This is a genomic window from Streptomyces pseudovenezuelae (assembly GCF_001513955.1).
GTDB classification, from domain to species: Bacteria; Actinomycetota; Actinomycetes; order Streptomycetales; family Streptomycetaceae; genus Streptomyces; species Streptomyces pseudovenezuelae.
In genome coordinates, this window is sequence record NZ_KQ948153.1 from 286,575 (window position 1) to 344,245 (window position 57,671).

At 70.8% G+C, this 57,671-nt stretch carries 51 protein-coding genes, 1 tRNA gene and 1 riboswitch (1 of these 53 only partly in view); of the genes, 32 read left to right on the forward strand and 20 right to left on the reverse strand.

Translation table 11 applies throughout. From position 1 onward, the window contains the following. Window positions 1-390 precede the first annotated feature (390 nt). From AQI94_RS38015 to AQI94_RS38025, 3 genes are all read right to left on the reverse strand, one after another. Entirely contained in the window at window positions 391-1,998 is a 1,608-nt protein-coding gene (locus AQI94_RS38015) for a sodium/solute symporter (protein ID WP_031045022.1), read from the reverse strand. After that, a complete protein-coding gene (locus tag AQI94_RS38020) occupies window positions 1,995-2,399 on the reverse strand; it encodes a DUF485 domain-containing protein (protein WP_031045023.1) in 405 nt (134 codons plus the stop codon). Before AQI94_RS38020 ends, AQI94_RS38015 begins: the two co-directional genes overlap by 4 nt. A 252-nt stretch (window positions 2,400-2,651) precedes the next feature. Further along, on the reverse strand, window positions 2,652-4,181 hold the full coding sequence (locus tag AQI94_RS38025; RefSeq protein WP_031045026.1) for an MFS transporter: 1,530 nt from the start codon (window positions 4,179-4,181) through the stop codon (window positions 2,652-2,654). A 415-nt stretch (window positions 4,182-4,596) separates the two neighbouring features. Between AQI94_RS38025 and AQI94_RS38030 the strand changes: the two genes are divergently transcribed. The 4 genes from AQI94_RS38030 (at window position 4,597) to AQI94_RS38045 (ending at window position 12,411) form a co-directional block, all read left to right on the forward strand. Next, on the forward strand, window positions 4,597-5,385 hold the full coding sequence (locus AQI94_RS38030; protein ID WP_031045031.1) for an ABC transporter ATP-binding protein: 789 nt from the start codon (window positions 4,597-4,599) through the stop codon (window positions 5,383-5,385). Then, window positions 5,382-7,961, forward strand: coding sequence for an ABC transporter permease (locus tag AQI94_RS38035; protein WP_031045034.1), 2,580 nt, complete (start codon window positions 5,382-5,384; stop codon window positions 7,959-7,961). The genes AQI94_RS38030 and AQI94_RS38035 overlap by 4 nt, the downstream gene beginning before the upstream one ends. A gap of 302 nt (window positions 7,962-8,263) precedes the next feature. After that, window positions 8,264-11,794: a transcription-repair coupling factor gene (mfd, locus tag AQI94_RS38040; protein WP_031045037.1), complete on the forward strand. Its 3,531-nt coding sequence runs from the start codon at window positions 8,264-8,266 to the stop codon at window positions 11,792-11,794. Window positions 11,795-11,802: 8 nt separating this feature from the next. Then, window positions 11,803-12,411, forward strand: a complete 609-nt coding sequence (locus AQI94_RS38045; RefSeq protein WP_031045040.1) for a nucleotidyltransferase family protein — start codon at window positions 11,803-11,805, stop codon at window positions 12,409-12,411. A 90-nt stretch (window positions 12,412-12,501) separates the two neighbouring features. Here the strand turns inward: AQI94_RS38045 and AQI94_RS38050 are convergent, their stop codons facing one another. Then, window positions 12,502-12,687, reverse strand: a complete 186-nt coding sequence (locus tag AQI94_RS38050) for an antitoxin (RefSeq protein ID WP_031045043.1) — start codon at window positions 12,685-12,687, stop codon at window positions 12,502-12,504. Window positions 12,688-12,878: 191 nt separating this feature from the next. On the opposite strand from AQI94_RS38050, the gene AQI94_RS38055 reads away from it, so the two are divergent. Continuing rightward, window positions 12,879-13,601: an HNH endonuclease family protein gene (locus AQI94_RS38055; RefSeq protein WP_391272901.1), complete on the forward strand. Its 723-nt coding sequence runs from the start codon at window positions 12,879-12,881 to the stop codon at window positions 13,599-13,601. 71 nt (window positions 13,602-13,672) lie between these two features. Continuing rightward, on the forward strand, window positions 13,673-14,416 hold the full coding sequence (locus AQI94_RS38060) for a GNAT family N-acetyltransferase (protein WP_031045049.1): 744 nt from the start codon (window positions 13,673-13,675) through the stop codon (window positions 14,414-14,416). Window positions 14,417-14,440: 24 nt separating this feature from the next. Here AQI94_RS38060 and AQI94_RS38065 read toward each other — a convergent pair whose 3' ends face one another. Then, the gene (locus AQI94_RS38065; protein ID WP_031045052.1) at window positions 14,441-15,235 is read right to left on the reverse strand and encodes a hypothetical protein; all 795 of its coding nucleotides are present in this window, start codon (window positions 15,233-15,235) and stop codon (window positions 14,441-14,443) included. Window positions 15,236-15,306: 71 nt separating this feature from the next. Beyond that, window positions 15,307-15,501, reverse strand: coding sequence for a hypothetical protein (locus AQI94_RS38070; RefSeq protein ID WP_158806250.1), 195 nt, complete (start codon window positions 15,499-15,501; stop codon window positions 15,307-15,309). A 189-nt stretch (window positions 15,502-15,690) separates the two neighbouring features. Here AQI94_RS38070 and AQI94_RS38075 point away from each other — a divergent pair, with 189 nt between their 5' ends. From AQI94_RS38075 to AQI94_RS38145, 15 genes are all read left to right on the forward strand, one after another. Then, window positions 15,691-17,829: an N-6 DNA methylase gene (locus AQI94_RS38075; protein ID WP_031045059.1), complete on the forward strand. Its 2,139-nt coding sequence runs from the start codon at window positions 15,691-15,693 to the stop codon at window positions 17,827-17,829. A 131-nt stretch (window positions 17,830-17,960) separates the two neighbouring features. Beyond that, a complete protein-coding gene (locus tag AQI94_RS38080; RefSeq protein ID WP_062230198.1) occupies window positions 17,961-18,536 on the forward strand; it encodes a hypothetical protein in 576 nt (191 codons plus the stop codon). Window positions 18,537-18,553: 17 nt separating this feature from the next. After that, window positions 18,554-20,068, forward strand: a complete 1,515-nt coding sequence (locus AQI94_RS38085) for a serine/threonine-protein kinase (RefSeq protein ID WP_263973328.1) — start codon at window positions 18,554-18,556, stop codon at window positions 20,066-20,068. A gap of 139 nt (window positions 20,069-20,207) precedes the next feature. Then, entirely contained in the window at window positions 20,208-21,044 is an 837-nt protein-coding gene (locus AQI94_RS38090; protein ID WP_031052395.1) for a glycoside hydrolase domain-containing protein, read from the forward strand. Between the two features lie 155 nt (window positions 21,045-21,199). After that, entirely contained in the window at window positions 21,200-21,847 is a 648-nt protein-coding gene (locus tag AQI94_RS38095) for a SurA N-terminal domain-containing protein (RefSeq protein WP_031052397.1), read from the forward strand. A 175-nt stretch (window positions 21,848-22,022) separates the two neighbouring features. After that, window positions 22,023-23,021: a nucleoside triphosphate pyrophosphohydrolase gene (locus tag AQI94_RS38100; RefSeq protein WP_031052399.1), complete on the forward strand. Its 999-nt coding sequence runs from the start codon at window positions 22,023-22,025 to the stop codon at window positions 23,019-23,021. 130 nt (window positions 23,022-23,151) lie between these two features. Then, window positions 23,152-24,507 (forward strand): cytochrome P450 family protein, encoded by a 1,356-nt coding sequence (locus AQI94_RS38105; RefSeq protein ID WP_062230200.1) that lies wholly within the window; start codon window positions 23,152-23,154, stop codon window positions 24,505-24,507. Window positions 24,508-24,699: 192 nt separating this feature from the next. Next, a complete protein-coding gene (locus AQI94_RS38110) occupies window positions 24,700-25,677 on the forward strand; it encodes a transglycosylase family protein (protein ID WP_031047605.1) in 978 nt (325 codons plus the stop codon). Window positions 25,678-25,882: 205 nt separating this feature from the next. Further along, a riboswitch (cyclic di-AMP (ydaO/yuaA leader) is annotated at window positions 25,883-26,080 on the forward strand. Between the two features lie 3 nt (window positions 26,081-26,083). Beyond that, complete coding sequence (locus AQI94_RS38115; protein ID WP_031047602.1) at window positions 26,084-26,773, forward strand: LysM peptidoglycan-binding domain-containing protein; 690 nt, start codon at window positions 26,084-26,086, stop codon at window positions 26,771-26,773. Window positions 26,774-27,093: 320 nt separating this feature from the next. Then, window positions 27,094-28,380, forward strand: coding sequence for a phosphopyruvate hydratase (eno, locus tag AQI94_RS38120; protein ID WP_007382562.1), 1,287 nt, complete (start codon window positions 27,094-27,096; stop codon window positions 28,378-28,380). A 118-nt stretch (window positions 28,381-28,498) separates the two neighbouring features. Then, entirely contained in the window at window positions 28,499-28,975 is a 477-nt protein-coding gene (locus AQI94_RS38125; RefSeq protein WP_031047599.1) for an FtsB family cell division protein, read from the forward strand. Window positions 28,976-29,007: 32 nt separating this feature from the next. After that, entirely contained in the window at window positions 29,008-29,613 is a 606-nt protein-coding gene (locus tag AQI94_RS38130) for a DUF501 domain-containing protein (RefSeq protein ID WP_031047597.1), read from the forward strand. Next, a complete protein-coding gene (locus AQI94_RS38135) occupies window positions 29,610-30,551 on the forward strand; it encodes a Ppx/GppA phosphatase family protein (protein ID WP_031047594.1) in 942 nt (313 codons plus the stop codon). The genes AQI94_RS38130 and AQI94_RS38135 overlap by 4 nt, the downstream gene beginning before the upstream one ends. Window positions 30,552-30,982: 431 nt before the next feature. Next, window positions 30,983-32,359, forward strand: a complete 1,377-nt coding sequence (locus tag AQI94_RS38140) for an NAD(P)/FAD-dependent oxidoreductase (protein ID WP_037942738.1) — start codon at window positions 30,983-30,985, stop codon at window positions 32,357-32,359. 206 nt (window positions 32,360-32,565) lie between these two features. After that, entirely contained in the window at window positions 32,566-33,864 is a 1,299-nt protein-coding gene (locus AQI94_RS38145) for a class I SAM-dependent methyltransferase (protein ID WP_031047584.1), read from the forward strand. Between the two features lie 66 nt (window positions 33,865-33,930). Here the strand turns inward: AQI94_RS38145 and AQI94_RS38150 are convergent, their stop codons facing one another. Then, the gene (locus tag AQI94_RS38150; protein WP_031047580.1) at window positions 33,931-36,459 is read right to left on the reverse strand and encodes an ABC transporter permease; all 2,529 of its coding nucleotides are present in this window, start codon (window positions 36,457-36,459) and stop codon (window positions 33,931-33,933) included. Beyond that, window positions 36,459-37,229 (reverse strand): ABC transporter ATP-binding protein, encoded by a 771-nt coding sequence (locus AQI94_RS38155; protein WP_031047579.1) that lies wholly within the window; start codon window positions 37,227-37,229, stop codon window positions 36,459-36,461. The genes AQI94_RS38150 and AQI94_RS38155 overlap by 1 nt, the downstream gene beginning before the upstream one ends. Window positions 37,230-37,619: 390 nt before the next feature. On the opposite strand from AQI94_RS38155, the gene AQI94_RS38160 reads away from it, so the two are divergent. After that, window positions 37,620-37,703: transfer RNA gene (locus AQI94_RS38160), tRNA-Leu, on the forward strand. Between the two features lie 49 nt (window positions 37,704-37,752). Here AQI94_RS38160 and AQI94_RS38165 read toward each other — a convergent pair. Together AQI94_RS38165 and AQI94_RS38170 are read right to left on the reverse strand one after the other, a co-directional pair. After that, entirely contained in the window at window positions 37,753-38,013 is a 261-nt protein-coding gene (locus AQI94_RS38165; RefSeq protein WP_225890393.1) for a hypothetical protein, read from the reverse strand. A gap of 927 nt (window positions 38,014-38,940) precedes the next feature. Next, the gene (locus AQI94_RS38170; protein WP_031062046.1) at window positions 38,941-39,336 is read right to left on the reverse strand and encodes a helix-turn-helix domain-containing protein; all 396 of its coding nucleotides are present in this window, start codon (window positions 39,334-39,336) and stop codon (window positions 38,941-38,943) included. 231 nt (window positions 39,337-39,567) lie between these two features. Here AQI94_RS38170 and AQI94_RS38175 point away from each other — a divergent pair, with 231 nt between their 5' ends. From AQI94_RS38175 to AQI94_RS38200, 6 genes are all read left to right on the forward strand, one after another. Beyond that, window positions 39,568-39,783: a hypothetical protein gene (locus tag AQI94_RS38175; protein ID WP_225890394.1), complete on the forward strand. Its 216-nt coding sequence runs from the start codon at window positions 39,568-39,570 to the stop codon at window positions 39,781-39,783. Between the two features lie 52 nt (window positions 39,784-39,835). Continuing rightward, window positions 39,836-40,054: a hypothetical protein gene (locus AQI94_RS38180; RefSeq protein ID WP_062230202.1), complete on the forward strand. Its 219-nt coding sequence runs from the start codon at window positions 39,836-39,838 to the stop codon at window positions 40,052-40,054. Between the two features lie 108 nt (window positions 40,055-40,162). Then, window positions 40,163-42,091, forward strand: a complete 1,929-nt coding sequence (locus AQI94_RS38185) for a zinc metalloprotease (protein ID WP_062230204.1) — start codon at window positions 40,163-40,165, stop codon at window positions 42,089-42,091. 690 nt (window positions 42,092-42,781) lie between these two features. Beyond that, a complete protein-coding gene (locus AQI94_RS38190; protein ID WP_031060038.1) occupies window positions 42,782-43,468 on the forward strand; it encodes a hypothetical protein in 687 nt (228 codons plus the stop codon). 154 nt (window positions 43,469-43,622) lie between these two features. After that, window positions 43,623-44,798 carry a 4-hydroxybenzoate 3-monooxygenase gene (locus tag AQI94_RS38195; protein WP_031060040.1) on the forward strand — a complete coding sequence of 392 codons (1,176 nt, stop codon included), beginning with the start codon at window positions 43,623-43,625 and terminating at the stop codon, window positions 44,796-44,798. A gap of 148 nt (window positions 44,799-44,946) precedes the next feature. After that, window positions 44,947-45,840, forward strand: coding sequence for a Bax inhibitor-1/YccA family protein (locus tag AQI94_RS38200; RefSeq protein WP_031060042.1), 894 nt, complete (start codon window positions 44,947-44,949; stop codon window positions 45,838-45,840). A 66-nt stretch (window positions 45,841-45,906) separates the two neighbouring features. Here AQI94_RS38200 and AQI94_RS38205 read toward each other — a convergent pair whose 3' ends face one another. Beyond that, window positions 45,907-46,137, reverse strand: a complete 231-nt coding sequence (locus AQI94_RS38205) for a DUF4287 domain-containing protein (RefSeq protein WP_007382546.1) — start codon at window positions 46,135-46,137, stop codon at window positions 45,907-45,909. Between the two features lie 104 nt (window positions 46,138-46,241). On the opposite strand from AQI94_RS38205, the gene AQI94_RS38210 reads away from it, so the two are divergent. Next, the gene (locus tag AQI94_RS38210) at window positions 46,242-46,553 is read left to right on the forward strand and encodes a hypothetical protein (RefSeq protein WP_078902991.1); all 312 of its coding nucleotides are present in this window, start codon (window positions 46,242-46,244) and stop codon (window positions 46,551-46,553) included. Window positions 46,554-46,556: 3 nt separating this feature from the next. Here AQI94_RS38210 and AQI94_RS38215 read toward each other — a convergent pair whose 3' ends face one another. From AQI94_RS38215 to AQI94_RS38225, 3 genes are all read right to left on the reverse strand, one after another. Continuing rightward, on the reverse strand, window positions 46,557-47,339 hold the full coding sequence (locus tag AQI94_RS38215) for a hypothetical protein (RefSeq protein ID WP_031060046.1): 783 nt from the start codon (window positions 47,337-47,339) through the stop codon (window positions 46,557-46,559). 278 nt (window positions 47,340-47,617) lie between these two features. Further along, entirely contained in the window at window positions 47,618-48,838 is a 1,221-nt protein-coding gene (locus tag AQI94_RS38220; RefSeq protein ID WP_031060048.1) for an acetyl-CoA C-acetyltransferase, read from the reverse strand. Between the two features lie 126 nt (window positions 48,839-48,964). Further along, window positions 48,965-49,993 carry an SGNH/GDSL hydrolase family protein gene (locus tag AQI94_RS38225; RefSeq protein WP_031060050.1) on the reverse strand — a complete coding sequence of 343 codons (1,029 nt, stop codon included), beginning with the start codon at window positions 49,991-49,993 and terminating at the stop codon, window positions 48,965-48,967. 162 nt (window positions 49,994-50,155) lie between these two features. On the opposite strand from AQI94_RS38225, the gene AQI94_RS38230 reads away from it, so the two are divergent. Beyond that, window positions 50,156-51,544 (forward strand): cystathionine beta-synthase, encoded by a 1,389-nt coding sequence (locus AQI94_RS38230; protein ID WP_031060055.1) that lies wholly within the window; start codon window positions 50,156-50,158, stop codon window positions 51,542-51,544. A 363-nt stretch (window positions 51,545-51,907) separates the two neighbouring features. Here the strand turns inward: AQI94_RS38230 and AQI94_RS38235 are convergent, their stop codons facing one another. Further along, window positions 51,908-52,762: a helix-turn-helix transcriptional regulator gene (locus tag AQI94_RS38235; RefSeq protein ID WP_031060059.1), complete on the reverse strand. Its 855-nt coding sequence runs from the start codon at window positions 52,760-52,762 to the stop codon at window positions 51,908-51,910. A 150-nt stretch (window positions 52,763-52,912) separates the two neighbouring features. Between AQI94_RS38235 and AQI94_RS38240 the strand changes: the two genes are divergently transcribed. Continuing rightward, window positions 52,913-53,677: an SDR family oxidoreductase gene (locus tag AQI94_RS38240; protein WP_031060061.1), complete on the forward strand. Its 765-nt coding sequence runs from the start codon at window positions 52,913-52,915 to the stop codon at window positions 53,675-53,677. An 8-nt stretch (window positions 53,678-53,685) separates the two neighbouring features. Here AQI94_RS38240 and AQI94_RS38245 read toward each other — a convergent pair whose 3' ends face one another. From AQI94_RS38245 to AQI94_RS38265, 5 genes are all read right to left on the reverse strand, one after another. Then, window positions 53,686-54,117: a membrane protein gene (locus AQI94_RS38245; RefSeq protein ID WP_037945350.1), complete on the reverse strand. Its 432-nt coding sequence runs from the start codon at window positions 54,115-54,117 to the stop codon at window positions 53,686-53,688. 85 nt (window positions 54,118-54,202) lie between these two features. Next, the gene (locus tag AQI94_RS38250) at window positions 54,203-55,138 is read right to left on the reverse strand and encodes an ABC transporter substrate-binding protein (protein WP_031060066.1); all 936 of its coding nucleotides are present in this window, start codon (window positions 55,136-55,138) and stop codon (window positions 54,203-54,205) included. Window positions 55,139-55,149: 11 nt separating this feature from the next. Next, window positions 55,150-55,812 carry an ABC transporter permease gene (locus AQI94_RS38255; protein ID WP_031060069.1) on the reverse strand — a complete coding sequence of 221 codons (663 nt, stop codon included), beginning with the start codon at window positions 55,810-55,812 and terminating at the stop codon, window positions 55,150-55,152. Window position 55,813: 1 nt separating this feature from the next. Next, a complete protein-coding gene (locus AQI94_RS38260) occupies window positions 55,814-56,455 on the reverse strand; it encodes an ABC transporter permease (RefSeq protein ID WP_031060072.1) in 642 nt (213 codons plus the stop codon). Next, on the reverse strand, window positions 56,452-57,486 hold the full coding sequence (locus AQI94_RS38265; RefSeq protein ID WP_062230206.1) for an ABC transporter ATP-binding protein: 1,035 nt from the start codon (window positions 57,484-57,486) through the stop codon (window positions 56,452-56,454). The genes AQI94_RS38260 and AQI94_RS38265 overlap by 4 nt, the downstream gene beginning before the upstream one ends. Before the next feature lie 141 nt (window positions 57,487-57,627). Here AQI94_RS38265 and AQI94_RS38270 point away from each other — a divergent pair, with 141 nt between their 5' ends. After that, window positions 57,628-57,671: the 5' portion of an aromatic amino acid ammonia-lyase gene (locus AQI94_RS38270; protein WP_031060087.1), read on the forward strand. The gene runs 1,504 nt beyond the window's last position; only the first 44 of its 1,548 coding nucleotides appear in the window; the start codon lies at window positions 57,628-57,630; its stop codon lies beyond the right edge, outside the window.

Sequence of the window (57,671 nt, forward strand, 5' to 3'; positions counted from 1 at the left end):
CCCTCAGGGCCCTGCCTGGAGCCCCTGACCGAGGCTCTGCGCGGAGCACTCGTCCAAGGCCTCGCCCGGAGCCCCGTCCAAGACCCACCAGAGCCTCTGCCCACGGCCCCGGCGCTGTGCGCGGATCGCCTGTCCAAGGCCTCGCCCGCAGTGCCTGCCTCAGGCTCGGTCCAGAGCCCTCGCTCAGGGTCCTGCCCGGAGTGCCCGACCGACGCCCTGCGCGGATCGCTTGTCCAGGGCCTCGCCCGGAGCCCGTCCAAGGCCCTGCCCGGAGCCTCTGCCCAAGACCCACACGCAACCTCTGCCCACGGCCCCACCCGGGCTCACCCTTGCCCTCCCCGGGCTCACCGCCCACCTCGGGCACACCCCTGCCGCCCCGGCCCCCCGGTGTCACCCCCTCCGCACCGCGCCCGCCAGGATCCAGCCCTCCACGGCCTCGTACTGCTTGCGCTGTTCCTCGGATCGGCGGCGGCCCGAGGCGATCGTTCCGAGCCATCCGAAGAGGAAGCCCGCCGGGATGGACACCAGGCCGGTCGTGGTGAACGGCAGCCAGTTGAAGTCGGCCTCGGGGAAGGCGGACACGGGTGACCCGGAGACGAGGTTCGTGCCCGGCATCAGCGCCAGCACCGTGAGCGTGCCGCCGAGCAGCGTGCAGAGCAGGCCCGTGCGGGTGTAGCGCCGCCAGAACAGGGTGTAGACGAGCGCAGGGGCCAGCGCGGACGCGCCGACGCAGAAGGACAGGATGACCAGCGGCTGAAGGCTGCGGTGCTGGATGAGCGTCGCGAGGAAGATCGTGGGGACGCCTACCGCCAGCGCGGACACCCGGGCCAGCAGGATCTCGCGCTGCGGCGGCATCGAGCGGGCCCGTGCCGCGAACACGTCGTGGGCGAGGGAGTTGGCGCAGGCGAGGATCATGCCGGCGACGGAGGCGAGCAGGGTGAGGAAGAGCGCGGTGGTGACCGTCGTGAACAGAAACGTCTCACCGGTCGACACATCAGGTCCGAACACCGCCCGGGAGCCCAGCAGATACGCCGTGTTGCCCTGCGGATCCGCCTCCGCGATCACCGTCCGCCCGATCATCGCCGTCGCGCCGACCCCGACGACCGTGATGACCAGGACGAACACGGCGACCGCCGAGACCGCCCAGGACATCGAACGCCGTACCTGGCGGGCGCTGGACGCGGTGTACATGCGCATCGTGACGTGCGGCAGACACGCCCCGCCGATGACGACCGCGAGCTGAGAGGTGATCATGTCGACGCGCGGATACGGCCCGCCCGCGAACTCCAGCCCGGACTGCAGGAAGGAGTTCCCCACCCCGCTCTGCCGGGCCGCCGTGTCGAAGAGGGCTGCGGGGTTCCAGTCGAAGCGGTTCATGACCAGTACGGCGACCACTGCGCCCGATCCCAGGAGCATGACGATCTTCAGGATCTGGATGAGGGCGGTGCCCTTCATGCCGCCGATGGCCGCGTAGCTGATCATCAGGATGCCCAGGCCGATGATGAACCCGGTCTTCAGGGAGTCGCCGGTGAACCCCAGGATGAACGCCAGCAGTTGGCCGGCGCCGGCGAGCTGCACCAGCATCAGCGGCAGCAGCGCGGCGAGGGTGACCAGGCACGCGGCGACGCGTACCGCACGTCCCGGCATCCGGCGCGCGAGCGCGTCCCCCATGGTGAACCGGCCCGCGTTGCGCAGGGGTTCGGCCAGCAGGAACATCAGCAGCATCAACGACAGGGCCGTGCTGAGCGCGAGGACGATGCCGTCGTAGCCGCACAGGGCGATCACCCCGCCCGTGCCGAGCACGGTCGCGGCGGAGATGTAGTCGCCCGCGATGGCGAGGCCGTTGCGCATGGCGGACAAGGAGCTGTAGCCGGTGTAGAACTCGTCGAGGTCGTCGCCGTCCGGGCCGGTCATCACGCACAGCAGGAGGGTGATGGTGGCGACGGCGGAGAACGCCACCAGGCTCATCGCCTGCGCGGAGTCGCTGAAGCCGGTCATCGCGCGGCCGCCTCTCGCCTGGCGTCCACCTCGGACTGCTTGCGGATGCGGTCCGCGAGCGGGTCGACGTAGCGGCGCGCGGTGTGCTCGTACACGGCGATCGCCAGCCAGGTGACGGGCAGTTGGAGCAGGGCGAGGACCAGTCCGGTGGGCAGTCCCTCGGTGAGGCTGCTCGCCATGAAGGACGGCGCGTACGCGGACAGGACGAGGAAGAACGTGAAGTAGCCGAGCGCGGTGAGCGTGGCGGTGCGCCGCTGCCAGCGGTAGGCGCTGCGCAGGATCCGCAGGTCGCTGTGGTGGCCGAGCGGGGAGCGGTGGCGCGCGGGGTGCGGGGGCGCGGGCGGTGGGGCGGGGGGCTGCCAGGGGTAGGTGGGGTACGGCTGTGACGGGTCGTAAGACATCCCGTGCTCCTTGCGTGGCTCGGGCCCGGCGCGGCGGACCGCAGGGAGTTCTGGGGGGTGGAGGGGGGAGCGGAGCCCCGCACGTTACTCGCCGGTTCGGAATTGCACAGCCCTTTCGACAAACTGATTGGTCGGTATGCGCTTACTTCGCTGACCTGCGGTGTTACCCCGGTTAACTCAGACTTTTGGACGCGCCGGAGTGTGCTCGGACCCTCACTCGGGGTGCCCGGGGGCGCCGGCCGGGCGGCCCGGTCACTGCTCCTTGAGCACCGGGAAGCGCCGGGGCGCCAGCACCAGCAGCACCGCGAACGCCAGGGCCGCCGCGCAGCCCGCGCCCACGTACACCGCGTGCACCGCGTCCGCGATGGCCGCGCGGGTCGCCTCCGGGGCCGTGCCGGCGTCCAGGGCGCGCGTGACGGAGTCCAGATCGCCCGCGCCGCCCAGCCGGCTCGCCAGTACTCCGTTCGCGACCGCGCCGAAGACCGCCGCGCCCACCGTCTGGCCGGTCTGGCGGCAGAACAGGACGGAGGCCGTCGTCGTGCCGCGTTCCGCCCAGCCCACCGTCGACTGGACTCCGACGATCAGGGGGAGCTGGAACAGGCCCAGCGCGCCGCCCAGGAGCAGCATCAGCAGGGTCGGCTGCCAGGCCGCGCCCGGGTAGGGGAGGAAGGGGAAGGCGAACAGGACCAGGGTGGCCGTACCGATGCCCAGCATCGCGGTGTTGCGGAAGCCGATGCGCCGGTACACGTGCTGGCTCAGCGCCGCCGACACCGGCCAGGTGAGCGTCCATACGGACAGCACGAATCCGGCGGTGACCGGGGCGAGGCCGAGCACCGACTGGGCGTACGTCGGCAGGAAGACCGTGGGGGCGACCATGAGGAGTCCCAGGGCGCCGAGGGCCAGGTTCACCGCGGCGATCGTGCGGCGGCGCCAGACCCAGCCGGGGATGATCGGCTCGGCCGCCCGGCGTTCGATCAGGACCACGGCGGCCACCAGGGCGAGTCCCGCGCCGAACAGGCCCAGTGACGGCCACGACAGCCACGGCCACGCCACCCCGCCCTGCACGAGCGCGGTCAGCAGCACGCCCCCGCACGCGAACACCGCGAGCGCGCCCGCCCAGTCGACACGCGTACGCGTGGCCGTCGTGTCGCGGGCCGAGCGCTGCGGCTCGTGCAGATGACGGACGATCAGCCACAGCGCCACCGCGCCGATCGGCAGATTGACCAGGAAGATCCACCGCCAGTCCGCGTACGCCGCGAGCACCCCGCCGATGCCCGGACCCGCGACCGCCGCCACCGCCCACACGGTGGACAGTTTGGCCTGGATCTTCGGGCGTTCCTCCAGCGGGTACAGGTCGGCGGCGAGCGTCTGGACCGTGCCCTGCAGGGCGCCGCCGCCGAGCCCCTGGACGATCCGGAACGCGATCAGCGCCCCCATGTTCCACGCCACCGCGCACAGCAGCGAGCCGAGCAGGAACACCGCCGCGCCCGCGATCAGCACCGGCTTGCGCCCGAAGGTGTCGGACAGCTTGCCGTACACCGGCAAGGTCACGGTCACGGCCAGCAGATAGCCGGAGAACAGCCAGGAGAAGACGGAGAAGCCGCCCAGGTCGCCGACGATCTGCGGGACCGCCGTGGAGACGATGGTGGAGTCCAGGGCCGCGAGCGCCATCGCGAGCATCAGGGCCGCCACGACCGCCCCGCGCCGGTTCGCCGACACGTGCTGCGCGGACTCCCGAACCGACGGCCTGGTGTCGTCCACGCGGATTCCTTCCCCCTGCATCTATCTGCCGGCGACCACTCTCCCACTCGCCCCTCATGGGGCGGCAGGGTGCGGTCCCGGTGGTTCGCCGGTGGGCAGGAGGGTGGAGCCGACCCCTAGATCGCCTCCACCCGGCGGTGGACTGCCCCTAGGGGTACCTCCGCACTACGGCTGGGGGAGGGTTCGTACCGCCGGAGGAGGAGAAGGGCCAGGGGCCCTCCTTAACCTGGCTTTACGCCGCTGGGGAGCGGTGGGGGAGGGGCGGCCGGATCGACGGGGGTGGGGTTTTCCCCCGTAGAAGAGGGTGCTGAGCACCAGCGCGCCGGACCGTCCCGCGGCACCAGACTGAACGCCGTACCCAGCACACGCACCAGGCACTTACCGAACGCCGGGCGGTCCCGGCGGCTCACTGACTGACCGATATAGGAGACATACCGTGACATCGGCTGTGACCATCACCAGGCACGGGGGCACTGGAGGGCGTACGGCCGTTGCCGCGCGAGCGCGGCAGGTCGTCAAGGCGTACGGGTCCGGGGAGACCCGGGTCGTCGCCCTCGACCATGTGGACGTGGACATCGCTCGCGGACAGTTCACCGCGATCATGGGCCCCTCGGGGTCCGGCAAGTCCACCCTCATGCACTGCCTCGCCGGACTGGACACCGTGACCAGCGGTCAGATCTACCTCGACGACACCGAGATCACCGGCCTGAAGGACAAGAAGCTCACGCAGCTGCGGCGCGACCGGGTCGGGTTCATCTTCCAGGCGTTCAACCTGCTTCCGACGCTCAACGCGCTCGAGAACATCACGCTGCCGATGGACATCGCCGGACGTAAGCCCGACAAGCAGTGGCTCGCGCGGGTGGTGGACACCGTGGGACTTTCCGACCGGCTCCGGCACCGGCCCACCCAGCTCTCCGGCGGACAGCAGCAGCGGGTCGCCGTGGCCCGCGCCCTGGCCGCCCGGCCCGAGATCATCTTCGGTGACGAGCCGACCGGAAACCTCGACTCGCGCGCGGGTGCCGAGGTGCTGGGCTTCCTGCGCCGTTCCGTCGACGAGCTCGGGCAGACCATCGTCATGGTCACGCACGACCCGGTGGCCGCCTCGTACGCGGACCGCGTGCTGTACCTCGCCGACGGCCGGATCGTCGACGAGATGTACAAGCCGACCGCGGAGGCCGTCCTGGACCGCATGAAGGACTTCGACGCCCGGGGGCGCACGTCATGACCGTCATGAAGACCTCGATGCGCAACTTCTTCGCGCACAAGGGACGCATGGCCCTGTCGGCCGTCGCCGTCCTGCTGTCGGTCGCCTTCGTCTGCGGGACGCTGGTGTTCACGGACACGATGTCCACCACCTTCGACAAGCTGTTCGCGGCGACCTCCTCGGACGTGACGGTGAGCGCCAAGGGCGCCTCCGACAGCGGCGAGACGACCTCCGACAACGGCAGGCCGCCGGTCATGCCGGCCGCCGTGGTCGGCGAGGTGCGCAAGGCGCAGGGCGTGAAGACGGCGGAGGGGACCGTCTTCTCGACCTCGGTGACCGTCGTGGACGCCGACAAGGACAGCCTCTCGCCGTCCGGCGGCGGCCCGACCATCGTCGGCAGCTGGAACGGCAACGACGCCCGCACCATGAAGGTGACCTCCGGTGCGGCGCCGAAGAACTCCGGCCAGGTCATGGTCGACAAGGACACCGCCGACAAGCACCACCTCAAGCTCGGTGACGAGATCGGCGTGATCAGCGCGGTCGGCACGCACACCGCGAGGATCTCCGGGATCGCGGCCTTCCAGGTCACCAACCCCGGTGCCGCGATCTTCTACCTGGACACCAAGACGGCCCAGCAGACGCTGGTCGGCAGGACGGGCGTGTTCACGAACGTCAACGTCACCGCCGCCTCCGGGGTCACCGACGCGCAGCTGAAGAAGAACGTCGCGGCCGAGGTCGGCGGCGGCTACAAGGTGCAGACGGCCAAGGAGACCGCCGACGCCAACCAGAAGGACGTCGAGGGCTTCATGAACGTCATGAAGTACGCGATGCTCGGCTTCGCCGGGATCGCCTTCCTCGTCGGCATCTTCCTGATCATCAACACCTTCTCGATGCTGGTCGCGCAGCGGACGAGGGAGATCGGCCTGATGCGGGCCGTCGGCTCCTCGCGCGGACAGGTCAACCGGTCCGTGCTGGTCGAGGCGCTGCTCCTGGGCGTGTTCGGGTCGGTGCTGGGGGTCGGCGCGGGCGTCGGGCTCGCGGTCGGGCTGATGAAACTCATGGGCTCCCTGGGCATCCACCTGTCGACCAGCGACCTGACCATCGCCTGGACGACCCCCGTGGTCGGCCTGCTCCTCGGCGTGGTCGTCACCGTGCTCGCCGCCTGGCTGCCGGCCCGCCGCGCAGGCAAGGTCTCCCCGATGGCCGCCCTGCGCGACGCGGGCGCCCCGGCCGACGCCAGGGCGGGCCGCGTACGGGCCCTGCTGGGCACGGTGCTGACCGCCGGAGGCGGTTACGCGCTCTACCTTGCCTCCGCGGCCGACAAGGCCAAGGAGGGCTCGCTGTGGCTCGGCATCGGCGTGGTGCTCTCCCTGATCGGCTTCGTCGTCATCGGACCGCTGCTCGCCGGCGGGGTGGTGCGTGTCCTGGGCGCGCTCGTCCTCAGGATGTTCGGTCCGATCGGCCGCCTGGCCGAGCGCAACGCCCTGCGCAACCCGCGCCGTACCGGTGCCACGGGCGCCGCCCTGATGATCGGCCTCGCACTGGTGGCCTGTCTGGCGGTCGTCGGCTCGTCCATGGTCGCCTCGGCGACGGACGAGCTCGACAAGACGGTCGGCACGGACTTCATCATCCAGTCCGACAGCGGGCAGCTGGTCACCCCGGCCGCGGTGAAGGCCGTGAAGGACACGCCGGGCCTGGCGCACGTCACCGAGTACAAGACCGCGCAGGCCGACTACACGACCCCCGACGGCAAGACGCTCAAGGACACCGACATCACGGCGGCCGACCCGACGTACGCGACCGACCTGCGGACCAAGACGGTGGCGGGCGAACTCGCCGACGCCTACAAGCCCGACTCGATGTCCGTGCACGAGAAGTTCGCCAAGGCGCACGGCGTCCACCTGGGCTCGAAGATCAAGGTCGCCTTCAAGGACGGCGCGACCGCCGAGCTGACGGTCCGGGCGATCACCAGCAGTGACGTCGTCATCGACGCCGGCTCCAAGTACATCTCGATCGCCACGCTCGCGAAGTACGTGCCGGCCGACAAGATGCCCCTCGACCAGCTGGTCTTCGCCAACGCCAAGGACGGTCAGCAGGACGCCGCGTACACGTCCCTGAAGTCGGCGCTGCACGACTACCCGCAGTACACCGTGCGCGACCAGACCGACTACAAGGAAGCCTTCAAGGACCAGATCGGCCAGCTCCTGAACATGATCTACGGCCTGCTGGCCCTCGCGATCATCGTCGCGATCCTGGGTGTCGTGAACACCCTGGCGCTCTCGGTGGTCGAGCGGACCCGGGAGATCGGCCTCATGAGGGCCATCGGCCTCTCGCGGCGCCAGCTGCGGCGGATGATCCGCATGGAGTCGGTGGTGATCGCCCTCTTCGGCGCACTGCTGGGGCTGGGCCTGGGCATGGGCTGGGGCGCGACCGCCCAGAAGCTCCTCGCCCTGCAGGGCCTGAAGGTCCTGGAGATCCCCTGGCCGACGATCATCGCGGTCTTCATCGGCTCGGCCTTCGTGGGCCTGTTCGCCGCCCTGATCCCGGCGTTCCGGGCGGGCCGGATGAACGTCCTGAACGCGATCGCCACCGAATAGCCGCCCCTGGGGACGGGGGAACGCGGGGGAACGCCCGGCGCCGAGAAGTCACGGGGGACTTCTCGGCGCCGGGTTCTCGGCTGTCCACAGGTTCTCCGCTGTCCACGGGTTCGCGGCTGTCCACCGGGGTGTCCACGGGTTCTTCGCCGTCCACAGGGCACCCGCGGGTGAGGCGGGGTTGTCCACAGGCTCCGGCGGCCGGGCCGACGCCGTCGTAGGCTGGAGACCCCCCGGCCCTTCGTTGTGTCGGGCCCTTCGCGTTGCCCACCCCCCAGAAATCCCCCGGACGAAAGCCGCCCAGAATGAGCCTGCACGGTCTGCTCGACGCCGTCGTCAAGGACCCCGCCCTCGCGGAAGCGATCACGGCGGCCCAGGACGGCAACCGCATGCACGTCGACCTGGTCGGCCCCCCGGCGGCCCGCCCCTTCGCGATCGCCGCCCTCGCGCGTGAGGCCGGCCGTCCCGTGCTCGCCGTGACGGCGACGGGCCGTGAGGCGGAGGACCTGGCCGCCGCCCTGCGCTCCCTGCTCCCCTCGGAGGGGGTCGTGGAGTACCCCTCCTGGGAGACCCTCCCGCACGAGCGACTCAGCCCCCGCTCCGACACCGTCGGCCGCCGCCTCGCCGTCCTGCGCCGCCTGTCCCACCCGCGCCCCGACGACCCCGAGACCGGCCCGGTCTCCGTCGTCGTCGCGCCCGTGCGTTCCGTGCTCCAGCCGCAGGTCAAGGGCCTCGGCGACCTGGAACCGGTGGCGCTGCGCACGGGCCGGACCGCGGACCTGAACACGATCGTGGAGGCCCTCGCAGCGGCCGCGTACGCGCGCGTGGAGCTCGTCGAGAAGCGCGGCGAGTTCGCCGTCCGCGGCGGCATCCTCGACGTCTTCCCGCCCACCGAGGAACACCCCCTGCGCGTCGAGTTCTGGGGCGACGACATCGAGGAGATCCGTTACTTCAAGGTCGCCGACCAGCGCTCCCTGGAGGTCGCCGAGCACGGCCTGTGGGCCCCGCCCTGCCGCGAACTGCTCCTGACCGACGACGTACGGGCGCGGGCGCGTGCCCTCGCCGAACAGCACCCGGAGCTCGGCGACCTGCTCGGCAGGATCGCCGAGGGGATCGCCGTGGAGGGCATGGAGTCCCTGGCCCCGGTCCTCGTCGACGACATGGAACTGCTGATCGACGTGCTGCCCAAGGGCGCCATGGCCGTCGTGTGCGATCCGGAGCGGGTCCGCACGCGCGCCTCCGACCTCGTGGCCACCTCGCAGGAGTTCCTCCAGGCCTCCTGGGCGGCCACCGCGGGCGGCGGGGAAGCGCCCATCGACGTCGACGCGGCCTCTCTGTGGTCCATCGCCGACGTCCGCGACCGGGCGCGCGAGCTGGACATGATGTGGTGGTCCGTGTCGCCGTTCGCGGCGGACCTCGAACTGGAGGCCGACACCCTCAAGCTCGGCATGCACGCGCCCGAGACCTACCGCGGCGACACCGCCAAGGCGCTCGCCGACACCAAGGGCTGGCTCGCCGACGGCTGGCGCGCGGTCTTCGTGACCGAGGCGCACGGCCCCGCCGCCCGTACCGTCGAGGTGCTCGGCGGCGAGGGCATCGCAGCCCGCCTCGACGCCGAGCTCGCGTCCCTGAGCCCGTCCGTCGTGCACGTGGCGTGCGGCTCGATCGAGTACGGCTTCGTGGACCCGGCGCTCAGACTCGCGGTCCTGACCGAGACCGACCTGACCGGGCAGAAGGCGGCCGGCAAGGACGGCGCCCGGATGCCCGCCCGGCGCCGCAAGACGATCGACCCGCTCACCCTGGAGGCGGGCGACTACATCGTCCACGAACAGCACGGCGTGGGCCGCTACATCGAGATGGTCCAGCGCACCGTGCAGGGCGCCACCCGCGAGTACCTCGTCGTCGAGTACGCCCCCGCCAAGCGCGGCCAGCCCGGCGACCGGCTCTACATCCCCACCGACCAGCTGGAGCAGATCACCAAGTACGTCGGCGGCGAGGCGCCCACCCTGCACCGGCTCGGCGGCGCCGACTGGACCAAGACCAAGGCGCGCGCGAAGAAGGCCGTCAAGGAGATCGCCGCCGACCTGATCAAGCTGTACAGCGCGCGGATGGCGGCCCCCGGGCACACCTTCGGCCCGGACACCCCCTGGCAGCGGGAGCTGGAGGACGCCTTCCCGTACGCGGAGACGCCCGACCAGCTCACCACCATCGCCGAGGTCAAGGAGGACATGGAGAAGTCGGTCCCCATGGACCGCCTGGTCTGCGGCGACGTCGGTTACGGCAAGACGGAGATCGCGGTCAGGGCCGCCTTCAAGGCCGTCCAGGACGGCAAGCAGGTCGCCGTCCTCGTCCCGACGACCCTGCTGGTGCAGCAGCACTTCGGGACGTTCAGCGAGCGGTACTCGCAGTTCCCGGTCGTCGTGAAGGCGCTCAGCCGCTTCCAGACCGACACCGAGGCGAAGGCCGTCCTGGAGGGCCTGCGCGAGGGCTCGGTGGACGTCGTCATCGGCACCCACCGGCTGTTCTCCTCGGAGACCAAGTTCAAGGACCTCGGCCTGGTCATCGTCGACGAGGAGCAGCGCTTCGGCGTCGAGCACAAGGAACAGCTGAAGAAGCTCCGCGCCAACGTGGACGTGCTGACCATGTCCGCCACCCCGATCCCGCGCACCCTGGAGATGGCGGTCACCGGCATCCGCGAGATGTCGACGATCACCACGCCCCCGGAGGAGCGCCACCCGGTGCTCACCTTCGTCGGGCCGTACGAGGAGAAGCAGATCGGCGCGGCCATCCGCCGTGAACTGCTGCGCGAGGGCCAGGTCTTCTACATCCACAACCGGGTCGAGTCCATCGACCGGGCGGCCGCGCGGCTGCGCGAGATCGTCCCCGAGGCGCGCATCGCCACCGCCCACGGCCAGATGTCGGAGCAGGCTCTCGAACAGGTCGTCGTCGACTTCTGGGAGAAGAAGTTCGACGTGCTCGTGTCGACCACGATCGTCGAGTCGGGCATCGACATCTCCAACGCGAACACGCTGATCGTGGAGCGCGGCGACAACTTCGGCCTGTCCCAGCTGCACCAGCTGCGCGGCCGGGTGGGCCGTGGCCGCGAGCGGGGCTACGCGTACTTCCTGTACCCCCCGGAGAAGCCGCTGACGGAGACGGCGCACGAACGCCTGGCGACGATCGCCCAGCACACCGAGATGGGCGCGGGCATGTACGTCGCGATGAAGGACCTGGAGATCCGCGGCGCGGGAAACCTCCTCGGCGGCGAGCAGTCCGGGCACATCGCGGGCGTCGGCTTCGACCTGTACGTCCGCATGGTCGGCGAGGCCGTCGCGGACTACCGGGCCTCCCTGGAGGGCGGGGTCGAGGAGGAGCCGCCGCTGGAGGTCAAGATCGAGCTCCCGGTCGACGCGCACGTCCCGCACGACTACGCGCCGGGCGAGCGGCTGCGCCTGCAGGCGTACCGGGCGATCGCCTCGGTGAACACCGAGGAGGACGTGAAGGCCGTACGCGAGGAACTCGTCGACCGCTACGGCAAGTTGCCCGAGCCGGTGGAGAACCTGCTGCTGGTGGCGGGCCTTCGGATGCTCGCTCGCGCGTGCGGTGTCGGCGAGATCGTCCTCCAGGGCACCAACATCCGCTTCGCACCGGTGGAGTTGCGGGAGTCGCAGGAGCTGCGGCTCAAGCGCCTGTACCCGGGCACCGTCATCAAGCCGGCCGCGCACCAGGTGCTGGTGCCGCGCCCGAAGACGGCGAAGGTGGGCGGGAAGCCGCTGGTCGGGCGGGAGTTGCTGGGTTGGGTGGGAGAGTTCCTCACGTCGATCCTGGGGTCGTGACGCGTTTGCTGCCCGGACGACTCCCCCTCGCGGAACAACTCGACGCGTTCCGTGCCACGCTCGGCCGGAACGAGATCCTGACCGAGGTGATGGCCAGGACCGCGACGCTGGACCTGCCGGGCTGGTACGTGACGGCGGGCTGCCTGTTCCAGACCGTGTGGAACGTGGTCACCGGCAGACCCGCGACCCAGGGCATCAAGGACTACGACGTCTTCTACTTCGACGACACCGATCTCTCCTGGGAGGCCGAGGACGCCGTCATCAAGGCGGGCCAGGAGCTGTTCGGCGATCTGCGGGCCGAGGTGGAGATCCGCAACGAGGCCAGGGTGCACCTCTGGTACGAGCGGAAGTTCGGGGTGCCCTGCCCGCCGCACGACTCCACCGAGTCCGCCATCGACCGCTTCGCCGCGACCACGTGCTGCCTGGGCGTACGGCCGGAGCCTGGCGGACAGTGGCGGGTCTACGCGCCCCACGGGCTGTCCGACGTGTTCAACCTCGTCGTCCGCCCCAACCCGGTGCTCGCTCCGCGGGCGGTCTACGAGGCCAAGGCCGCGCGCTGGAAGGAGGAATGGCCGCAGCTCACGGTGCTGCCGTGGCCGGCCGACCCGTCGGCGTGACCCCCGCCGAGCCTGTATGAACCCGGGAAGCGCGAAGCCGCCCGCGCGAGGGAGCTGCGCGGGCGGCGCCGGCGTGAGGTGGGGGAGCCGTTACGGCTGTTCGGGCCTGTCGCGATCCATGCCGAGCGACCCTTCGATCTTCTGCTGCGCGTCGTCGACCTGGCTCTCGTACTTGTTGCCCGTCCTGTCGTTGGCCTTCCGTTCCGCCATGTCGGACATGTCCTTGGCCTTGTCCTGCATCTGGCGGTTGCTCTTGAACCTGTCGAAGATGCCCATCCAGAGCTCCTTCCAGAAACGACTCAGCAACGACGATACGGCCGATATGCCGGCAATGCCCACTTGGGCCGGTTGTGGTCTGGACCTCTTGAATGACGCAGTGCGCCCGCTCGCTACGGTGTGCGAGACCTCGTACGAGGGAAGGCGCTCCCTGCGGGGACGGACCGGGTTCTAGGGGAGGGGCGCACGTGATGCGTCTGAGGGGCGGGGCCGCGGCCGCCGTCGTGCTGGTGTTCGCCGTGGCCGGGTGCAAGGCGGACACGACCACGGGGTCCGGCGGGCCCGAGGAGACCGGGGGCGCGGTCGGTTCGGGCGCGGCGCTCACCGCCGCCGAGTCGCTCACCGTGAAGGGGCGGGCGCCCAAGACGGGGTACGAGCGGGAGAGGTTCGGCACCGCGTGGGCGGACACCGACTCCAACGACTGCGACACCCGCGACGACATACTCAAACGTGACCTGGAGGACGTGAAGTTCAGCGGCGGCCACTGCAAGGTGTCCTACGGCGTGCTCGAGTCGGACCCGTACTCGGGCAAGGACGTCACCTACCGGCGCGGGCGCAGTCAGGTCGACATCGACCACGTGGTCGCGCTCTCCGACGCCTGGCAGAAGGGTGCCAAGTACTGGGACGCCGGCAAGCGGATAGCCCTGGCCAACGACCCCCTCAACCTCCTCGCCGTCGACGCGAGCACCAACCGTTCCAAGGGGGACGGTGACACGGCGACCTGGCTGCCGCCGAACAAGGCGTACCGGTGCACCTATGTGGCCGCCCAGGTCGCGGTGAAGAAGAAGTACGCCCTGTGGGTCACGGCCGCCGAGAAGTCCGCGATGAAGAAGGTCCTGTCCGGCTGTCCCGGCCAGAAGCTCCCGGTGGGCGGCAATCCGACGGCGGCACCGCCGCGGTTCCACGCGGACTGAGGGTCCGCGCGGTCTCGTGACGGGCGGGAAATGCGCTTTTCCACGGGCGGGCCCGCGCCTACGGTGATCGCATGGAGCTGAAGGTGTCGAGTCTCGCCGAGCGTCCCGAGATGCGTGAGCGCGTGCTGGGCATGGCCGACAGCTGGCCCGCGTTCGTGACCGAGGACCCGGTGGGCAACGCCCACTACGGACGGATCTCCGGTGAACTCCCGGAGTACGTCCTGTTCGCCGAGGACGAGCGGGGCGAGGTCGTCGCGCACGCGCACAGCGTCCCCTTCGCCCTCCACGCCGAGGACCGCGGTGAACTGCCCGCCCGGGGCTGGGACGAGGTGCTGGGGTGGGCCTTCGGCGACCTGCGGCGCGGCGTACGGCCCGACACGGTCAGCGCGATCTCGGTCGTCGTCGATCCGCGTCTGCAGGGCCACGGCCTGTCCGCCCGGATGCTCTCGGCGATGCGGGAGAACGCCCGTGCCCACGGCTTCCGCGAGGTCGTCGCCCCCGTCCGCCCCAGCGCCAAGCACCTGGAACCGCACACCCCCATCGAGGAGTACGCCTTTCGCGTACGCCCCGACGGTCTGCCGCACGATCCCTGGCTGCGCGTCCATGCACGGGCCGGTGCCGAGGTGCACGCCGTGGCGCCCGCCTCCATGACGGTGTCGGGCTCGCTGGAGCAGTGGCGCCGCTGGACCGGACTGCCCTTCGACACCCGGGGCGATGTCGAGGTGCCGGGGGCGCTGGTGCCGGTGCGGTGCGAGCCGGAGCGCGGGTACGCGGTGTACGTCGAGCCCAACGTGTGGATGCGGCACGCCCTTTGAGCGTGCCGCGTCCGTCCCGGTGGTTCAGCCGCCCAGGGCGTCGAGGTCCACGATCTCGCCGGACGGCTTCCCCGTCGGCACCGGCTCGTCGAAGTCGCTGAAGGCGACGGAGCCCTGGTCCGCTCCGGCCGTGCTGTCGATCCGCAGCAGATACGGCTTGCCCTCGGTGGCGACGTACAGCGTGTAGCGCTCCTTGCCGTCCTTCTCGTGCAAGGTGATCGCCGGCACCCCGTCGACGGTGGCCGCCTTGCCGCGGCTCGCGTCGGAGTCGGCGCCGTCGGCGCCGTCGAGCACCGTGCCCAGGTCGCAGAAGTCCTCGAACTCCTTGGCGTCCTCGCCCGTCGCCTTCGACTTGGTCCACTTTCCGGCCAGCATGGCGACGGCCGCGTCGGTGTCCGCCTTCGACTCTCCCTCGCTCTGCTCGCGCAGGAACGCCTCGTCGAACTTCATGTAGACGACGTCACCGGTCTTGATCAGGTCGGCCTTGCCCTTGCCGCCCATGCCGATGGTGCCGGCGCACTCGCCCTTCTTGTTCAGCAGGACGTCGAGGCTGATGGTCGCGCCGCTCTCGTCGTCGGGGATGTCGCCCTTCATCCGCAGCGAGGAGGCGCCGGTCGTGGCCTTGGTGGCCTGCCCGGCTATCTCTCCGCCGGTCAGCCCGGCGAAGGCTTCCTTCTTCGCGGCCGGCGTGCCCGACTCGGCGGATGCGCCGGCCGCGGTCGTGCTGCTGTCGGCCTTGTCCTGGCCCGGCTGGCAGCCGGTGAGTCCTGCGGTGGCCGCGGCGGCGATGCAGAGGGCGGCGAGTGCGGTACGGCGCATGGTGAGTCCTTGGTGGGGATGCGGTGAGGTGATGAGGTGCGGGGTGCGGCGCGGGGTGGGGACTGGCCGGCTCAGCCGGCTGAAGAGCCCTTGCCGGTGCCGTCGGAGGTGCCGGTGCTGCCGGTGTTGTCGGAGGTGCCGTCGCCGTCGCCGTCGCCGCCGTCGGCCCGGGCGTTCGCCGGTGCGACTGCGATGACGGCGACTCCCGCGACGGGGCCCAGCGCGACCTTGCCCTTCACGCCCATGGCGGTGTCCCCCTCCGACACGGCGACCACCGCCAGTCGGCGGTCTCCCGTTCGCTGGGTCAATAAGACCAGAGCCTGTGAACCGAGTCAACACAGTTCACAAGACCTCTCGTGTACACGGCCGTGAAGGGGTAGATCTTGCATGCGTCGGTATGCTCGGCGTCACATGGGGCGCAGGGCTGGCGCGGTACGACGAGGGGAGCCGGACGGGTGCAGGACAACGCGACTGAGGTGACCGCCGCCGGTATCGCGCGGATGGCCGGCGTCGGCCGCGCGGCCGTCAGCAACTGGCGCCGCCGGCACGCCGACTTCCCCAGGCCCGTCGGCGGCACCGAGACCAGCCCGTCCTTCGCACTCGCCGAAGTCGAGTCCTGGCTGCGCAAGCAGGGCAAACTCGCCGAGGTCCCCCTGCGGGAACGCGTCTGGCAGCAGCTCTCCGGCCATCCCGACGGCCCGGTCACCGCACTCACCCACGCGGGCTGCGTCCTGCTGCTGATCCATGACCGTCCACCGGTCTGGCTGGAGCTGGGCGCCGGTTCCGACGAACGCCTCGCGGAGATGCTGCCGGGAGCGCTGCGGGAGGTGTTCACACCGCGCTTCGGACCGGAGTCGGCCCAGCCCGTCCCCCAGGCTGTGAACACCCCGGGCCCGGCGCCCGCACCCGCCGCCGACCCGCCCACTGCCGTGAACGCCGTTCACAGTTCGTCCCCGGCGAGCCCCCGCCCCGCCGTTCACACCCCCACCAGCACCGAACTCCTCCCCTCGGTCCCCCTGCTCCGCGGCGTCGCCGAGCTGGCGGCCGAGCTGGGAGCCCGCCAGACCTTCGAGTTCCTGCTCGGCCGGCACCTGGACGCCAACCCGCGCCAGTACACGCTCACCCCCGCCGACCTGGCCGGCCTCATGGCCGACCTCGCCGGCCCCGCCCGCACCGTCCTCGACCCGGCCTGCGGCACCGGCGCCCTCCTGAGGGCCGCCGCCACCCGCCCCGACCAGAAGCTCCACGCGCAGGACAGCGCCCCCGAACTCGCCGCCCTCACCACGCTCCGGCTCGCCCTGCACACCTGGTCCACCGTGCGCGGCGCCACCGGCGACACCCTGCGCGCCGACGCCCACCCGCAGCTGCGCGCCGACGCCGTCCTGTGCCACCCGCCGTTCAACGAGCGCAACTGGGGCCACGACGAACTCGCCTACGACCCCCGCTGGGAGTACGGCTTCCCGGCCCGCACCGAGTCCGAGCTCGCCTGGGTCCAGCACGCGCTCGCCCGCCTCAAGGACGGCGGCGCCGGCGTACTGCTCATGCCGCCCGCCGCGGCCTCCCGCCGCTCCGGCCGCCGTATCCGCGCCGACCTGCTGCGCCGCGGTGCCCTGCGCGCCGTGATCGCCCTGCCGGTCGGGGCGGCACCGCCGTACAACATCCCGCTGCACCTGTGGGTGCTGCGCCGCCCGGAGAAGGCGCCCGCGCAGCCGGAGGTGCTCCTCGTCGACGTGGGCCAGTTCGCCGGCGAGGGCCGCGGCGGACCGGACTGGCGGGCCGTGCGCGAGGCCGTCCTCGACGCCTGGCAGGCCTTCGGACGCCCCGGCCGCTTCACCGAACGGCCCGGCCTGGCCCGCGCGCTGCCCGTCATCGAACTCCTCGACGACGACGTGGACCTCGCCCCCGCCCGCCACCTGCCGCCCCCCGCGGCGGCCGACGGCGGCGAACAACTCACGTCCGTGCGCGAACTGCTGGGGGAGACCCTGCGCCTGACCGCCGGCCTCACCCCGCCGCGCGCCGACACCGCGCACCCCGCGCGGTGGCCGCTCACCACCATCGGCGAACTCGCGCGCGGGGGCGCCCTGATGCTGCGCACCGGGGGAAACGGCGGCCACGCACGCGTGCCCGTGCTCACCGACCACGACGTCCTCTCCGGCACCGGGCCCTCCGGGACACTTCCCGAGAGCGACGAGGAGGCCGTACTGACCGCACCGGGCGACGTCGTCGTACCGGTCCTCGGCGGCGGCTCGGTGGCCCGCGTGATCGACACGACCACCGCGGGAGCCGCCCTGGGCCGCAACCTCGTGCTGCTGCGCCCCGATCCGGCGGCGGTGGACGCCTGGTTCCTCGCCGGCTTCCTGCGCGGCACCGCCAACAACCGCCAGGCCAGCAGCTACGCCTCCACCGCGACCCGCCTGGACGTGCGCAGGCTCCAGTTGCCCCGGCTCCCGCTCGACGAACAACGGCGCTACGGCCAACGCTTCCGCACGCTCGACGAGTTCGAGCGGGCGCTCCGGCACGCGGGCCGGCTCGGAGAACAGCTCGTGCGCGGCATGTACGACGGGCTCACCGACGGAACGGTCGCGCCCGACTGATCGGCCCGGGAGCAGCCCGACTGATCAGGACGACTGATCAGGACGACAACGGTTCGGTACAACCCGTGACCTGTTGTCGGTATCGGCCTATACGCTCGAACCCCACATCGAATCCCGGTTCAGGAGCGTTCATGTACGGCCACGGCGCGGTGCCGCCCGCCCGCAGCTCGGGCACCGTCATCACCCTGCGCGTGCTGCTCGCCGCCGCCGGCTTCCTCTCGTGCGGCCTGCTCGCCTGCGCTCCGCTGTTCCGGGTCGCCTTCCTGCGCGGCCGGTCGGTCGACTGGGTGCTGGCCTGGGCGAGCCTTCCGATGTCCATCGCGTGCTTCGCGGTGGTCGGCGCACTGCCGGAGAGCGACCCCCGGACCGACGTCGCCATGTCGCTGGTCCTGCTCCTCGGCCTCTTCAGCAGCGTGTACTTCCTGGTGATGGACATCCGGGTGCACCAGCAGCGGCAGTTCGCCGGCTTCCCGCCGCCCCAGGGCCCGACCGTCCACACCGGCTACGGCTACCCGCAGCCGGCACCGCCGCCGTACACGTCCACGCCGCAGCCCTCGCCGCCCACGGTCCCCGCCCCCGGCGTCGTCCCGCCCCCGCCCCCGCAGCGCCCCGCGCCCGCCCGCATCGACCAGGTGCGCGCCGAACTCGACGAGCTCAGCGACTATCTGCGCAAGCACGACGGCGGCAGCACCGAGAGCGGCAGGTGACCGTGGCGACAGGACGCATCGTCGCCGGCCGCTACGAACTGTCCACGCTCATCGGGCAGGGCGGCATGGGCCAGGTGTGGACGGCCTACGACCGGCGGCTCGACCGGCGCGTGGCGGTCAAGCTGCTGCGCCCCGACAAGGTGGCCGGACAGGAGGCCGACGAGCTGCGCCGCCGGTTCGTGCGCGAGTGCCGGGTGACCGCGCAGGTCGACCACCCCGGGCTCGTCACCGTGCACGACGCGGGCAGCGAGGGCGAGGAACTGTTCCTCGTCATGCAGTACGTCGACGGCGCGGACCTCTCCGACCACCTCGCCGAACACGACCCGTACCCCTGGCAATGGGCCGTCGCCGTCGCCGCGCAACTGTGCGCCGTCCTGAGCGCCGTACACGCCGTGCCGATCGTCCACCGCGACCTCAAGCCGCGCAACGTGATGGTGAAGCAGGACGGCACCGTCACCGTCCTCGACCTCGGTGTCGCCTCCGTCATGGACACCGACACCACCCGCCTCACCCACACCGGCTCACCGATCGGCTCCCCCGCCTACATGGCGCCCGAGCAGGCCATGGGCGGCGCGGTCGGCCCGTACACCGACCTGTACGCACTCGGCGTACTGCTGCACGAACTCCTCAGCGGAGACGTCCCGTTCGCCGGATCCACGGCGCTCGGCGTGCTGCACCGGCACCTGTACGAACCGCCGTTGCCCGTGCGCCGCACCCGCCCCGAAGTCCCCGAGGCCCTCGAAGCGCTCGTCCTGCGACTGCTCGCCAAGGACCCGCAGCACCGCCCGGCCTCCGCACAGGACGTCTACGAGGACCTCGCGCTGCTCCTGCCCGCGCGCGGGATGCCCACCGGAGCACCCCTGGACCCCACCCGCCCCTTCCTGCGCCCGCACGCCCCCTGGCCGGACCGCGCGCGCACCCCCGCGCCCCAGCCCGCCCCGGTCACACCGACCCCCGAGAAGACCGGAAAACCGGACGTCGCCCGCGCGGTCGACGAGGTCAAGCAGCTCCTCGGCGAAGGCCGCATCACCCAGGCCGTCGACATCCTCGGCGCCATCCTGCCCGCCGCCGCCGAACAGCACGGCGCGAACTCGCCCGTCGTACGCACCCTGCGCAAGCAGTACGCCGCCACCCTCATGGACGACGGCCAGTACCGGCGCGCCCTGCCCGAACTGCGCCGCCTCGCCGACGAACGCGCCACCGAGGCCGGCCACGCCGACCCGCAGTCCCTGCGCTTCCGCTACGAGGCCGCCCAGTGCCTCGAACAACTCGGCGAACCCGCCGCGGCACTGGCCGAGTACCGCACCCTGCTGCCGTACTACGAGAACCAGTACGTGGCCGGCGACCCCCAGCTCGCCCACGACGTCCGCCGCCGCATCGGCCACCTCCTGCTCGCCCTCGGCGACCGCGCCGCCGCCCACGACACCCTCGCGCGGCTGCTGCACGACGTGGAACGGCTCCAGGGACCGGGCCACCCGCTCGCGGCGGAGGTCCGCCGGACGCTCCAGTGGCTGGGACAGGTGCGCGGCTAGAGCGGACGGCCAGATTTTGCCGTGCCCAGAGGGAAACTTGTCACTTTCAGGGGGTTGGGTTTCCCAAAGCCAGGACCGGTGCCGGATAGCTTTGCGCTTCTTTCATGCATGTACAGCACAACCAGGGGTGGGGTCGTCCATGTCGTCCAAGTCCAGCCATCGGCAGTCCAGGAAACGCAGATACATCACCTGGGGCGTCACCGGCGTCGCCGTGGTCGCCGGCGCGGGCCTCGCCGCACAGAGCTCCATGGCCGCGACCACCTGGCCCGCGCAGAAGACGTACACCGGCCGCGCCTTCGACACCTGCGCCGCCCCCTCCCTCTCCGCGATGAAGGCCTGGCACGGCGGCCTCTACGGCGCCGCCGCCGTCTACGTCGGCGGCAGGAACCGCGGCTGCTCCCAGCCCAACCTCACCGCCTCCTGGGTCAAGTCGGTCAGCACGGCCGGCTGGAAGCTCATCCCGCTCTACGTCGGCGCCCAGCCGCCCTGCCAGTCCGGCTCCAACCCCGAGAAGCTCACCGCCTCCACCGCCGCCTCCCTGGGCGCGACCGACGGGTCCGACGCGGTCGCCAAGGCCGCCGCACTCGGCATGAAGGTCGGCAGCCCGATCTACCTGGACATGGAGGCGTACGACATCACGAACAAGGCGTGCAACGACGCCGTGCTCACCTATGTCCGAGCCTTCGACAAGACCCTGCGCGCGAAGACGTACCGCGCCGGCTTCTACGGCTTCACCAGCTCCAGCGCCAAGGCGATCGCCAACGCGACCGACAGGACCGACCTGCCCGGCAACCTCTGGTACGCGCTCTGGGACAAGCAGAACACCACGACGACGGACTGGCCGTTCGGCAAGACCCAGTACACCGATCACAGCCGCGGCCACCAGTACCTGGTCAACAGCAAGGAGACGCGGAACGGCTACACGATCACCGTGGACCGCGACGCCTGGGACGGCCCGGTCGCCATCACCGGCTGACCCCGGCACGCACGCGCGCGTGCGGTGAGGGCGCGGCGGTGCCCGAAGTCCTGGTGAATCGTTGGTCGAATGGGTTGGCCAGAGCCGGTCCCCTGCCTACCATCGATCACCGCAAGACCTTGTGCACCGTCGCACAATCTCCTCGGGAGGCCTCCTTGCACCGCCGTCGTCGCACCGCGCTCGTCCTCTCCGCCGCCCTCGCGGCCGCAGCACCCCTGCTCACCGCCTGCGGAAACGACGCGCATCCCGGCGCGGCGGCCGTGGTCGGCGGGCAGCGGATCACCGTCTCCCAGCTGGAGAACCGGGTGACCGAGGTGCGTGACGCGCAGCGGGCCGCCGTCACGGACGAGACCCAGTACAAGCAGGCCATCGCCAAGACCGGCACCCTCACCCGGGACGTCCTGCACGGCATGGTCCTCGACCGGGTACTGCACCGGGCCGCCGCCGACGCGGGCGTGTCCGTGACCCGCAAGGAGGTCCAGCAGCTGCGCTCCGGCCTGGAGGAGCAGGCGGGCGGCGCCAAGGGCCTGGAGACGACCTGGCTCCAGCGGTACGGCATCGCACCCGAACGCCTCGACGAGAACCTCCGCCTCCAGCTGGAGGCCCAGAAGCTCGCCGGAAAGCTCGGCACCGACACCAGCAACCCGGCCTTCTGGAACGCCCTCAGCAAGGCGTCCAAGCAACTCGACGTCGACCTCAACCCCCGCTACGGCACCTGGGACGTCACGAAGAGCACCCGCGTGGACGCGAAGACGCCCTGGGTACGGGAAGTCACGGCGGCGGGGAACGAGCAGAGCGCGTAACAGGACGGGGACGACGGCGGGGCGGAGACAGGGGACGGGGGCCAGGGCGCGGACGAGCGCGGGGCGGCTCACCGGACGGTCCACCTGGCGGGCGGATGATCGTACGATCACCCCGCCGTCCCGACCCTGTGGACAACCTGATCACCCCGTCACCGCCGTGCGTTAGCTTCGAACTGTGAACGCAACCGGCTTCGAGCCCGCCCCCGACCAGGACCCCGACACGGCGTCCGCCCCCGGCCGCATCGTCCTGCTCACCACCAGCCACCGCGTCGCCCCCGGCCTGCTGTCCTGGCCCGCCTGGCAGGCACTGCACGCCGCCGACCGTGTGCTGTGCGCGGACGGCGCCCACCCCCAGCTCCCGTATCTGCGGGAGGCGGGGACACGGGTCGACGAGACCTCCCCGACCGCGGAGGAACTGGTCGAAGCCTGCGCGGGCGGGCACACCGTGGTCGTCGTGGCCACCGGTGAGGGCGAGCCGGCCCTCACGGACGGTCTGGCCCGCCTCGCCGGATCCGGCCGCCTCCAGATGCCCGAACTGGAGCTCCTCCCCGCCTCCTACGACCTGCCCGGCGCCCGGCTCCTCGACCTCGTCCAGGTCATGGACCGCATCCGCGCCGAGTGCCCGTGGTCCTCGCAGCAGACCCACACAGGCCTCGCGAAGTACGGCATCGAGGAGGCGTACGAACTCGTCGAGGCCATCGAGGAAGGCGACCGCGACGAACTGCGCGAGGAACTCGGGGACGTCCTGCTCCAGGTGGTCTTCCACTCGCGCATAGCCGAGGACGACCCGGACGCCCCCTTCTCCATCGACGACGTCGCCGGCGGGATCGTCGCCAAGCTCATCCACCGCCACCCCCACGTGTTCGGCGACGAGACAGCCACCACCCCCGAGGAGGTCAAGGCGCACTGGCTGCGCACCAAGGCGATAGAGAAGCAGCGCACCTCGGTGACCGAAGGCATCCCCCTCGGCCAGCCCGGCCTCGCCCTCGCGGCCAAGCTGGCGTCACGGGTGCGGACGGCGGGCCTCGACGTCCCCCTCCCGAAGACCGAGGGCATCGGCTACGAACTCCTCGCCCTGGCCACCCGCGCCGAGGCGGAGGGCGTCGACCCGGAGACCGCGCTGAGGGCGGCGGCGCGGGCGTACCGGGATGCGATCCGGGGGGTGGAGGGCTGAGGGGGTGTGGGGGCTGAGGTGCGCCGGTTGGGTGGGGGAGGGACCTGGCAGGTGGGAGGAGGGAGGGCCCTCGGCACGTGAGGGAACCGCCACCGACCACACCCCCCACCCCTCCGGCTAACGTCAAGGAGTGACCGACCACCCCTCCGCGACCCCGCCCTCCCACACCCCGCCCCCCACCCCTCCCACTCCCTCCACCCCCGCCCTCTCCACCCCCACTCCCAACCCCGCCCCCACCCCCCTAACCCCCGAGCTCTTCTCCTGGGAGTTCGCCACCAACCCCTACCCCGCCTACGCCTGGCTCCGAGAGCACGCCCCCGTGCACCGGACCCGGTTGCCCAGCGGAGTGGAGGCCTGGCTGGTCACCCGTTACGCCGATGCCAAGCAGGCCCTCGCCGACCAGCGGCTCAGCAAGAACCCCGCGCACCACGACGAGCCGGCGCACGCCAAGGGCAAGACCGGTATCCCGGGGGAGCGCAAGGCGGAGCTGATGACGCATCTGCTGAACATCGACCCGCCGGACCACACCAGGCTCCGACGGCTCGTCAGCAAGGCGTTCACGCCCCGCAGGGTGGCCGAGTTCGCGCCCCGGGTGCAGGAGCTGACCGACCGTCTCATCGACGGGTTCGCGGCCACCGGCACCGCCGACCTCATCCACGACTTCGCGTTCCCGCTCCCCATCTACGCGATCTGCGACCTGCTCGGCGTACCCCGTGAGGACCAGGACGACTTCCGGGACTGGGCGGGCATGATGATCCGGCACGGCGGGGGCCCGCGGGGCGGGGTCGCGCGGTCGGTGAAGAAGATGCGCGGCTATCTCGCCGAGCTCATCCACCGCAAGCGGGAAGCGCTGCCCGACGAGCCGTCCCCAGGCGAGGACCTCATCTCCGGGCTGATCCGCGCCTCCGACCACGGGGAGCACCTCTCCGAGAACGAGGCCGCGGCGATGGCCTTCATCCTTCTGTTCGCGGGTTTCGAGACCACGGTCAATCTGATCGGCAACGGTGTGTACGCCCTGCTCACCCACCCCGAGCAGCGGGCTCGGCTGCAGGAGTCCCTCGCCGGGCAGGACAGGGGCCTCCTGGAGACCGGGGTGGAGGAGCTCCTTCGTTACGACGGCCCGGTCGAGCTGGCCACCTGGCGGTTCGCCACCGAGCCCCTGCGGATCGGCGGGCAGGACATCGCCGCCGGGGACCCGGTGCTCGTCGTGCTCGCCGCCGCGGACCGGGATCCGGAGCGGTTCGCCGACCCCGAGGTGCTCGATCTGTCCCGTCGTGACAATCAGCACCTCGGTTACGGCCACGGCATCCACTACTGCCTCGGTGCCCCGCTCGCCCGTCTGGAGGGCCAGACCGCGCTCGCCACCCTCCTCACCCGCCTCCCGGATCTGCAACTCGCTGTGGATTCAGCTGATTTGCGCTGGCGTGGCGGGCTCATCATGCGTGGACTGCGTACTTTGCCCGTGGAGTTCACACCCGTCCGGTAATCGACCGAGGGGTCCGGCGTATCCCCGGGCGGGGCCGCGTAAACATGACGCGGCCTCAAGTCTGTGATCTTCACGTGATCTACGCGGCATTAACTTGTGACAAGTGATCGAATCCCTATACGTTCACGGACCAGCGCGGTGCCCCGTACCGGCTGCCGCGCCAGTACCTGCTGTCTCGGGAAAGGTCCCCCCATGCTCTCCGGGAACGGTCGTCACCGTCGCCCCCGTCAGGCTCCGGCTCTCCTTGTGGCGGCCGGTGTGACGGGATCCGCCATCGCGATCCCACTGCTCGGAGCGACCGGGGCGAGCGCCGCCACCGGCACCACGTGGGACCGGGTCGCGGAGTGCGAGAGCGGCGGCTCCTGGAGTGCGAACGACGCCAACGGCTACTACGGCGGCCTTCAGATGTCCCAGGAGAACTGGGAGAAGTATGGCGGCCTCGCCTACGCCGAGACCGCCGACCTGGCGAGCCGCAACCAGCAGATAGCCGTGGCCGAGAAGCTTCTCGCGGACCAGGGCATCGCCGCGTGGCCGACCTGTGGTCTGCTCAACGGCCTCAGCAAGGACTCGAGCTCGGCCGAAGTCGACACGGGCGTGGGGAGCGGTACGCCCTCGTCCTCGGCGTCCGGCTCGTCCGACTCGTCTGGTTCGTCCGATTCTTCGAACTCCTCGGACTCCGGGGAGTCTTCCGGCCTGCTCGACGCGCTGGACGGCTCGTCCGCGACGCCGTCGCCCTCGGCCACCGCCTCCAAGGGCGACAGTTCGGCCAAGCCGGACAAAAAGAACCCTTCGGGTTCAGGTGAGTCCGCCGCGGAAACCGCGAAGCCTTCCGACAGCTCACCCGTGGTCAGTACAGAAGAGGATGAAGCGGACAAGTCGTGGCAGGAGGGCAGCTCTTCGGCTCTCGTGGACGTCGGCGCTCTCGGCTCCGGCAAGCACCGCGGCGACAGCGCCGAGGAGAGTGCGACGAAGAGCACGGCCGCCTCCCCGGCCGGCCGGCATGCCGCCGCCACCTACGTCGTCCAGGAGGGCGACTCCCTCGCCTCCATCGCCGACTCCCTTGGGCTCGACGGCGGATGGCGTGCCCTCTACGCCGAGAACAAGGACCGCATCGGGGTCGACCCGAGCAACATCGTCGCCGGTCAGACGCTCGACACAGGGGCTGAATAGGGCTGAAAAGCCCAGAAAAACAGCGGGAGTTCGCGTCACACTTCGCACCGAATGTCCACTTTGGTGAAAGTGTGGGATGAGTCTCAGAAGCCCTGATCGTCTTTGAAATTCCGCGGAGCGCGTGTCTACGGTCGTGACCGCTCGGCAACCCGAGCCCCGTCTGTCGCAACGCCGAATCCTGCCAGCGGCCGTACGGGAACAGTCGTCGCGTCAAGCGCCGTAGGCAGGAGCGGGGGACCCAAGGTAAGCGCCGGGTCCGGAAGTTGAGGCCTCGCGGGGTCTCACGGCCGAAAGGCCGCCGGAACCGGCTTGGGGTGAAGCCGCGCACCGAAGGGTGTGCGGCCGGGCAACTCAACCGGCCCGAACCCGACAGCTCACCTCGCAGGCGTCGGTGAGGGGATCCACCATGCTGTTTTCCGGCAAGGGCAAGCACCGTCGTCCTTCCAAGGCCACCCGCGCCGCCGCTCTGGCCGGCGTCACCGGTGTCGCCATCGCCGCCCCGCTGATGGCGGCCGGCAACGCCTCTGCCGCCACCGCCTCCGAGTGGGACACCGTCGCCCAGTGCGAGTCCGGCGGCAACTGGTCCATCAACACCGGCAACGGCTACTACGGCGGCCTGCAGTTCTCGGCCTCCACCTGGGCCGCGTACGGCGGCACGCAGTACGCCGCGCAGGCCAACCAGGCCAGCAAGTCCCAGCAGATCGCCGTCGCCGAGAAGGTCCTCGCCTCCCAGGGCAAGGGTGCCTGGCCGGTCTGCGGCACGGGCCTGTCGAGCGCCGGCTACAACGGCGACACCTCGTCCTCCTCCAGCTCCTCGAACTCCGGCTCCTCGAACACGAGCAGCCGTTCGACCGACGAGCAGAGCGCCTCCCGTTCGACCGACCGTCCGGCCGCGAAGAAGACCGTCACCACCCCGACCGGCAAGAAGGTCAAGAAGGGCGACGGCGAGTACAAGGTCGTCAAGGGTGACACCCTCAGCTCGATCGCCGAGAAGCACAAGGTCAAGGGCGGCTGGCAGAAGCTGTTCAAGCTGAACAAGGACATCATCGACGATGCCGACTTCATCTTCCCCGGCCAGCAGCTGCACCTGAAGTAGGACCCAGCTGAACCACAGGGCCCTCACACCCGTGTCCTTCAGGATGAAGGCCTCGTGAGGGTCCCCCCGTCCCCACGGGCTCCCCGCTCCGGTGCGTGTTCCCCCGTACGCACCGGGGCGGGGTTTTTTCATGGGCCGACGCGTGAGCGGGTCGGTGGGCCGACTTTTGCGAAACCGGCTTTGTTCCGTTCAGAAACAATTTACTCTCGGTTCTGTCCACGGGGCGGTCCACACGGTGGCCGATCCCCCGGAGCCGGTTAGGCTCGGTCTCGCAGAACCCACCGCGGTCCCGGCGGACCGTGTCACATCCCAAGAAGGAGATGCTCGTGCCGTCCATCGACGTCGTCGTAGCCCGGGAAATCCTGGACTCCCGAGGCAACCCCACGGTCGAGGTCGAGGTCGGCCTCGACGACGGCAGCACCGGTCGTGCCGCCGTCCCGTCCGGCGCCTCCACGGGCGCCTTCGAGGCCATCGAGCTGCGCGACGGTGACCCCAACCGTTACCAGGGCAAGGGTGTCGAGAAGGCCGTCCTCGCCGTCATCGAGCAGATCGGCCCGGAGCTCGTCGGCTACGACGCCACCGAGCAGCGCCTGATCGACCAGGCGATGTTCGACCTGGACGCCACCGACAACAAGGGCTCGCTCGGCGCCAACGCCATCCTCGGCGTCTCCCTCGCCGTCGCCCACGCCGCCTCCGAGGCCAGCGACCTCCCGCTCTTCCGCTACCTGGGCGGCCCGAACGCGCACCTGCTGCCCGTTCCGATGATGAACATCCTGAACGGCGGCTCGCACGCCGACTCCAACGTGGACATCCAGGAGTTCATGATCGCGCCGATCGGCGCGGAGTCCTTCTCCGAGGCGCTGCGCTGGGGCACCGAGGTCTACCACACCCTCAAGAAGGTCCTGAAGAGCAAGGGCCTGTCCACCGGTCTCGGTGACGAGGGCGGCTTCGCGCCGAACCTGGAGTCCAACCGCGCCGCCCTGGACCTCATCCTCGAAGCGATCAAGGAAGCCGGTTACATCCCCGGCGAGCAGGTCGCCCTGGCGCTCGACGTCGCCGCGTCCGAGTTCTACAAGGACGGCAAGTACCAGTTCGAGGGCAAGGACCGCTCCGCCGCCGAGATGACGGAGTACTACGAGGAGCTCGTGGCGGCCTACCCGCTCGTCTCCATCGAGGACCCGCTGTTCGAGGACGACTGGGCCGGCTGGAAGGTCCTCACCGACAAGCTGGGCGACAAGGTCCAGATCGTCGGCGACGACCTGTTCGTCACCAACCCGGAGCGCCTGGCCCGCGGCATCGAGGACGGCGCCGCCAACGCGCTGCTCGTCAAGGTGAACCAGATCGGCTCGCTCACCGAGACCCTGGACGCCGTGGAGCTCGCCCAGCGCAGCGGCTTCAAGTGCATGATGTCCCACCGCTCCGGCGAGACCGAGGACGTCACCATCGCCGACCTGGCCGTCGCCACCAACTGCGGCCAGATCAAGACCGGCGCCCCGGCCCGCTCCGAGCGTGTCGCCAAGTACAACCAGCTCCTGCGCATCGAGGAGATCCTCGACGACGCCGCGGTCTACGCCGGCCGCAGCGCGTTCCCGCGCTTCAAGGGCTGAGCGGCGTCAAGGGCTGACCCCGACAGGGCCAATCCTTAGCCAGTCGTACGTACGTCCCCGTACCGGTCCCGTACCGTGTGCGGGGACGTACGCACGTAGAAGGGGAGGCGGCGAGCCGATGGCCGTGAAGGACCGGGACCGTTTCTCCACCACGACCAGGATCAGGCTGCTCGGTGAGCAGACCGCGGCCCGTGTCTACCGCTCCCAGACCAAACGGCAGGCCCGCCGCTCCCGGCTGACCGGCCGGGCCGCGCTGCTCGCCCTCGTGCTGTGCACGCTGGTGGTGGCGCTGGCGTACCCGATAAGGCAGTACGTCTCCCAGCGCGCCGAGATCGCCGATCTGCAGCGGGAGAAGGCACGGGCCGCCGAGCGGGTCGAGAAGCTGCGCGACCTCAAGGCGCGCTGGCAGGACGACGCCTACGCGCAGCAGCAGATCCGGCAGCGGCTGCACTATGTGATGCCGGGGGAGACGGGCTTCATCGTCGTCGACCCGGACGCGGCGAAGCAGTCCCGCACCGATCTCGGGGCCGCCGACCGCCCCTGGTACTCCAACGTCTGGGACGGCGTCGACAAGTCCGACGCCTCCGACCAGTGAGACCGAGACCTGAGAACTAGAGAAAGACAGGCATGGAAACGCCCCCGCCGACCACCCCGCGCACCGAGCCCACCGACGCCGACGTCGAGGCCTTCAAGCAGCAGCTCGGGCGGCCGCCGCGCGGACTGCGCGCGATCGCGCACCGCTGCCCCTGCGGACAGCCGGACGTGGTGGAGACGGCCCCGCGCCTCCCCGACGGCACGCCCTTCCCGACGACGTACTACCTGACGTGCCCGCGCGCCGCCTCGGCGATCGGCACGCTGGAGGCGAACGGCGTCATGAAGGAGATGACGGAGCGGCTCCAGACCGATCCCGAGCTCGCGAAGGCGTACCGGGCCGCGCACGAGGACTACCTCGCCCGCCGGGACGCCATCGAGGTCCTGGAGGGCTTCCCCAGCGCGGGCGGCATGCCGGACCGCGTGAAGTGCCTGCACGTCCTGGTGGGCCACTCGCTGGCCGCCGGCCCGGGCGTGAACCCCCTGGGCGACGAGGCGATCGCGATGCTGCCGGAGTGGTGGCGCAAGGGGCCGTGCGTGGTGACGTCCTCGCCGCCCGCCGGTGAGGGCTGGGAGGTGGCCGAGGGCGACTCCGGCCACTTCGCCTTCAAGCCCGCCGACGCCGAGGAGAACGACCAGTGACCCGCGTCGCCGCCATCGACTGCGGTACGAACTCCATCCGCCTCCTCGTGGCGGACTGCGACCCGGCGACCGGCGAACTGGTCGACCTGGACCGCCGTATGACCATCGTGCGGCTCGGGCAGGGCGTCGACCGGACCGGGCGGCTCGCTCCCGAGGCGCTGGAGCGGACCTTCGCCGCGTGCCGGGAGTACGCCGCGGTCGTCAAGGAGCACGGGGCCGAGCGGCTGCGTTTCGTCGCCACCTCCGCCTCCCGGGACGCGGAGAACCGGGACGACTTCGTCCGGGGCGTCCTCGACATCCTCGGCGTCGAGCCCGAGGTCATCACCGGGGACCAGGAGGCCGAGTTCTCCTTCACCGGGGCGACCAAGGAGCTCACGGGCAGCGACCACCTGGCCAGGCCCTACCTGGTCGTGGACATCGGTGGCGGCTCGACGGAGTTCGTCGTGGGTGACGACCATGTGCGCGCGGCACGCTCCGTCGACGTCGGCTGTGTGCGGATGACCGAGCGGCACCTCGTCCAGGACGGGGCCGTCAGCGACCCGCCCAGCGACGGGCAGATCGCCGCCATGCGCGCCGACATCGAGGCCGCTCTGGACCTCGCCGAGGAGTCCGTGCCGCTGCGCGAGGCGCGCACGCTGGTGGGGCTCGCCGGGTCCGTCACCACCGTGTCGGCGATCGCGCAGGAGCTGCCGGAGTACGACTCCGAGGCCATCCACCACTCCCGGGTCTCCCATGCCCGGGTCCGCGAGATCACGGAGTGGCTGCTGCGCTCCACCCACGCCGAGCGTGCGGCCGTCCCCTCCATGCACCCGGGGCGCGTGGACGTCATCGGCGCGGGGGCGCTCGTCCTGCTCACGATCATGGAGCGGATCGGCGCCGAGGAGGTCGTCGTGAGCGAGCACGACATCCTCGACGGCATCGCGTGGTCCCTCGCGTAGCCCTGCCGGGCACCTCTGCTGAGCAGGCAGAACAACGTATGAGCGCGTCCGGGGGGCCCTTCGGGGCCCCTCTTCGGCGTGGCGCCGAGAAAGTTCGTGAAGTTCTTCACAAGGAATTTGGCCCTGCCGGACGACGAATGTGGTCCGGTTGACCCTTCCGGGGGTCCGACACCCGTGTGAACACGTTCAAAACGGTGAGTTGCGGACCTCGGGGGAGGGGCGGGGAAGGCGGCCGCGAGGGTCCCTCACGGGACCGCTTTCGGCACAGAGGGGCAGCTCACGCGGCATTGACAACGGGTCGCCTTACACGCTGGTTCCCGTTCTCCGCCATGACGTGGATCACGCGAGTCGCGGAGGATAACACACACCTTCCAAGAGCTTGTGAAGGGGCGCACGAGCGACCCCCCTGGGGCGGGTGGATACTCGATGCCATGAGCACCACGGAGCGTCCCAGGATCCTCGTAGTAGGCGGTGGGTACGTAGGCCTGTACGCAGCTCGGCGCATTCTCAAGAAGATGCGCTACGGCGAGGCGACCGTCACGGTCGTCGACCCCCGGTCGTACATGACCTACCAGCCCTTCCTCCCCGAAACCGCCGCCGGCAACATCTCCCCGCGCCACGTCGTCGTCCCGCTGCGACGCGTGCTGCCGAAGGCGGAGGTGCTCACCGGCCGGGTCACCACCATCGACCAGGACCGCAAGGTCGCCACGATCGCCCCGCTGGTCGGCGAGGCGTACGAGCTGCCCTTCGACTACCTGGTGATCGCGCTCGGCGCGGTCTCCCGCACCTTCCCGATCCCCGGCCTCGCCGAGCAGGGCATCGGCATGAAGGGCATCGAGGAGGCCATCGGCCTGCGCAACCACGTGCTTGAGCAGCTCGACAAGGCCGACTCCACGACCGACGAGGAGATCCGCCGCAAGGCGCTCACCTTCGTCTTCATCGGCGGTGGCTTCGCGGGTGCGGAGACCATCGGCGAGGTCGAGGACATGGCCCGCGACGCGGCCAAGTACTACACCAACGTCTCGCGCGAGGACATGCGGTTCATCCTCGTCGACGCCGCCGACAAGATCCTCCCCGAGGTCGGGCCCAAGCTCGGCCAGTACGGCAAGGAGCACCTGGAGAGCCGGGGCGTGGAGATCTACCTCTCCACCTCGATGGACTCCTGCGTCGACGGCCACGTGGTCCTCAAGAACGGCCTGGAGGTCGACTCCAGCACCGTCGTGTGGACCGCCGGCGTCAAGCCGAACCCGGTCCTCTCCCGCTACGGCCTCCCGCTGGGCCCGCGCGGTCACGTGGACACCGCCCCGACCCTCCAGGTCCAGGGCACCGACTACATCTGGGCCGCCGGCGACAACGCCCAGGTCCCGGACGTCGCCGCCCGCAAGGCCGGCGTCGAGAACGCCTGGTGCCCGCCGAACGCCCAGCACGCGCTGCGCCAGGCGCGGGTCCTCGGCGACAACGTGATCTCCGGCATGCGGGGCTTCCCGCAGAAGGACTACAGCCACTCCAACAAGGGTGCTGTCGCGGGTCTCGGCCTGCACAAGGGCGTGGCGATGATCGTCATGGGCAAGATGAAGATCAAGCTCAAGGGCCGTCTCGCCTGGTACATGCACCGCGGCTACCACGGTCTGGCCATGCCGACCTGGAACCGCAAGATCCGCGTCTTCGCCGACTGGACCCTCGGCATGTTCCTCAAGCGCGAGGTGGTCTCCCTCGGCGCCATGGAGAACCCGCGCGAGGAGTTCTACGAGGCCGCCCGGCCCGTGCCGGCCGCCGAGCCGAAGAAGACCGAGGCGAAGGCCTCCTGACGACCGGCTCCGGTCGCTGATCCACCCCGAAGGACCTCCCGCCATCCGTGGTGCGGGAGGTCCTTCGGCGTTCCCCCGCCCAGCGGGTGTACATGTTCGCTACATGTGTTTTGCTCAGATGTGACCCGCCGAAGGGACTGCTCCCCGGCATGCCGCTGTTTACCCAGGTGGACAATTCCGGGATCCTCGTCACGGAGGTGTGCGCCATGGCAGATGCCGCGCTGCGGCTCAGGACCCTCTTCGCCCAGGTGCTGGGAGTGCCGCTACCGGTGCGGATCCGCGCCTGGGACGGTTCGGAGGCCGGACCGCCCGACGCGCCCGTGCTGGTCGTGCGCAACCGCCGGGCCGTGCGCCGGCTGCTGTTCAAGCCCGGCGAACTGGGGCTGGCCCGCGCCTGGGTGGCCGGGGACATGGACATCGACGGCGACCTCTACACCGCCCTCGACCTGATCTCGGGGCTCGTCTGGGAGCGCGGGGACGACGCCAGGACCCTCTTCGAGTCCCTGCGCGACCCCGAGGTGCGCTCCGCCGTACGCGGACTCGTCGCCCTCGCCGGACCGCCGCTGCCGCCCGCCCCGCCGCCCGAGGAGATCCGCCGGGTCCGCGGCCATCTGCACACCCGGCACAGCGACAAGCGGGCCATCAGCCACCACTACGACGTCGGCAACGGCTTCTACGAGATCGTCCTCGGACCGTCGATGGTGTACTCGTGCGCCTACTGGCAGGCACCCGAACCCGACGGCACCCTGGAGCACGCCCAGCGCGACAAGCTGGACCTGGTCTGCCGCAAGCTCGGTCTGACAGCCGGGCGAAGACTCCTCGACGTCGGCTGCGGTTGGGGTTCGATGGCCATCCACGCCGCCCGCGAGTACGGCGTGAGCGTCGTCGGCATCACCCTCTCCCAGGAGCAGGCGGCCTACGCCCGCAAGCGGGTCGCCGACGAGGGACTCACCGACCGCGTCGAGATCCGGGTGCAGGACTACCGCGACGTCACCGACGGGCCGTACGACGCCATCTCCTCCATCGGCATGGCCGAACACGTGGGCGCGGATCGCTACCTGGAGTACGCCGAGGACCTGCTCAAGCTGCTCAGGCCCGGCGGGCGGCTGCTCAACCACCAGATCGCCCGGCGCCCGCAGACCGACGAATCGGCGTACCACCTCGACGAGTTCATCGACGCCTACGTCTTCCCGGACGGCGAACTCGCCCCCCTCGGCACCACCGTGACCATGCTGGAGCGGGCCGGCTTCGAGGTGCGCGACGTCGAGTCGATCCGCGAGCACTACGCCCACACCCTGCGCCGCTGGGTCACCAACCTGGAGGCCCAGTGGCAGCGCGCGGTCCGGATCGCCGGGCCCGGGCGGGCCCGCGTGTGGCTGCTGTACATGGCCGCCAGCGCCCTCGCCTTCGAACACAACCGCATCGGCGTCAACCAGGTCCTCGCCGTCAGGACCCCCGAATCCGGCACCTCCGGGCTGCCGTTGCGCGCCCGCACCTGGAACTGAACCGCGGCAGGGGCCCGTTGCTCGGCAACGGGCCCCATGTCGTACGGCTGCCGAACCCGCGCGGCGCTACTCGGCCTTGATCGCCGCCAGCATGTTCATGCGGGCCGCCCGGCGGGCCGGCCACAGCGCGGCGAGGATGCCGACCGTCGCCGCGAGCAGCAGGAACACCGCCATCCGGGCCCAGGGCAGGACGAGTTCGTACGTCGCCATCTTCGTGCCGAGCAGCTCACCGGCCGCCCAGCCGAAGAAGACGCCGAGGCCGATCCCCAGGACCCCGCCGAACAGGGAGATGACCAGGGACTCCAGCCGGACCATCCGCTTGATGCCCTTGCGGTCCAGGCCGATCGCGCGGAGCATCCCGATCTCCTGGGAGCGTTCGAAGACCGACATGGCCAGGGTGTTGATGACACCGAGCACCGCGACGATCACCGCCATCGCCAGGAGGCCGTAGAGCATGTTCAGCATCAGCGTGAACATCTGCGCGATGGACTCGGAGAGGTCCTTCTTGTCCTGGACCTTGATGGCCGGGTTGGTGCCGAGGGCCTTCTCCAGCCGGTCCTTGGTGGCGTCGGAGGCGCCGCCGGACGTCTTCAGCATGACCTGCATGTCGGACCGGTCGCTCAGGTGCGGGTCGAGGGTGGCGGTGTCCAGCATGATGCCGCTGATCAGTTCGTTGCCCTCGTAGACCCCGGCGACCTCGAGCCGCTGCGCCCGGCCGTCCTCGTAGTGCACGGTGAAGGCCGAACCCGCCTTCCAGCCGCGGGACTTGGCGGTGTCCCGGTCCACGACGACCCGCGTGCCGCCGACCGCGAAGGTGCCGCTGTCGACCTTCAGGTCGGTGAGCTTGCCGATCGCCGAGCCGTTGACCCCGGTCAGGTACTCGGTCTCGCCGTCGATGCGGGAGGGCGCGTTGCGCAGCGGGCTCACGGCGGTGACGTCGTCGACCTTCGCCAGCTTCTTCTCGACGTCCGGCGAGAGCTCGTTGCCGTTCGCCATGGAGACGACGTAGTCCGCCTTGACGGCCGCCGACGCCATCTTGTCGATCGACTTCTGGAGGCTGCCCGCCATCACCGTCATACCGGTGATCAGGGTGAGACCGATCATCAGCGCGGAGGCCGTGGCGGCCGTACGGCGCGGGTTGCGCACCGAGTTCTGGCGGGCCAGCTTCCCGGAGACACCGAAGACGCGCAGCACGGGGGCCGCCGCCGCGATCAGCGGACGGGACAGGAGCGGGGTGAGGATGAAGACACCGATGATCAGCAGGACCGCGCCCAGGCCCATGGGGGCCTGGCCGTCCGAGCCGTCCATGGTGGTGGCCGCCAGGATCACGGCGACGCCCGCCCCGCTGAACAGCGCGCCCAGCGTGTTGCGCAGCACCAGCGACTTGGTCGTCGCCTTCGCGTGCACGCTGCTCATCGCCGCGACCGGCGGGATCTTCGCCGCCCTGCGGCCCGGCAGCCAGGCCGCCAGCATGGTGATCAGGACGCCGACCGCCAGGGCCACCCCGACCGTGCCCGGCGTGATGACGAGCGGCCCGTCCGGGACGGTCGCGCCGAGCGCGCCCATGAGGGACCTGAGCCCGGCGCCGATGCCGATGCCGGCCACCAGGCCCGTCACGGCGGCGACCAGACCGACCACGAACGCCTCCACCAGCACCGACCGCGTGATCTGCCGACGGGACGCGCCGACCGCCCTGAGCAGCGCCAGCTCCTTGGTGCGCTGGGCGACCAGCATGGTGAAGGTGTTGGCGATGATGAAGGTGCCGACGAACAGCGCGATGCCGGCGAAGACCAGCAGCCCCTGCTTGAGGCCGGCCATGGACGAGGAGATCAACCGGGCCTGGCTGTCCGCGAGTTCCTGCCCGGTCGTGGTCTCTACGGCGTTCTTCGGCAGCGCCTTCTCCAGCGCCGCCCGAAGCGCGGTCTGGGAGGTGCCGGAGGCCGCCTTCACGTCGATCTCGTCGTACCTGCCCGGCTTGCCGAACAGCTTCTGGGCGGTGGCCGTGTCGAACAGCGCGAGGCTGCCGCCGGCCGCGACATTGCCGTCGTCGGTGGTGAAGATGCCGGTGACGACGGGCTTGAGGACCGGCCCGTCGACCGAGATGCGCACGGTGTCGCCGACCTTGTAGCCGGCCCGCTCGGCGGTCTCAGAGTCGATGGCGACCTGGTTCGCTCCCTTCGGCGCGGAGCCCTCGGCGAGCGGGTACCGGGGGTCCTTGGCCCCGTAGTAGTTGCCGCCCTGCGACTGGAAGCCGCCGCCGACGAGCTTGCCGTCCTTGTCGGCGATGGCGGTGAAGCCGCTCACGACACCGATGGCGTTCGACGCCCCGGGGACCTTCGCGCTCCTGTCGAGCAGGGTCTGGGTCAGCTCGTGGCGCTTGCCGATCGTGTTGCCCTTGTCCTCGTCCCACTGGGCGGTGACGGCGACATCGACCTGGTCGAAGCCCTTGGCCGAACTCTTCTGGTAGGCCTCGGAGATGGTGTTGGTGAAGACGAGGGTGCCGGACACGAACGCCACGCCGAGCATGACGGCGAGCACGGTCATCAGCAGCCTGGCCTTGTGCGCGAGTACGTTGCGCAGGGCGGTGCGGAACATCAGCTGGTGCGGCCCTTCGCGTCGAACTGCTTCATGAAGTCCAGGACGTTCTCGGCCGTGGGCTTGTACATCTCGTCCACGATCCGGCCGTCCGCGAGGAAGACCACCCGGTCCGCGTACGCCGCGGCCACCGGGTCGTGGGTCACCATGACGACCGTCTGCCCCAGCTCCCGTACGGAGTTGCGCAGGAAGCCCAGGACCTCGGCGCCGGAGCGGGAGTCGAGGTTTCCGGTCGGCTCGTCACCGAAGATGATGTCGGGCTTGGACGCGAGGGCCCGGGCGACGGCGACGCGCTGCTGCTGGCCGCCGGACAGCTGAGCGGGACGGTGGCTGAGCCGGTCCCGCAGTCCCACCATCTGGATGACCGAATCCAGCCACTCCTTGTCCGGCTTGCGGCCGGCGATGTCCATCGGGAGCGTGATGTTCTCCAGGGCCGTCAGGGTCGGCAGCAGGTTGAACGCCTGGAAGATGAACCCGATCTTGTCCCGTCGCAGTTTGGTGAGCTGCTTGTCCTTCAGGGAGCCCAGTTCGGTGTCGCCGATGCGGACCGAACCGGAGGAGAAGGTGTCCAGGCCGGCCACGCAGTGCATCAGCGTGGACTTGCCCGAGCCGGAGGGGCCCATGATCGCGGTGAACTCGGCCTGCCGGAACTCGACGGTGACCCGGTCCAGGGCGACCACCTGGGTCTCGCCCTGTCCGTAGATCTTCGACAGATCCGTGGCGCGTGCGGCCACGGAGGTGGCCCGGCCGGCGACGGGTGTGGTGGTCACGGGATGGAACTCCTAGCGGGACGACATCGTTGAAGGACGTCTTCCATCCTGGTGGCGGGAGCCCGTCGTGTAGTCAGCCGCAGTTCTGGTTCCGAAGGCAGACTTCGGAGGGACCGCGCCGCTCGGTGTCATACCTGGGGATGACGGCGGCCCCTGATCGGGGCTCATGCAGAGAACAGGTGGAGCGTCCTCGTTCGGGCGGTGAAATTCCGTCATTCCGCATGCGTGGCCGAGTGCCGCACGTAACGCTATTGGCAAGTGCGGATGGCGTGTTCCAGGGTCTGATGCACCCTCAGACGTCAATAAAATAAGACAACATCGGTCCGCCCGACCACTGTTCGGGGGATGCACCCCGATAGGCTCGGAACCTCGACGCGGAGCCCATGGCCTGCCCGGATGGTGGAATGCAGACACGGCGAGCTTAAACCTCGCTGCCCCTTCGCGGGCGTGCCGGTTCAAGTCCGGCTCCGGGCACTTTCCCGCCCACGCGACGACTTCTCGCGCGTGGGCCGGCCTCCCGTCTTCAACCCTCGTAGACGGTCAGTACGGCACCGCCGATCTCGATCCGGCGGCCGGCGCGCATGCCGTCGCGGCGCAGTGTTCTCAGACAGGTGTGGAACAGGGGCAGCTCGTCCGCGTCCAGGACGGCGGCGGCCAGTTCCACGAGTTCGGTCACCGACTGGTCGGTCAGTACCTCGGGCAGCTCACCGGAGAGCAGTACGACCGATTCTCCGGCGGGCCCACGGACCACGGCTGTCGCCGGCCCGCCATGCACGAACAACACATTCCCCCCTGGGAGCCCGGGGTCGTGCGGCTCTCGCTCCTCGGGCAGGACGAGAGACTAGCGGGGGAGTCCGGCGCTTTCGGGCACAGTCGAATTCTTTTTCCGACTCCTCGGAAGAGTGAACATCCCCGGTCGCAGACCGCCGAGACCCAGCCTCCGGACGGTCACTTCCTTGGCCAGGGGTGGGGGTGGCGGTGCCGGGGCGGTGAGGGAGGGCGGGGGCCGGGTCCTGGTGACTGGTTGCCTGGTGAGGGGGCTGTGGCGGGGTGTCGCTTGCGTGGCCCCCGGGTGGGTGGGCCTGGGCCGGTCCGTGTGCGGGCCCCCGCCTGCGCCGGGCCGCGCTGTCGGGCTCGTGGTGCTGGAGCCGGGCCGGTGTTTCGTGGTGCGGGCCAGGGGCCGGGTGGGAGGCGCTCTCAAGGGGCCGTCGCATGGTCGGGGGCCGTCAGGGTGCTCGCCCGGGGCGGCGGTGGAGCCCGGGATGCGTGACCCGGGTGGGTCCGGGCCGGCGCTTGTGTGGTTCTCGGGCGGGTCGGCGCAGGCGGGCCCGCGGGCGGCTCCCGCCTGGGCCGGGCCGCATTGTCGGGCCGGGGGTCCGCGAGGTGCTCGTCTGGTTCTCGGGTGGGTGGGCCTGGGCCGGTCCGTGTGCGGGCCCCCGCCTGCGCCGGGCCGCGCTGTCGGGCTCGTGGTGCTGGAGCCGGGCCGGTGTTTCGTGGTGGGGGTCAGGGGCCGGGTGGGAGGCGCTCTCAGGGGGCCGTCGCGTGGCCGGGGGTCCTCGCCTGGGGTGGCTGCGGAGCACGGAACGGGCGACCGGCTGGGGCCGGGCGGGTGCTCGTCCGGTTCCCGGGCGGGTGGGTTCGGGGCGGTTCGTGCGTCGGCCCCTGACTGCGTCCGACCGCGCTGTCGCTCTCGCAGGTGCTGTGTCGGGGGTTACTTCTTCGGGGTGCGGTCCAGTAGGGACTCCACCAGGGCGGCCACGTGGCGGCGGTCGTCGGACGAGAGTTTCTGGAGGCTGGCGATCAGGAGGTCCACCTCGGGGTCGGCCGGGCGGGCGGCGGTGCCCTCCGGGCCCTGGCCGGCCGGGGTGCCGTACACGTGGATGCCGCAGGCCTCCGCGGCGGCGCGGCGGACGGTGTCCAACGGGAGTTCCAGGCCCTTGGACAGTCCCTCCAGGGTGGTCGCCTGGGGCATGCGGACGACGCGGTCGGTGGTCGCCAGGTGGTGGACGGTGGAGCGCGGGACGCCACCGCGGCGCGCCACGTCGCCGTAGGACCAGCCCTTGCGGTCCAGGCGCTCACGGATCAACTGCTGGAGTGCGTTGGCCACGGGTGGGTCACTTCCTGCTCGCCGCTCGGCGGAACCTCCATGTCGGGGCCGATTCTACGGGCGGCCCCACCCGCCGCCGAAAGGGTGTTTCCCCGAACGGGTTGCGCAACGGCCCCGCGAGGCCCTAGTGTCCAATCTCGTTGGACAGAACGTCCGACCAAGTTGGACAGAGTCTGGGGGGAACCTGACTCGGTCCGACCGGAAATGCCCATCCCTGAGGGGGAATTGATCATGATGGACGCTCACGAGCTCGAGGCCGAGTCCGCGGAACTGCTGCCGGGCCGCGAGGCCCTCGGCCGTCTGAAGTTCAGCTTCAACAAGACGACCAACGTCACCAAGCACATCGCCAACGTCGAGGCCCACAACTCGTCCGTGGCTGTGAACGACCACTCCTTCGCCTCGGCCGCCGCCTCCCAGGCCGGCCAGGGCATCACGGTCACCCAGTAACACCCGCGCACCACCTCGAACCCGATCCGCATCACCTGAAAGGAAGTCCGTCATGAGCATGGACATGCACGAGCTGGAGACCGAGTCCGCCGAGCTGCTGCCGGGCCGTGAGGCCCTCGGCCGTCTGAAGTTCAGCTTCAACAAGACGACCAACGTCACCAAGCACATCGCCAACATCCACGCGGACAACCAGTCCGCGGCGCTCAACGACCACTCCTCGTACTCGGTCGCCGAGTCGCAGGCCTCGCAGTCGATCGTCGTCAAGCAGTAGCGCCGGCGTGATGACGGCCGTCGGGGTGGGCCGCCCGTACCAGCGGTGCGGTCCACCCCGACGGCCATGCCAGGGGGGAAACGGGGAGGACGTGGGGGGAGACCACATATGACAGTGCTCGGAGACGGGCCCCCGACGCTGTACGACTCGGGGCCGGTGCCCGGGCCGGGCGGCTGGCCGGTGACGTACGAGCAGGTGGCGACGGGCAGCCTGCCGGTCGTCGAACTGCGGCTCGTGCCGCGGCTGAGCGCGGGACTGCGACTGCACGGCGAGTACCAGGGATCGGGCTTCACCGAGCCCAAGTACATCGCCCGTCGGGGGGACGGGCAGGTCGTGCAGCTGTCGCGGCTGCTGTATCTCGTGGCGTCGTCCGTCGACGGCGTCCGGGACACCGAGTCGATCGCCCACCGGGTGAGCGCGAGGTTCGGCCGTGAGGTCAGCGGCGAGAACATCCGCTTCCTCGTGGAGAAGAAGCTCGAACCGCTCGGTGTGACGGTCCCCGAGGGCCAGGAGAGCGACGAGGTCGACGCCCCGCGCTCCGACCTGCTGCTCGCCCTCAAGGGCCACCGGGTCATCTTCGACGAGCGGCGCACGGCACGGATCGCCGGGCTGTTCGCGTGGCTGCACCGGCCGGTCGTGGTCGCGGCGGTGCTTCTCACGGCCGTCGCCATGGACGTATGGCTGTTCGGTTTCTTCGGGGCGATCGAGCCGGTCCTGGAGGTCCTGGACCAGCCGGTGCTGATCCTGATCGTGTTCGCGCTGACCGTGGCCTCGCTCGTGTTCCACGAGTTCGGCCACGCCTCCGCGTGCAGATACGGAGGCGCCCGGCCGGGCTGCATCGGCTGCGGGATCTTCCTCATCTGGCCGTCGATGTACACGGACGTGACGGACGTGTACCGGATCGGACGCGGCGGCCGGATCAGGACCGACCTGGGCGGGGTCTACTTCAACGTCGTCTTCATGCTCGGCATGGCCGGGCTGTACTTCGCGACGGGGGAGCAGTTCTTCCTCGCCGCGGTGTACCTCGGGCACTTCGAGATCCTCGAACAGCTGATGCCGGCGGTACGCCTCGACGGCTACTACATCCTGGGCGACCTCGCCGGCGTCCCGGACCTCTACGGCAAGATCAAGCCGATCCTGCTCGGTCTGGTGCCGGGGAGGAAGGGGCGGGCCGCCCGCAAAGAGGTCGCCGGGCTGAAGAAGTCGGCGCGGACCATCGTGGCCGCGTGGGTGCTCACCATGGTGCCGCTGATCATCGGCGAGATGGGCTACGGGCTGTGGAACCTGCCCCGGATCATCGCCACGATGACCCGGTCCATGGTCGAGCAGTTCTCCGGCACCGGGGCGGCCTTCGCGGACGGCCAGGTCGTCGAGGGGCTCGTCGGGGTGCTGGGCTGTCTGATGCTGCTGATCCCGATGGGCGGTGTCGTCTATCTCTCCGTGAAGATCGGCGGACGGATCTTCCGGGCCGCGAAACGGTCCACGGCGGGGCGGCCCCGGTTGCGGGTGGCGCTGTGCGTGGCCGTGCTCGCCGGGCTGACGGGCCTCAGCTACGCGTGGACGTCCGGGCTGACGCCCCAGCCGCTCCCGAAGAAACCGCCGATCGCGCCGATCCTCCAGCCCGGTGTGTCAACGGAGGAACCGCGGCCCCGGCAGGCCACGACTCCGGACGGCGACGCGTCGACCTCGGACAAGGGCACCTCGCAGGACCCGGCGGGTACGGGTCCGGGCGCGGTGCCGCCCTCGGCGGCGGGCGGCTCCGCGGGCTCGGGCGCGCCCAGCCCCGGGACGTCCACCGGCACCTCGGCGTCCGCCTCACCGGCGGCGTCCGCGGCGGCACCGGGCTCGGCGAGCGGGGGCGCCTCCCGCGGGCCGGCGTCCCCGGCGCAGGGCACGTCGGCGGCCCCGGAAGCGTCCTCCCCGGGCACGGGCCCGACCACCCCCGTCTCGTCCCCGACCCCGTCGGAAAGTATCCCGCCCTCACCCACCGACACCCCGCCCCCACCACCGGCAAGCGGTTCACCGGGGGTGACCTGAGGGGGGGGGCTGGTGCCCGGCGGCCGGGTGGTCACACCGGCCCCACCTGGGCTGGTGCGCCAACGGGCCGTGGGTCACAGCCGGTGGTCGGCGCCGGGGCGCGGGCGGGGCGGTGGCCATCTCCGGGGTGGGCGAGTGCCTGCCTCGGGCGGGCGGGCACGGTCGGTTCGTGTTCCGGCCCGGGAGATCCTCCCGTCTCGGCCGGGTCGGCCCCGCCCCTCGGGGACTCGGCGGTCGCCGTGGGGGTGACGGCCGACTGCGGCCTCGCTCGTCTCCGGGGTGGGCGCGTGCCGGTCCGGGGGCCTGGTGGTCGCCGTGGGGGGACGGCAGGTTTCGGCCTGGCTCGCCTGCCCGGGACGGGCACGGTCGGGCTCGCGTTCCGGCCGGGGCCCTTACGTCTCGGTCGGGTCGGGTCGGGTCGGCCGGCCCGGAGGCCCGGTGGTCGCCTAGGGGTGACGGCTGGCTTCCGCGAGTGCCTGCTCACCACGGGCACGGTCGGGCGCGTGATCCGGACCGGGAGGTCGTCCCGTCTCCGGCGAGGTCGCTCGGCGTGGCCAGGGAGGCCCGGTGGTCGCCGTGGGCCGGCGGGTCGTCCCCGGCCTCGCCCTTCGTCGAGGCGGGGGACGGGCCCGGTTGTCCCCCACACCCGCCCCCCACATCCGTATTCATCCATCCACCCAAGGAGATCCCTTGAGCAGCCACCGAAAACCCCGCACCCCCAGCCCGTTGACCCGCCGTGCCGTTCGCGTGGGCCTGTTCGCCGCCGGTGTCGCCGGTGTGGCGACCGCCGTGCCGGCGCAGGCCGCCACCGGTGGGGCCGCCGTCGGCGCCCCCAAGGTCGCCGTCGCGTCGGACCACGTCTTCAGCCACGCCGACCGCCGCGACCACACGGAGGAGAAGGACTCGTTCACCATCCGCCAGTTCGGCAAGGTGAACGCCGCCTCCGTGCGCAACCAGGCCAACGCAGTCTCGTCGGGCTGCACCGCCGACGACGACTGCCGTTCGGTCGCGCTGTCGTTCCAGATCGTCACGGTCGCGGGCGAGCACACGCGCCTGAACGCCGTGAACCTCAGTGACGCCACCAACAAGAGCTGCACCGGCTGCCAGACCCTGGCCGGTGCCTACCAGTTCGTGGTCTCCACGCCCGCCCCGCTCACCCTCGACTCCGCCCACCGCCGCCAACTTGCCGACGTCCACCGCCGGCTGGACGCCCTGACCCGCTCCGACATCCCCGCGACCGAGCTGCGCACCCGGGCCGACGCCCTCGCCGCCGAGGTCAACTCCGTCCTCCAGGACGCCGTGGCCGACGCCCCCAGGGGCGACGCGCAGGACGACGTCACCATGCACCGCCACCTGGACGGCTGGCCCGGCCGCTGACCCGACGGCCGTCCGGCCCGCGGCAGCCACCCGTGGGCCGGACGGCCGCGCAGCACCGTTGACATCGGCACACCCGCGGCGCAAACTCGGGACACTCAGGTGAAAAAAACTTCACTGTGCGAACACACCCCAAGGTCCCCGAAGGGAACGCCCGATGCGTACCACCGTCGGCATCATCGGAGCCGGCCCCGCCGGCCTCCTCCTCGCCCGGCTCCTCCACCACGCCGGCATCGACTCGGTCGTCCTGGAGAGCCGCGACCGCGCCTACGTCGAGCAGCGCCAGCGCGCCGGGATCCTGGAGCAGGGCACGGTCGATGTACTGCGCGCGGTCGGCGCCGGGGACCGCATGGACCGCGAGGGACTTCCGCACGACGGCATCGAACTGCGCTACGACAGGAAGCGCCATCGCGTCGACTTCCCCGCCCTGACCGGCGGCCGGTCCGTGATGGTCTACGCCCAGACCGAGGTCTGCAAGGACCTCATCGCCCTCCAGCTGGAGGACGGCGGTCCGCTGCTGTTCGAGGCGGAGGCCCTGGCCGTCGAGGGCGCCGACACCGACGCCCCGCGCGTCCGCTTCCGGCACGAGGGCCGCGAGGACGTCCTGGAGTGCGAGTACGTCGTCGGCTGCGACGGCTTCTGGGGCGTGGCGAGGAAGGCGATCCCCGCCGAACTGACCAAGGTGTTCGAGCGGACGTACCCCTTCGCCTGGCTCGGCATCCTCGCCGACGTCCCGCCCTCCCACGACGAACTCGTCTACGCCCGCCACGACCGCGGCTTCGCCCTGCTGTCCATGCGCTCCCCGTCCGTCTCGCGCCTCTACCTCCAGGTCCCCGAGGGCACCGACGCCGAGAGCTGGGGCGACGAGGAGATCTGGGACGAGCTGGAGCGCCGCTTCGAGACGGACGACGACTGGAAGCTGGACCGGGGCCCGATCACGCAGAAGTCCGTCACCCCGATGCGCTCCTACGTCCATGAGCCCATGCGGCACGGCCGGCTCTTCCTCGCCGGTGACGCGGCACACATCGTCCCGCCCACCGGGGCCAAGGGCCTCAACCTCGCCGTGGGGGACGTCGTGACCTTCGCGAGGGCGCTGACGCACCGGAAGGAGACCGGTTCGGCCGAGCTCCTCGACGCCTACTCCGAGACCTGCCTGCGGCGGGTGTGGCAGGCCGAGCGGTTCTCGTACGACATGACGAGCCTCCTGCACCGGGCTCCCGACGCCACGTCTTTCGAGGACCGGATGCAGCTGGCCCGGCTGGAGCGGATCGCCGGGTCGCGGGCCGCCGAGACCGACCTCGCCGAGGGGTACACCGGCTTCCCCTTCGGGTGAGGCCCCTCCAGTGCCGGGAATCACGCCTGCGCGTAGCGTGTTGGCCAGCACAACGAGGGAAGATCCTCCTCAAGCACTAGGGTCATTCCTTTGCCTACCCATTACTCTTGAGGGCAAGGTCCACACACGGTGGCCATGGAGGAGTGAAATGAGGAGCAGCAACCCGGTCTTCTCGCGACGGGGGTTCAGCCGCGACAACGGCTACGCGGGCTTCAACACCGCGCCGCAGGCCGGGGCCGCAGCCGTGGGCACGCAGGGCAACCCCTACGCGCAGCCGCAGGGCAACCCGTACGCGACCAACCCCTATGCCCAGCAGGGCCTGCAGCAGGGCGCCCCGCCGCAGACCCCGGTGACCACCGGCCGGATGACGATGGACGACGTCGTCCTGCGCACCGGCACCACCCTCGGCATCCTGATCGTCACCGCCGCCCTCGCCTGGGCACTGCTGCCCGTCGACGACGCCAACATCGGCCGCTCGTACGGCATCGGCATCGGCGCCGCGGTGATCGGCATGGTCCTGGCGCTCGTGCAGTCCTTCAAGCGCAAGGCGACGCCCGCGCTGATCGTGTCGTACGCCGCGTTCGAGGGCGTGTTCCTCGGCGTCATCTCCAGCATCGTCGACAACCGCATCGCGAGCGGTGCGGCCATGCAGGCCGTCATCGGCACCCTGGCGGTCTTCGCCGCGGTACTGGTGGCGTACAAGGCCGGCTGGATCCGCGTGAACCGGCGGTTCTACGGCTTCGTGATGGCGGCCGCGCTCGGCTTCATGCTGCTGATGGTGGTCAACCTGCTGTTCGCCGCCTTCGGCGGCGGTGACGGCCTCGGCTTCCGCAGCGGCGGCCTCGGCATCCTGTTCGGCATCATCGGCGTGCTGCTCGGCGCGTGCTTCCTCGCCCTCGACTTCAAGCAGGTCGAGGACGGCATCGCCTACGGCGCGCCGAAGGAGGAGGCCTGGCTGGCGGCGTTCGGTCTCACGCTGACGCTGGTCTGGATCTACATGGAGTTCCTGAGGCTCATCGCGATCCTCAACAGCAGCGACTAGCCTCCGCCGGTCGTACGACGAAGGGCCCCGGGTTCCGTACCCGGGGCCCTTCGGCATGTGCGCAGCTCAGAAGTACCTGCGCGCGGCCCTCCTCAGGTCGTACTCGTGGATGATCGCCTTGGCGTGGCCGTACGCGAGGTTGTGTTCGTGACGGAGCCAGCTGACCTTTTCCTCGAAGCGGAAGAGGGCCGGGCCTTCGTCGACGGTGCGGAGCCAGTCGGAGACTTCACGACCGGTGCAGTGGGGAATGCGGGCGAGCAGGTTGCGGTGGGTCTCCTCGGAGAGGACGTGGGACATCGGCGCCTCCGGACGCAAAGGGGATGTAAGCCGGTCCTTCAGGTCACCGTGCCTGAGCGTTCGCCCGTTGGCAACAGTCCCGGTCGGACGCGTACGGTTGCCGAGTGGCTGATACTTCGCGTCTGACCCGGGCTGTGGACCACTTCGCCGACCGCCTGCGGGCCGCTCCGCAGAGCCGGTTGCAGCGGGGCGCCGCCGCCCAGGCGCTGGGACTGGCCCGGGAGTTCGCCCGCCGGACCCAGGTTCTGGAGGAGCCGGGGACCGAGCTTCGCGAGATGCCGGACGCGGGGATGTTCGCCGCCGCCGACCAGATCACCGTGGCCGTGCACGACTTGGCCCTCGTCCTGACGGACGAGGGCCAAGTGGAAGAAGCACTGGAACTGGTGGCGGAGGCCCAACAGCGGGCCGGGGTGTGACTCCTACAGGGACGCTATGACCCGGTCGGCCAGGATGTAGACGTTCTCCTCGCCGCACGCGAAGGTCAGTGTGTACGCGCCCGAGATGCCCGAGCCGCCCAGCAGGACCGGGCTCTCGCCCGCGCGCAGGGCGGCCGACAGACGTTCGGCCGTCTCGCGGTGGCCCGGGGTCATGCACAGGGTCGTGCCGTCCGCGAAGACGTAGACGTCCAGGGTGCCGAGGGGGCCCGGGCGGACGTCGGCCAGCTCGGTGCCGGAGGCGGCCAGGTCCTCAAGGGTGGCCACCGTGCGTTCGTGGTCGCCCACGACCGGTGAACCGACCGGCACGAAGTCCGGGTGGGAGGGGTGACGGCGGCGGGCCGCGGCCAGTTCGGGGCTGTCGCCCGCGAACTCGTCCACGTCGGCCGAGGACTCCGACACCGGCTCCAGGCCCACGAAATCGGCCTGCCGGGGCAGGAACAGCTCGCTGTCGGGCAGCCCGAGCAGCGAGGGCGCGTCGGAGGCGTCACGGGCCTCCTGGGCGGCCCAGAAGGCCCGCGCCTCGGCGAGCTCGCGCTCACGCTCCTCGGCGAGGGCCTCGGCCACGGCGGCACGTATCTCGTCGACGTCGGCGGCAGGACGCGCGGCCGGCACGAGACCCCGTACGGACGCGGTGTTGTCCCTGGCGAGCTCGGCGTGCAGGGCGGCGACCTGTCGGCGCAGCACCATGAGGGTGCGCAGGACGGCGACGCCCACGGCGCCCGTGGCGGCCGTGGTGACCAGCAAGGCGATCGGCATGGCGCTCACTGACGTACTCCCGGTTCAAAGTCGACCCCCGACTTCCTACATCAGCTTGAAGGGCGGACTATCCAGCTGTCAGTGCGTAACGTCACGAATCGGACAGGAACTTGGGTCCGATGTTTGGGGGTGAAGTGGCTCTGAGCTGCGAAAACCCCTGCAGGAAGGGAGATAGGTCACATCCTGAGGGAGATTGGATCACAAATCGGCCCAGAACCTTGGAGTTTCCCAGGTTCTGGGCCAAAGGGTGACACCGAGTCCCCGTGCGGACACGGAGAGTTGGGCGATCAGCTCAGGCGCTCGATGACCATCGCCATGCCCTGGCCGCCGCCCACGCACATGGTCTCCAGACCGAACTGCTTGTCGTGGAACTGGAGGGAGTTGATGAGCGTGCCGGTGATGCGGGCGCCGGTCATGCCGAACGGGTGGCCGACGGCGATCGCGCCACCGTTGACGTTCAGCTTCTCCAGCGGGATGTTCAGGTCGCGGTAGGAGGGGATCACCTGGGCGGCGAACGCCTCGTTGATCTCGACCAGGTCGATGTCGTCGATCGTGAGGCCGGCGCGGCGCAGGGCCTGGTTGGACGCCTCCACCGGGCCGAGGCCCATGATCTCGGGGGACAGGCCCGTGACACCGGTCGACACGATGCGGGCGAGCGGCGTGAGGCCGAGCTCGCGCGCCTTGGTGTCGGACATGATGACGACCGCGGCGGCACCGTCGTTGAGCGGGCAGCAGTTGCCGGCGGTGACCATGCCGTCGGGGCGGAAGACCGGCTTCAGGCCCTGGACGCCTTCGAGGGTGACGCCGGCGCGCGGGCCGTCGTCCTTGGCGACCACCGTGCCGTCGGGGAGCGTGACCGGGGTGATCTCGCGCTCCCAGAAGCCGTTCTTGATGGCTTCCTCGGCGAGGTTCTGCGAGCGGACACCGAACTCGTCCATGTCCTGGCGGGTGACGCCCTTGACCCGCGCCAGGTTCTCGGCGGTCTGGCCCATCGCGATGTACGGGTCGGGGAGCAGGCCGTCCTCGCGCGGGTCGTGCCAGCTCGTGCCCTCCTGGGCGGCGGTGGCCGCGGTGCGGGCCTGGGCCTCGTCGAAGAGCGGGTTGGTGGTGCCCGGGAGGCCGTCGGAGCTGCCCTTGGCGTAGCGGGAGACCATCTCGACACCGGCCGAGATGAACACGTCGCCCTCGCCGGCCTTGATGGCGTGCAGGGCCATGCGGCTCGTCTGCAGCGAGGAGGAGCAGTAACGGGTGATCGTGCAGCCCGGCAGGTGGTCCATGCCCATCTGCACGGCGACGATGCGGCCCAGGTTGTGGCCCTGCTCGCCGCCGGGGAGGCCGCAGCCGAGCATCAGGTCGTCGATGTCGCGCGGGTCCAGCTCGGGGACCTTGGCGAGGGCGGCCTGGATGATCGTGGCGGTGAGGTCGTCGGGGCGCAGGTCCTTGAGCGAGCCCTTGACGGCGCGGCCGATGGGGGAGCGGGCGGTCGAGACGATCACGGCTTCGGGCATCACGGCTCCATTGGCGTTACGGGGGTGTACTTCCGACTGGGCTGCTTGGGAAGTTACCCGTACGTATGGCCTGGGTCACGGGGATGACGGTGTGACCTATGTCTAAGCGCTTGCTTTGCCGTCTCGTCAGACCTCGGACGGACTGGTGGGGGACGGCTCCGTCGCCCTGACCCGCCGCCTGCGCCTGCGCTTGAGCAGTGCCCAGGGTCCCGTCGGACCGGTCGGCATCGCCGCCGCGACCTCCGTGCCAGCCTCCGAGGCCGCTTCCGCCGCCGCCCGGGCCACCGGCAGGAACCCCTCGCGGCGCGAGACGTCCGGGCGGTCCTCGTCGGCCGGCCACAGGCTCAGGGCCGCGCAGACCGTCGGCAGTATCGCCATCGCCGCCGTCGCATAGCCCTCCGCCGAAGGGTGGTAGTGGTCGGGTCCGAACAGCTCACGCGGGTTCGCCTCGAACTCCGGGCCCAGCAGGTCGCCCAGTGACACCGTGCGCCCGCCCTGCTCCACCGCCCCGATGGTCTGCGCCGCCGCCAGCTGACGCGAGGCCCGGCGGGCCAGCCATCGCAGCGGCTGCTGCACCGGCTCGATCGTGCCGAGGTCGGGACAGGTGCCGACCACGACCTCGGCACCGGCCGTGCGCAGCCGCCGTACCGCCGAGGACAGATGCCGCACGGAACGCGTCGCCGGCATCCGGTGTGTGACGTCGTTCGCGCCGATCATGATCACGCAGATGTCCGGGACCCGCTCGGGATCCGCCAGCGTCAGTGCCACCTGACGGTCCAGGTCGTCCGAGGTGGCCCCGGGCAGGGCGACATTGCGGAACTCCACCGGACGCTCCGCCACCGCCGCCAGCCCCGACGCCAGCAGCGCGCCCGGGGTCTGGGCCGCCCGGTGCACCCCCTGGCCCGCCGCCGTGGAGTCACCCAGCATGGTCAGGCGCAGAGGCGGATCGCCCGCGGCGGCGTAGACATGGCCGTACCGGCCCTCGGCGTGCGGGACGTGCGGCGTCGTGCCGTTGCCCACCTGCCGTCTGGCCAGCCGTACCTCCGCCAGCAGCAGCCCCATGGCCGCCGCGCCCACCAGGCCGATCCCGCCGCCGCCATAGGCCGCGCCGGCCGCGATCCGCCGGGCCACCCTCGCCCTCGACATGCTCGTCATACGTCGCCGCCACCTCCGTCGTACCCGCTACACCCACTCCTTGCCCCGCACGGACCGTGGCCCAATCCCAACGGGGAGTGAACGACCTTCATGGCGCCCGATCAGGCCATAGGCTGGCCGGACCACTAGGACCACTTCTTTTGCAAGCATCCGGAGACAACGGTGCAATTCCACGACTCGATGATCAGCCTCGTCGGCAACACCCCGCTGGTGAGGCTCAACAACGTGACCAAGGGCATCAAGGCGACCGTCCTGGCCAAGGTCGAGTACTTCAACCCCGGCGGTTCCGTGAAGGACCGCATCGCCCTGCGCATGATCGAGGCGGCGGAGGAGAGCGGTGCGCTGAAGCCCGGGGGCACCATCGTCGAGCCGACCAGCGGCAACACCGGGGTCGGGCTCGCCATCGTGGCGCAGCAGAAGGGGTACAAGTGCATCTTCGTGTGCCCCGACAAGGTGTCCACGGACAAGATCAACGTCCTCAGGGCCTACGGCGCCGAGGTCGTGGTCTGCCCGACCGCCGTGGACCCCGAGCACCCGGACTCGTACTACAACGTCTCCGACCGGCTGGTGCGCGAGACGCCGGGCGCGTGGAAGCCCGACCAGTACTCCAACCCCAACAACCCGCTCTCCCACTATCACTCCACCGGCCCCGAGCTGTGGGAGCAGACGGAGGGGAAGATCACCCACTTCGTGGCGGGCGTCGGCACCGGCGGCACCATCTCCGGCACCGGCCGCTATCTGAAGGACGCCAGTGACGGCAAGGTCCAGGTCGTCGGCGCCGACCCCGAGGGGTCCGTGTACTCCGGCGGCTCGGGGCGGCCGTACCTCGTCGAGGGCGTCGGTGAGGACTTCTGGCCGACCGCCTACGACCGGACCGTCGCCGACGAGATCGTCGCCGTCTCCGACAAGGACTCCTTCCAGATGACGCGCCGCCTCGCCAAGGAGGAGGGCCTGCTGGTGGGCGGCTCCTGCGGCATGGCGGTCGTCGCGGCCCTGCGGGTCGCCGAGCGCCTGGACGAGAACGGCGTCGTGGTGGTCCTGCTCCCGGACAGCGGGCGCGGCTACCTCTCGAAGATCTTCAACGACGAGTGGATGGCCGACTACGGCTTCCTGGAGGACGAGGGCCCCAGCGCCCGCGTCGCCGACGTCCTGAACGACAAGGTGCACGGCGCCATCCCCTCCCTCGTCCACATGCACCCGGACGAGACGGTCGGCGAGGCCATCGACGTGCTGCGGGAGTACGGCGTCTCGCAGATGCCGATCGTCAAGCCGGGCGCCGGTCACCCGGACGTGATGGCCGCGGAGGTCGTCGGCTCGGTCGTCGAACGCGAGCTGCTCGACGCCCTGTTCACCCAGCGGGCCTCGCTGGAGGACCCGCTGGAGAAGCACATGTCGGCCCCGCTGCCCCAGGTCGGCTCCGGCGAGCCGGTCGGTGACCTCATGTCGGTCCTCGGCTCGGCGGACGCCGCGATCGTCCTCGTGGAGGGCAAGCCCACCGGAGTCATCAGCCGCCAGGATCTGCTGGCCTTCCTCGCCAAGGGCGGGAAGTAGCGGTAAACGTGCGGTGAACCCGGGGTGCCGGCGGCGGACTTGCGGTTTCCCACCGAAAAGGTGGACTTCGCGGAACTGGTACGAGCGTGTCACGTCCACGCAGCACACGCTTAACACGGGTCCGGCACATTGGTGGATGTCGGCAGGGCGGGAGCGGCTCCCCGCCCCAGCCGGCGCCGAAACGTCCAAGGACCTCCGGAGCGGCTCCCGGACCTCCATGGACGCCGGACGTAAGACCTGGCCTGACCCGGTCGACGTCCCTCGCGGGGACCGCCGTCGTCCCGCCCCCCGTTCACGGGGGTGCGGCGGTCCCCGCGATATTTCGTTTCCGGGCGGACGCCCAGGCGGCCCGGCGGGCGGGACTCAGCGGACGGGGCTCGATGCCCAACTGCCCAGCAGCGCCAGCCGCTCCGCCGTCTCCGATCCCGGTTCCGCGGTGTAGACGAGCAGGCTCAAGTCCCCGTCTCCCGGGACACCGAGGGTCTCGTACGGGAAGACGAGCAGGCCCGCCACCGGGTGCCGGACGCGCTTCACGCCGTAGGCGCACTCCTTGACCTGGTGGTCGGCCCACAGGCGGCGGAAGTCCTCGCTCTTGAGGGAGAGTTCGCCGACCAGCGAGGTCAGCTCGCGGTCGTCCTGGTGGTGGCCCGCCAGGACCCGCAGGTGGGCCACGCACTGGGCGGCCACCGCCTGCCACTCCGGGTAGAGATCGCGGGCGGCGGGGTCGAGGAAGACCTGCCGCGGGATGCTGCGCGTCCTGGCGGTCGTGCCGCTGTAGCCGAACACCGCGTCGGCCAGGGCGTTCCAGGCCAGGACGGTCATCCGGCGGTCGAGGACGAAGGCCGGGGTGCGGTCCATGCCGTCGAGCAGCAGCTGGACTCCCGGGCGGACCCGGGGACTGGTGGGACGTTCGGTCTGTCTGCGCGGGCGGGCCACCGCGTGGAGGTAGTCGCGCTCGGTCTCGTCCAGGCGCAGCACACGGGCGACGGCGTCCAGGACCGCGTCGGAGACTCCCCCCGACTTGGTCCGGGAGGGGCCCCCGGGGCCTCTGCTCTGCTCCAGCCGGATGTAGTAGTCGACGCTCACTCCGGCCAGCTGCGCCACTTCCTCCCGGCGCAGCCCGGGCACGCGGCGCCGCCCGTGCGAGGGCAGCCCCACCTCCTCGGGCCGGATGCGGGCGCGGCGTGAGCGCAGGAAATCTCCGAGGTCCCCGTCCATGGGTTCGATGGTAGGGGAGGCGGGAGTTTCGAACCTGGTACTGGCAGACCCAGGAAAAACGCATCCCTGGGTAGGGCGGCCCGGGCGCCGCAGGGTGGTGGACGAGGCCGGGGAGTGACCCCGGCGGACATCCCACCGAGGAGCACATCCATGTCGTACGAGAATCTGGCCGGACGTACCGCTGTCGTCACCGGAGCGGCGAGCGGCATCGGCGAGGCCACGGCCGTGCTGCTGGCCGAGCGGGGGGCGCGGGTCGCGCTGTTCGCGCGGCGCGGTGAGCGGCTGGAGGCGATCGCCGAGAAGATCCGGGCCGACGGCGGACAGGCGCTGGCCGTGGTCGCCGACGTCACCGACGACGCGTCCGTGGCGGCCGCCGTGGAGCGTGTGCACACGGCGTACGGGGCCGTCGACCTGGTGGTGAACAACGCGGGGGTGATGCTGCCGAACCCGATCGCCGACGCCCGGGTCGACGAGTGGCAGCGGATGATCGACACCAATGTCACCGGGGTCCTGCGGATCATCGGCGCCTTCGCCGGCGACCTGAACGCGGCGGCGGAGCAGGGGCGCCGCGCGGACCTGGTGAACGTCTCGTCCATCGGCGCGCACGTCACGGGCTTCACCGACTACGCCGTGTACGGGGCGACGAAGGCCGCGGTCACCCACCTGTCCGCGCTGCTGCGCAACGAGTTCGGGCCGCGGGGCGTGCGGGTCACCAACATCGAACCGGGGCTGACGGAGAGCGAGCTGGCCACCCACATCGACAACGACGGGCTGCGGGAGCAGATCGGCGGACTGGTCGAGACGACGGGCTCGCTGGCGGCCGCGGAACTCGCCGACCTCGTCGCCTACGTCACCAGCCGGCCCCGGCACGTCAATCTGCGCCAGGTCGTGGTGCTGCCGACCGCGCAGGTGTGAGCGCGGGGTCAGCCCTCCCAGTCGCTGCTCCGGGAGGACGGCTTCGCGCGCCGGCCGCGGAAGAGGTCCGGGTTGACGCGCAGGGCCTGGAAGGCGTTGACGCCGACGATGCCGACCCAGGAGACCAGCAGGCCGGGCAGGTGGGCGATACCGCCGCCGATGGCGGAGAGCGGGATCGCCAGGACCATGGAGACGATGCCGAAGCCGTAGCGTTCGCCGAAGGAGTCGGTGGACTTGGGCGAGCGGGCGCTCCGGGCCGTCACCATCTGCTGCTCGGCGAGCTGGCGGCGCAGCCGGCGGTCCACGGCACCGTCGATCCGCTGGTCGACCTTCTCCAGGAATGAGTCGACCAGCGCGGACTCGTACTCCTCGCCCAGTTCCCTGCGGGCCTGCAGGGTGGCGTTGAGTTCCTTCTTGAGTTCGGGGTCCCGCGCATCCATTCCGGTCATGGGATCCACGGTAGGCAGCCGGAAGGCCCGCTGCACTGGGGTTAGCCCCCCTGTTGCGGCGGGGGTCCTTCCCAGATCAGCCCGTGGTCAGCCCGTGCTGCTTCGCATAGGCGTTCGCCACGTCCTCCGGGTCCTTCTTGTCGTTGTCGACCTGGCTGTTGAGCTGGGTGAGCTGGGCCGTGGTGAGGACGTTGCCGAGACGGGCGAGGGCCTTGCGGACGGTGTCGTCGGCCTTGCGGTCGGCGATGAGAGGGACGATGTGCTGGCTGGGGATGAGGTTCTTCGGGTCGGTCAGCACCACCCAGCCGTTGGCGGCGATGTCGGTGTCGGTGGTGAAGAGGTTCGCCACGTCGACATCGCCCTTCTTCAGGGCGCCCTTGACCAGCGGGCCGTCGGAGTCGAGCGACTTGAACTCCTTGAACTCGACGCCGTACACCTCCTTCAGGCCGACCGCGCCCACCCGGCGCTTCTTGACCTCGGGCGCGGCGCCGATGACCAGCTTGCCGTTGTGCTTGGCGAGGTCGGCGAGGGTGACGAGGCCGTACTTCCGCGCGGTCGCCCGGGTGACGGCGAAGCAGTCGGAGTCGGCCGCCTGGCCGTAGGGGAGCACCTGGAGGCCGGCGGGCAGGGCCAGGGTGAGGGCGTTCTGCATGGTGCCGGGTTCGGCGGAGGCGTCCTTGGGGGCCAGGTAGTTGAGGAGGGCGCCCTGGTACTCGGGCAGCAGGTCGATGTCGCCGGCCTTGAGGGCGGGGATCACGATCTCGCGGGTGCCGAGGTTGGGGCGGACCTTCACCTTCACGCCGGCCTGCTGGAGCACCGCCGCGTAGAGGTATCCGAGGACCTGGTTCTCGGTGAAGTTGGCGGTGCCGATGGTGACTCCGCCCTTGCTGGAGCCGCTGCCGCCTGAGGTGGTCCCGCCGCCGTCGAGGGAGGTGATGCCGCTGGAGCAGGCGGAGAGGGCGGGGACGGAGGCCGCCGCGAAGAGGCCGCCGAGGAGGGTGCGTCGGTTCATCTCAGGGGTCCTTACGCGGTGCGGTGTCGGAAGAGGAAGCGCTGGAGGCCGGAGAGCAGCAGGTCGAGGGCGACGGCGATCACGGCGACCAGCACCGCGCCGCCGAGCACCTGCACGAGGTCGCGCTGGGCGAGGCCGTCGAAGACGTAGCGGCCCAGGCCCCCGAAGGAGACGTACGCCGCGATGGTCGCGGTGGCGACGACCTGGATGAGTGCCAGGCGCAGGCCGGTCATGATCAGGGGGAGGGCGAGGGGCAGTTCGACCTGGAACAGGACCTGGTGGCCGCGCATGCCCTGGCCGCGGGCCGCGTCCTTGACGTCCGGGTCGACGGCCGTCATGCCGGCGTAGGTGTTGGTGACGATCGCCGGGACCGCGAGGGCGACCAGGGCGACGTAGACCGGGAGCATGGACAGTCCGCCGGCCAGGAAGACCAGGACGACCAGACCGACGGTGGGCAGGGCCCGGCCGAAGGACGCGAGGTTGATCGCGAGGAAGGCGCCCTTGCCGGTGTGGCCGATCAGCAGGCCGAGGGGCAGGCCGATCGCGGCCGCGACGAGGGTCGCGAGCAGCGAGTACTGCAGGTGCTCGGCGAGGCGGTGGGCGATGCCGTCGGTGCCGGTCCATTGGGAGCCGCTGGTCAGCCAGGTGCCGAGGTTCTTGAGGAGTTCGTACATGTCAGGCTCGCCTCCGCCGCCACGGGGTCAGGACGTACTGGAGGGCCACCAGCAGGGCGTCCGCGATCACGGCGAGCAGGAGCGTGAGGACCACGCCCGCGATCACCGGGGTCGGGAAGTCGCGCTGGAAGCCGTCGGTGAAGAGCTGGCCGAGGCCGCCGTCGCCGATGTAGGTGGCGACCGACACCAGGGAGATGGACATGACGGTCGCGATGCGGACGCCCGCGATGATCACGGGGAGCGCGAGGGGGAGTTCGACGGTGAGGAGCGTGCGCAGCGGGCGGGTGCCCATCGCCTTCGCGGCCTCCTTGGTCTTCGCGGGGACCGAGTCGAGGCCTTCGACGGTGTTCCGCAGCAGCACGACCAGCGTGTAGACGGTCAGGCCGATCACGGTCGTGGTGCGGGTCAGGCCGCTGACCGGCAGCAGCAGCACGAAGATCGCGATCGAGGGGATCGTGAACAGGACGTTCGAGAGCCCGAGCAGGAAGCCGCGCAGGGGGCGGACGCGGTGCGCGACCACGGCCAGGGGGAGGCTGATCAGCAGGCCGAAGAAGACCGCGGAGAGCGCTGCCTGGAGGTGCGAGATCGTCAGGGTGGTCAGGTCGTCGGTGTGGCCGGATATCCACGACCAGTCGATGGTCATACGGCCACCCGGGCTTCCGTGTGGGCCCGGCCGGCGTGCCGGTGGATCTCGTCGCGGGAGGTGACCCCGCTCAGGACGCCGTCGGCGTCGACGCGGGCGACCAGGCCGGTGGGGGAGGCGACCGACTCGTCGAGGGCCGCGAGCAGGGAGTCGTCGTTCTTGAGCGGTCGTACGGGGACCTCGGTGCCGTCGCTCGCCCAGTGCAGGGGCCTGCCCGCCGCGTCGCACACCAGGGACCAGGCGGTCCCTTCCGGCGCGGGGCCCTGCGGGACCTCGGCCAGGGTCGTCAGCGAGAGCAGCTTCAGGCCGCGCTCGGCGCCGAGGAAGTCGGCCACGAAGTCGTCGGCGGGGCGGGCGAGGAGTTCGGCGGGCGGGGCGCACTGGACGAGGTGGCCGCCGGTGCGGAAGATCGCGATGCGGTCGCCGAGCCGGACGGCCTCGTCGACGTCGTGCGTGACGAAGACGATGGTCTTGTTCAACTCCTTCTGGAGTCTGAGCAGTTCGTCCTGGAGCTGGGTGCGCACGACCGGGTCGACCGCGCCGAAGGGCTCGTCCATGAGCAGGACCGGCGGGTCGGCGGCGAGGGCGCGGGCGACGCCGACGCGCTGCTGCTGGCCGCCGGAGAGCTGGTGCGGGTACCGCTTGCCGGACTCGGGGGCGAGGCCGACGGTCTCCAGGAGTTCCGCCGCCCTGGCGCGGGCCTTCTTGCGGCCGTGGCCGAGCAGGAGCGGAACGGTGGCGATGTTGTCCAGCACCGTGCGGTGCGGGAAGAGACCGGACTGCTGGATGGCGTAGCCGATGGAGCGGCGCAGTTCGGCCGCGTCCTGGCGGGTGACGTCCTTGCCGCCGACCTTGATGGTGCCGGAGGTCGGTTCGACCATCCGGTTGATCATCCTGAGGGTGGTCGTCTTGCCGCAACCGGAGGATCCGACGAGGACGGTCACGCCGCCTTCCGGCATGTCGAGGGTGAGATCGTGCACTGCTGTCGTGCCGTTGGGGAAGCGCTTGTGGACCGCGTCGAACTGGATCATGAGATGTCCCTTGCCCGGCTGTATAACGTCATGCAGAGTTCTCGGTACCTGAATAGGTTGTCAACGGTTCGGTGTTAATCCGAGGTAACGGATGACCGCCAGGCAAGATCAGATGTCTGTATTGAGGGGAGTTTGGACTAGATGTCGTCTCGGATCGTGGACACTCCAGATCCCTTCACGGTGGG

Bases quoted from the DNA above. Each gene is read 5' to 3' on its own strand.
- AQI94_RS38200 (WP_031060042.1), top strand. From the start codon at position 44,947: ATGAGGAGCAGCAACCCGGTCTTCTCGCGACGGGGGTTCAGCCGCGAC.
- AQI94_RS38265 (WP_062230206.1), bottom strand. From the start codon at position 57,486: ATGATCCAGTTCGACGCGGTCCACAAGCGCTTCCCCAACGGCACGACA.
- AQI94_RS38090 (WP_031052395.1), top strand. From the start codon at position 20,208: ATGTCGTCCAAGTCCAGCCATCGGCAGTCCAGGAAACGCAGATACATC.
- AQI94_RS38020 (WP_031045023.1), bottom strand. From the start codon at position 2,399: ATGTCTTACGACCCGTCACAGCCGTACCCCACCTACCCCTGGCAGCCC.
- AQI94_RS38205 (WP_007382546.1), bottom strand. From the start codon at position 46,137: ATGTCCCACGTCCTCTCCGAGGAGACCCACCGCAACCTGCTCGCCCGC.
- AQI94_RS38080 (WP_062230198.1), top strand. From the start codon at position 17,961: ATGTACGGCCACGGCGCGGTGCCGCCCGCCCGCAGCTCGGGCACCGTC.
- mfd (WP_031045037.1), top strand. From the start codon at position 8,264: ATGAGCCTGCACGGTCTGCTCGACGCCGTCGTCAAGGACCCCGCCCTC.
- AQI94_RS38115 (WP_031047602.1), top strand. From the start codon at position 26,084: ATGCTGTTTTCCGGCAAGGGCAAGCACCGTCGTCCTTCCAAGGCCACC.
- AQI94_RS38055 (WP_391272901.1), top strand. From the start codon at position 12,879: ATGCGTCTGAGGGGCGGGGCCGCGGCCGCCGTCGTGCTGGTGTTCGCC.
- eno (WP_007382562.1), top strand. From the start codon at position 27,094: ATGCTCGTGCCGTCCATCGACGTCGTCGTAGCCCGGGAAATCCTGGAC.
- AQI94_RS38240 (WP_031060061.1), top strand. From the start codon at position 52,913: ATGTCGTACGAGAATCTGGCCGGACGTACCGCTGTCGTCACCGGAGCG.
- AQI94_RS38065 (WP_031045052.1), bottom strand. From the start codon at position 15,235: ATGCGCCGTACCGCACTCGCCGCCCTCTGCATCGCCGCCGCGGCCACC.
- AQI94_RS38140 (WP_037942738.1), top strand. From the start codon at position 30,983: ATGAGCACCACGGAGCGTCCCAGGATCCTCGTAGTAGGCGGTGGGTAC.
- AQI94_RS38125 (WP_031047599.1), top strand. From the start codon at position 28,499: ATGGCCGTGAAGGACCGGGACCGTTTCTCCACCACGACCAGGATCAGG.
- AQI94_RS38245 (WP_037945350.1), bottom strand. From the start codon at position 54,117: ATGGATGCGCGGGACCCCGAACTCAAGAAGGAACTCAACGCCACCCTG.
- AQI94_RS38060 (WP_031045049.1), top strand. From the start codon at position 13,673: ATGGAGCTGAAGGTGTCGAGTCTCGCCGAGCGTCCCGAGATGCGTGAG.
- AQI94_RS38130 (WP_031047597.1), top strand. From the start codon at position 29,008: ATGGAAACGCCCCCGCCGACCACCCCGCGCACCGAGCCCACCGACGCC.
- AQI94_RS38180 (WP_062230202.1), top strand. From the start codon at position 39,836: ATGAGCATGGACATGCACGAGCTGGAGACCGAGTCCGCCGAGCTGCTG.
- AQI94_RS38195 (WP_031060040.1), top strand. From the start codon at position 43,623: ATGCGTACCACCGTCGGCATCATCGGAGCCGGCCCCGCCGGCCTCCTC.
- AQI94_RS38225 (WP_031060050.1), bottom strand. From the start codon at position 49,993: ATGACGAGCATGTCGAGGGCGAGGGTGGCCCGGCGGATCGCGGCCGGC.
- AQI94_RS38145 (WP_031047584.1), top strand. From the start codon at position 32,566: ATGGCAGATGCCGCGCTGCGGCTCAGGACCCTCTTCGCCCAGGTGCTG.
- AQI94_RS38050 (WP_031045043.1), bottom strand. From the start codon at position 12,687: ATGGGCATCTTCGACAGGTTCAAGAGCAACCGCCAGATGCAGGACAAG.
- AQI94_RS38260 (WP_031060072.1), bottom strand. From the start codon at position 56,455: ATGACCATCGACTGGTCGTGGATATCCGGCCACACCGACGACCTGACC.
- AQI94_RS38150 (WP_031047580.1), bottom strand. From the start codon at position 36,459: ATGTTCCGCACCGCCCTGCGCAACGTACTCGCGCACAAGGCCAGGCTG.
- AQI94_RS38035 (WP_031045034.1), top strand. From the start codon at position 5,382: ATGACCGTCATGAAGACCTCGATGCGCAACTTCTTCGCGCACAAGGGA.
- AQI94_RS38110 (WP_031047605.1), top strand. From the start codon at position 24,700: ATGCTCTCCGGGAACGGTCGTCACCGTCGCCCCCGTCAGGCTCCGGCT.
- AQI94_RS38185 (WP_062230204.1), top strand. From the start codon at position 40,163: ATGACAGTGCTCGGAGACGGGCCCCCGACGCTGTACGACTCGGGGCCG.
- AQI94_RS38255 (WP_031060069.1), bottom strand. From the start codon at position 55,812: ATGTACGAACTCCTCAAGAACCTCGGCACCTGGCTGACCAGCGGCTCC.
- AQI94_RS38015 (WP_031045022.1), bottom strand. From the start codon at position 1,998: ATGACCGGCTTCAGCGACTCCGCGCAGGCGATGAGCCTGGTGGCGTTC.
- AQI94_RS38235 (WP_031060059.1), bottom strand. From the start codon at position 52,762: ATGGACGGGGACCTCGGAGATTTCCTGCGCTCACGCCGCGCCCGCATC.
- AQI94_RS38025 (WP_031045026.1), bottom strand. From the start codon at position 4,181: ATGCAGGGGGAAGGAATCCGCGTGGACGACACCAGGCCGTCGGTTCGG.
- AQI94_RS38175 (WP_225890394.1), top strand. From the start codon at position 39,568: ATGATGGACGCTCACGAGCTCGAGGCCGAGTCCGCGGAACTGCTGCCG.
- AQI94_RS38220 (WP_031060048.1), bottom strand. From the start codon at position 48,838: ATGCCCGAAGCCGTGATCGTCTCGACCGCCCGCTCCCCCATCGGCCGC.
- AQI94_RS38250 (WP_031060066.1), bottom strand. From the start codon at position 55,138: ATGAACCGACGCACCCTCCTCGGCGGCCTCTTCGCGGCGGCCTCCGTC.